This window comes from Microvirga aerophila, assembly GCF_003332305.1.
Classification (GTDB): domain Bacteria; phylum Pseudomonadota; class Alphaproteobacteria; order Rhizobiales; family Beijerinckiaceae; genus Microvirga; species Microvirga aerophila.
Window position 1 is genome coordinate 56,044 of sequence record NZ_QOIO01000022.1, and the last position, 46,008, is coordinate 102,051.

Annotated in this window: 52 protein-coding genes (1 of these 52 only partly in view); 29 read left to right on the top strand and 23 right to left on the bottom strand. The window is 63.4% G+C overall.

Translation table 11 applies throughout. The features are described 5' to 3' along the window. The 3 genes from DRB19_RS13580 to DRB19_RS13590 all read left to right on the top strand — a co-directional run. On the top strand, positions 1 to 681 hold the 3' portion of the coding sequence (locus DRB19_RS13580) for a mitochondrial fission ELM1 family protein (RefSeq protein WP_114186563.1). Its footprint begins 330 nt before the window's first position; 681 of the gene's 1,011 nt are visible here — the last part of the coding sequence; its start codon lies beyond the left edge, outside the window; the stop codon is at positions 679 to 681. Continuing rightward, a complete protein-coding gene (gene trxB, locus DRB19_RS13585) occupies positions 681 to 1,643 on the top strand; it encodes a thioredoxin-disulfide reductase (protein ID WP_114186564.1) in 963 nt (320 codons plus the stop codon). The genes DRB19_RS13580 and trxB overlap by 1 nt, the downstream gene beginning before the upstream one ends. Before the next feature lie 109 nt (positions 1,644 to 1,752). Next, complete coding sequence (locus DRB19_RS13590; protein WP_114186565.1) at positions 1,753 to 2,643, top strand: LysR family transcriptional regulator; 891 nt, start codon at positions 1,753 to 1,755, stop codon at positions 2,641 to 2,643. 327 nt (positions 2,644 to 2,970) lie between these two features. Here the strand turns inward: DRB19_RS13590 and DRB19_RS13595 are convergent, their stop codons facing one another. The 5 genes from DRB19_RS13595 to DRB19_RS13615 form a co-directional block, all read right to left on the bottom strand. Then, on the bottom strand, positions 2,971 to 4,695 hold the full coding sequence (locus DRB19_RS13595; protein WP_114186566.1) for an AMP-binding protein: 1,725 nt from the start codon (positions 4,693 to 4,695) through the stop codon (positions 2,971 to 2,973). A gap of 142 nt (positions 4,696 to 4,837) precedes the next feature. Further along, positions 4,838 to 6,877, bottom strand: a complete 2,040-nt coding sequence (locus DRB19_RS13600; RefSeq protein WP_114186567.1) for an elongation factor G — start codon at positions 6,875 to 6,877, stop codon at positions 4,838 to 4,840. A gap of 161 nt (positions 6,878 to 7,038) precedes the next feature. Next, complete coding sequence (locus DRB19_RS13605) at positions 7,039 to 7,512, bottom strand: DUF992 domain-containing protein (RefSeq protein ID WP_114186568.1); 474 nt, start codon at positions 7,510 to 7,512, stop codon at positions 7,039 to 7,041. Positions 7,513 to 7,570: 58 nt separating this feature from the next. Next, entirely contained in the window at positions 7,571 to 7,870 is a 300-nt protein-coding gene (locus tag DRB19_RS13610; protein WP_114186569.1) for a hypothetical protein, read from the bottom strand. After that, entirely contained in the window at positions 7,867 to 9,069 is a 1,203-nt protein-coding gene (locus tag DRB19_RS13615; protein WP_114186570.1) for a pyridoxal phosphate-dependent aminotransferase, read from the bottom strand. The genes DRB19_RS13610 and DRB19_RS13615 overlap by 4 nt, the downstream gene beginning before the upstream one ends. 122 nt (positions 9,070 to 9,191) lie before the next feature. Between DRB19_RS13615 and DRB19_RS13620 the strand changes: the two genes are divergently transcribed. The 4 genes from DRB19_RS13620 (at position 9,192) to DRB19_RS13635 (ending at position 12,284) form a co-directional block, all read left to right on the top strand. Next, the gene (locus tag DRB19_RS13620) at positions 9,192 to 10,172 is read left to right on the top strand and encodes a Bug family tripartite tricarboxylate transporter substrate binding protein (RefSeq protein ID WP_114186571.1); all 981 of its coding nucleotides are present in this window, start codon (positions 9,192 to 9,194) and stop codon (positions 10,170 to 10,172) included. 144 nt (positions 10,173 to 10,316) lie between these two features. Then, positions 10,317 to 10,724, top strand: coding sequence for a VOC family protein (locus DRB19_RS13625; RefSeq protein ID WP_114186572.1), 408 nt, complete (start codon positions 10,317 to 10,319; stop codon positions 10,722 to 10,724). A gap of 131 nt (positions 10,725 to 10,855) precedes the next feature. Beyond that, positions 10,856 to 11,065 carry a hypothetical protein gene (locus DRB19_RS13630; RefSeq protein ID WP_147021789.1) on the top strand — a complete coding sequence of 70 codons (210 nt, stop codon included), beginning with the start codon at positions 10,856 to 10,858 and terminating at the stop codon, positions 11,063 to 11,065. Between the two features lie 79 nt (positions 11,066 to 11,144). Beyond that, a complete protein-coding gene (locus DRB19_RS13635; protein WP_147021790.1) occupies positions 11,145 to 12,284 on the top strand; it encodes a PQQ-dependent sugar dehydrogenase in 1,140 nt (379 codons plus the stop codon). A gap of 7 nt (positions 12,285 to 12,291) precedes the next feature. Here the strand turns inward: DRB19_RS13635 and DRB19_RS13640 are convergent, their stop codons facing one another. Then, complete coding sequence (locus DRB19_RS13640) at positions 12,292 to 12,636, bottom strand: DMT family protein (RefSeq protein ID WP_114186574.1); 345 nt, start codon at positions 12,634 to 12,636, stop codon at positions 12,292 to 12,294. A gap of 80 nt (positions 12,637 to 12,716) precedes the next feature. On the opposite strand from DRB19_RS13640, the gene DRB19_RS13645 reads away from it, so the two are divergent. Beyond that, positions 12,717 to 13,250: a DUF1499 domain-containing protein gene (locus DRB19_RS13645; RefSeq protein ID WP_114186575.1), complete on the top strand. Its 534-nt coding sequence runs from the start codon at positions 12,717 to 12,719 to the stop codon at positions 13,248 to 13,250. On the opposite strand, the gene DRB19_RS13650 is transcribed toward DRB19_RS13645, so the two are convergent. Both DRB19_RS13650 and DRB19_RS13655 read right to left on the bottom strand, forming a co-directional pair. Continuing rightward, positions 13,237 to 14,007 carry a C13 family peptidase gene (locus DRB19_RS13650; RefSeq protein ID WP_114186576.1) on the bottom strand — a complete coding sequence of 257 codons (771 nt, stop codon included), beginning with the start codon at positions 14,005 to 14,007 and terminating at the stop codon, positions 13,237 to 13,239. The two genes, DRB19_RS13645 and DRB19_RS13650, sit on opposite strands and share 14 nt — an antisense overlap. Positions 14,008 to 14,032: 25 nt before the next feature. Continuing rightward, positions 14,033 to 14,287 carry a SemiSWEET transporter gene (locus DRB19_RS13655; RefSeq protein ID WP_114186577.1) on the bottom strand — a complete coding sequence of 85 codons (255 nt, stop codon included), beginning with the start codon at positions 14,285 to 14,287 and terminating at the stop codon, positions 14,033 to 14,035. 170 nt (positions 14,288 to 14,457) lie between these two features. Here DRB19_RS13655 and DRB19_RS13660 point away from each other — a divergent pair, with 170 nt between their 5' ends. Both DRB19_RS13660 and DRB19_RS29950 read left to right on the top strand, forming a co-directional pair. Continuing rightward, positions 14,458 to 14,847, top strand: coding sequence for a DUF3775 domain-containing protein (locus DRB19_RS13660; protein WP_114186578.1), 390 nt, complete (start codon positions 14,458 to 14,460; stop codon positions 14,845 to 14,847). A 132-nt stretch (positions 14,848 to 14,979) separates the two neighbouring features. Next, positions 14,980 to 15,147: a hypothetical protein gene (locus DRB19_RS29950; RefSeq protein ID WP_162815685.1), complete on the top strand. Its 168-nt coding sequence runs from the start codon at positions 14,980 to 14,982 to the stop codon at positions 15,145 to 15,147. 205 nt (positions 15,148 to 15,352) lie between these two features. Here DRB19_RS29950 and DRB19_RS13665 read toward each other — a convergent pair whose 3' ends face one another. Beyond that, positions 15,353 to 17,719 carry a bifunctional diguanylate cyclase/phosphodiesterase gene (locus DRB19_RS13665; RefSeq protein WP_114186579.1) on the bottom strand — a complete coding sequence of 789 codons (2,367 nt, stop codon included), beginning with the start codon at positions 17,717 to 17,719 and terminating at the stop codon, positions 15,353 to 15,355. A gap of 265 nt (positions 17,720 to 17,984) precedes the next feature. On the opposite strand from DRB19_RS13665, the gene DRB19_RS13670 reads away from it, so the two are divergent. Together DRB19_RS13670 and uvrB are read left to right on the top strand one after the other, a co-directional pair. Beyond that, on the top strand, positions 17,985 to 18,800 hold the full coding sequence (locus tag DRB19_RS13670) for a class I SAM-dependent methyltransferase (RefSeq protein WP_114186580.1): 816 nt from the start codon (positions 17,985 to 17,987) through the stop codon (positions 18,798 to 18,800). A gap of 225 nt (positions 18,801 to 19,025) precedes the next feature. Next, positions 19,026 to 21,734, top strand: a complete 2,709-nt coding sequence (uvrB, locus tag DRB19_RS13675) for an excinuclease ABC subunit UvrB (RefSeq protein WP_114186621.1) — start codon at positions 19,026 to 19,028, stop codon at positions 21,732 to 21,734. A 441-nt stretch (positions 21,735 to 22,175) separates the two neighbouring features. Here uvrB and DRB19_RS13680 read toward each other — a convergent pair whose 3' ends face one another. Continuing rightward, positions 22,176 to 22,724, bottom strand: a complete 549-nt coding sequence (locus DRB19_RS13680) for a calcium-binding protein (RefSeq protein WP_162815686.1) — start codon at positions 22,722 to 22,724, stop codon at positions 22,176 to 22,178. Positions 22,725 to 22,938: 214 nt separating this feature from the next. After that, positions 22,939 to 23,091 (bottom strand): DUF3309 family protein, encoded by a 153-nt coding sequence (locus DRB19_RS13685; protein ID WP_114186582.1) that lies wholly within the window; start codon positions 23,089 to 23,091, stop codon positions 22,939 to 22,941. A 211-nt stretch (positions 23,092 to 23,302) separates the two neighbouring features. On the opposite strand from DRB19_RS13685, the gene DRB19_RS13690 reads away from it, so the two are divergent. Together DRB19_RS13690 and DRB19_RS13695 are read left to right on the top strand one after the other, a co-directional pair. Next, on the top strand, positions 23,303 to 23,524 hold the full coding sequence (locus tag DRB19_RS13690) for a NepR family anti-sigma factor (RefSeq protein WP_147021791.1): 222 nt from the start codon (positions 23,303 to 23,305) through the stop codon (positions 23,522 to 23,524). After that, entirely contained in the window at positions 23,521 to 24,069 is a 549-nt protein-coding gene (locus DRB19_RS13695) for a sigma-70 family RNA polymerase sigma factor (protein ID WP_174799969.1), read from the top strand. Before DRB19_RS13690 ends, DRB19_RS13695 begins: the two co-directional genes overlap by 4 nt. Before the next feature lie 115 nt (positions 24,070 to 24,184). Here DRB19_RS13695 and infA read toward each other — a convergent pair whose 3' ends face one another. From infA to DRB19_RS13710, 3 genes are all read right to left on the bottom strand, one after another. After that, positions 24,185 to 24,466 (bottom strand): translation initiation factor IF-1, encoded by a 282-nt coding sequence (gene infA, locus DRB19_RS13700; protein ID WP_114186584.1) that lies wholly within the window; start codon positions 24,464 to 24,466, stop codon positions 24,185 to 24,187. Between the two features lie 96 nt (positions 24,467 to 24,562). Continuing rightward, the gene (locus tag DRB19_RS13705) at positions 24,563 to 24,772 is read right to left on the bottom strand and encodes a cold-shock protein (protein WP_114186585.1); all 210 of its coding nucleotides are present in this window, start codon (positions 24,770 to 24,772) and stop codon (positions 24,563 to 24,565) included. Positions 24,773 to 24,961: 189 nt separating this feature from the next. Beyond that, entirely contained in the window at positions 24,962 to 25,228 is a 267-nt protein-coding gene (locus DRB19_RS13710; RefSeq protein ID WP_114186586.1) for a hypothetical protein, read from the bottom strand. Positions 25,229 to 25,432: 204 nt separating this feature from the next. Here DRB19_RS13710 and DRB19_RS13715 point away from each other — a divergent pair, with 204 nt between their 5' ends. The 5 genes from DRB19_RS13715 (at position 25,433) to DRB19_RS13735 (ending at position 30,253) form a co-directional block, all read left to right on the top strand. Beyond that, on the top strand, positions 25,433 to 26,308 hold the full coding sequence (locus DRB19_RS13715) for a BON domain-containing protein (protein WP_114186587.1): 876 nt from the start codon (positions 25,433 to 25,435) through the stop codon (positions 26,306 to 26,308). Between the two features lie 168 nt (positions 26,309 to 26,476). Then, positions 26,477 to 26,854, top strand: a complete 378-nt coding sequence (locus DRB19_RS13720) for a hypothetical protein (RefSeq protein ID WP_114186588.1) — start codon at positions 26,477 to 26,479, stop codon at positions 26,852 to 26,854. 94 nt (positions 26,855 to 26,948) lie between these two features. After that, complete coding sequence (locus DRB19_RS13725; protein WP_114186589.1) at positions 26,949 to 28,535, top strand: class I SAM-dependent methyltransferase; 1,587 nt, start codon at positions 26,949 to 26,951, stop codon at positions 28,533 to 28,535. 184 nt (positions 28,536 to 28,719) lie between these two features. After that, positions 28,720 to 29,538: a nucleotidyltransferase family protein gene (locus tag DRB19_RS13730; protein WP_114186590.1), complete on the top strand. Its 819-nt coding sequence runs from the start codon at positions 28,720 to 28,722 to the stop codon at positions 29,536 to 29,538. Beyond that, complete coding sequence (locus DRB19_RS13735; protein ID WP_114186591.1) at positions 29,531 to 30,253, top strand: metallophosphoesterase family protein; 723 nt, start codon at positions 29,531 to 29,533, stop codon at positions 30,251 to 30,253. Before DRB19_RS13730 ends, DRB19_RS13735 begins: the two co-directional genes overlap by 8 nt. Before the next feature lie 10 nt (positions 30,254 to 30,263). Here DRB19_RS13735 and DRB19_RS13740 read toward each other — a convergent pair whose 3' ends face one another. Continuing rightward, a complete protein-coding gene (locus DRB19_RS13740; RefSeq protein ID WP_114186592.1) occupies positions 30,264 to 30,485 on the bottom strand; it encodes a hypothetical protein in 222 nt (73 codons plus the stop codon). A gap of 134 nt (positions 30,486 to 30,619) precedes the next feature. On the opposite strand from DRB19_RS13740, the gene DRB19_RS13745 reads away from it, so the two are divergent. Beyond that, entirely contained in the window at positions 30,620 to 31,201 is a 582-nt protein-coding gene (locus DRB19_RS13745) for a type 1 glutamine amidotransferase domain-containing protein (protein WP_114186593.1), read from the top strand. A gap of 82 nt (positions 31,202 to 31,283) precedes the next feature. Here the strand turns inward: DRB19_RS13745 and DRB19_RS13750 are convergent, their stop codons facing one another. Further along, on the bottom strand, positions 31,284 to 32,330 hold the full coding sequence (locus tag DRB19_RS13750; RefSeq protein WP_114186594.1) for a Tim44 domain-containing protein: 1,047 nt from the start codon (positions 32,328 to 32,330) through the stop codon (positions 31,284 to 31,286). A 300-nt stretch (positions 32,331 to 32,630) separates the two neighbouring features. Between DRB19_RS13750 and DRB19_RS13755 the strand changes: the two genes are divergently transcribed. Beyond that, positions 32,631 to 33,878: a Y-family DNA polymerase gene (locus DRB19_RS13755; RefSeq protein WP_114186595.1), complete on the top strand. Its 1,248-nt coding sequence runs from the start codon at positions 32,631 to 32,633 to the stop codon at positions 33,876 to 33,878. A gap of 140 nt (positions 33,879 to 34,018) precedes the next feature. Here the strand turns inward: DRB19_RS13755 and DRB19_RS13760 are convergent, their stop codons facing one another. After that, entirely contained in the window at positions 34,019 to 34,912 is an 894-nt protein-coding gene (locus DRB19_RS13760) for a branched-chain amino acid aminotransferase (protein ID WP_114186596.1), read from the bottom strand. A 162-nt stretch (positions 34,913 to 35,074) separates the two neighbouring features. Between DRB19_RS13760 and DRB19_RS13765 the strand changes: the two genes are divergently transcribed. From DRB19_RS13765 to DRB19_RS13780, 4 genes are read left to right on the top strand one after another with little or no spacing between them, the layout of a single operon-like run. Next, positions 35,075 to 35,593 carry a MarR family winged helix-turn-helix transcriptional regulator gene (locus DRB19_RS13765; RefSeq protein WP_114186597.1) on the top strand — a complete coding sequence of 173 codons (519 nt, stop codon included), beginning with the start codon at positions 35,075 to 35,077 and terminating at the stop codon, positions 35,591 to 35,593. A 37-nt stretch (positions 35,594 to 35,630) separates the two neighbouring features. Further along, on the top strand, positions 35,631 to 36,350 hold the full coding sequence (locus tag DRB19_RS13770; RefSeq protein WP_114186598.1) for a response regulator: 720 nt from the start codon (positions 35,631 to 35,633) through the stop codon (positions 36,348 to 36,350). Then, positions 36,347 to 37,705: an ATP-binding protein gene (locus tag DRB19_RS13775; RefSeq protein ID WP_114186599.1), complete on the top strand. Its 1,359-nt coding sequence runs from the start codon at positions 36,347 to 36,349 to the stop codon at positions 37,703 to 37,705. Before DRB19_RS13770 ends, DRB19_RS13775 begins: the two co-directional genes overlap by 4 nt. Positions 37,706 to 37,764: 59 nt before the next feature. Further along, positions 37,765 to 38,562, top strand: a complete 798-nt coding sequence (locus DRB19_RS13780) for a class I SAM-dependent methyltransferase (RefSeq protein ID WP_114186600.1) — start codon at positions 37,765 to 37,767, stop codon at positions 38,560 to 38,562. A 20-nt stretch (positions 38,563 to 38,582) separates the two neighbouring features. Here the strand turns inward: DRB19_RS13780 and DRB19_RS13785 are convergent, their stop codons facing one another. The 5 genes from DRB19_RS13785 to DRB19_RS13805 form a co-directional block, all read right to left on the bottom strand. After that, positions 38,583 to 38,945, bottom strand: a complete 363-nt coding sequence (locus DRB19_RS13785; protein WP_114186601.1) for a tRNA-binding protein — start codon at positions 38,943 to 38,945, stop codon at positions 38,583 to 38,585. A 21-nt stretch (positions 38,946 to 38,966) separates the two neighbouring features. Beyond that, entirely contained in the window at positions 38,967 to 39,668 is a 702-nt protein-coding gene (locus DRB19_RS13790) for a TetR/AcrR family transcriptional regulator (protein ID WP_114186602.1), read from the bottom strand. A 64-nt stretch (positions 39,669 to 39,732) separates the two neighbouring features. Then, positions 39,733 to 40,563 (bottom strand): pyrroline-5-carboxylate reductase, encoded by an 831-nt coding sequence (gene proC / locus DRB19_RS13795; RefSeq protein WP_114186603.1) that lies wholly within the window; start codon positions 40,561 to 40,563, stop codon positions 39,733 to 39,735. 71 nt (positions 40,564 to 40,634) lie between these two features. Then, positions 40,635 to 41,135: a type III secretion system chaperone family protein gene (locus tag DRB19_RS13800; RefSeq protein ID WP_114186604.1), complete on the bottom strand. Its 501-nt coding sequence runs from the start codon at positions 41,133 to 41,135 to the stop codon at positions 40,635 to 40,637. A 243-nt stretch (positions 41,136 to 41,378) separates the two neighbouring features. Then, positions 41,379 to 41,657 (bottom strand): accessory factor UbiK family protein, encoded by a 279-nt coding sequence (locus DRB19_RS13805; RefSeq protein ID WP_114186605.1) that lies wholly within the window; start codon positions 41,655 to 41,657, stop codon positions 41,379 to 41,381. 137 nt (positions 41,658 to 41,794) lie between these two features. On the opposite strand from DRB19_RS13805, the gene lgt reads away from it, so the two are divergent. The 3 genes from lgt to pgeF are packed head-to-tail and all read left to right on the top strand — an operon-like array spanning position 41,795 to position 44,524. After that, on the top strand, positions 41,795 to 42,661 hold the full coding sequence (gene lgt, locus DRB19_RS13810) for a prolipoprotein diacylglyceryl transferase (RefSeq protein ID WP_114186606.1): 867 nt from the start codon (positions 41,795 to 41,797) through the stop codon (positions 42,659 to 42,661). Beyond that, positions 42,658 to 43,743: a class I SAM-dependent methyltransferase gene (locus DRB19_RS13815; protein WP_114186607.1), complete on the top strand. Its 1,086-nt coding sequence runs from the start codon at positions 42,658 to 42,660 to the stop codon at positions 43,741 to 43,743. The genes lgt and DRB19_RS13815 overlap by 4 nt, the downstream gene beginning before the upstream one ends. A 4-nt stretch (positions 43,744 to 43,747) precedes the next feature. Beyond that, complete coding sequence (gene pgeF, locus DRB19_RS13820) at positions 43,748 to 44,524, top strand: peptidoglycan editing factor PgeF (protein ID WP_114186608.1); 777 nt, start codon at positions 43,748 to 43,750, stop codon at positions 44,522 to 44,524. Here the strand turns inward: pgeF and DRB19_RS13825 are convergent. Next, positions 44,505 to 45,260: an SDR family oxidoreductase gene (locus tag DRB19_RS13825; RefSeq protein WP_114186609.1), complete on the bottom strand. Its 756-nt coding sequence runs from the start codon at positions 45,258 to 45,260 to the stop codon at positions 44,505 to 44,507. The two genes, pgeF and DRB19_RS13825, sit on opposite strands and share 20 nt — an antisense overlap. A gap of 290 nt (positions 45,261 to 45,550) precedes the next feature. Here DRB19_RS13825 and DRB19_RS13830 point away from each other — a divergent pair. Beyond that, positions 45,551 to 46,008, top strand: a 458-nt coding sequence (locus DRB19_RS13830; protein ID WP_114186610.1) for an outer membrane protein, incomplete at its 3' end; no start/stop codon positions are given.

Genomic DNA, 46,008 nt, shown 5'->3' on the forward strand with positions numbered 1-46,008 from the left:
ACCGCTGATTTCATTTGGTCGCCGTCCTACGACCGCCTGAGGGGACCAAACGTCCTGACGACCCTCACGCCGCCCCATCGGGTTTCCCCCGAGAGTCTGGCAGCCGCCAGAGCGCATCCGGACGTGCGCTTCGCGCCCCTGCCCCATCCCCGCGTCGCGGTGCTCGTCGGCGGCGACAGCCGCCATCACCGCTTCACGGGCCAGGATATCGCCCGGTTCATGGACCACCTGACCGCCCTGTCCCGCACCGGTGCGGGGCTCATGATCACGGCGTCGCGCCGGACTCCCTCGCGTCTTCGGGAAGGCCTCGTCGAACTCGCCGCGCGCCACGGCGGCTTCTTCTGGGACGGCGCGGGTGAGAACCCCTATGTTGCGTTGCTCGCCCAGGCGGACACGGTGGTGGCGACAGCCGATTCCTTCAACATGATCGGCGAGGCCGCCGCCACGGGCGTCCCGATCCTCGTCTTCGAGCCCACGGGTGGGCACCGGAAGCTCAAGGTCTTTCTAGAGGACCTGAAGGCTCAGGGAATTGTGCATCCTTTCGAGGGCCGTCTTGTGGGACAGCCTTATCAGCCCTTAAATGCAACGTTTGAGATTGCGCGCGCCGTAGCCGAAGGCTTGGCCCGCCACCGCCGTACGCTCGGATTGCCGGACGCGGCCTTTTCGCTGGAGAATTCTTGATGGCCCACCCCCACGCCAAGCTCATCATCATCGGCTCCGGGCCGGCCGGCTACACGGCGGCGATCTATGCCGCCCGCGCCCTGCTCGAACCGGTGATGATCTCCGGCTTCCAGCCCGGTGGTCAGCTCATGATCACGACGGACGTGGAGAACTATCCGGGCTTTGCGGACGTGATCCAGGGACCCTGGCTCATGGAGCAGATGCGGCTGCAGGCCGAGCATGTGGGCACTCACATGATCTCCGACCACATCACTAAGGTCGACCTGAAGCAGCGCCCCTTCCGCCTGGAGGGCGATTCCGGCGAGGTCTATACCTGCGATGCGCTCATCGTTGCGACCGGCGCTCAGGCCAAGTGGCTCGGCCTGCCCTCGGAGGCCCTGTTCCAGGGCTTCGGCGTTTCGGCCTGCGCCACCTGCGACGGCTTCTTCTTCCGCGGCAAGGAGGTCGTGGTGGTGGGCGGCGGCAACACGGCCGTGGAAGAGGCGCTGTACCTCGCCAACCTCGCCAAGAAGGTCACCGTGGTCCATCGGCGGGATACCTTCCGGGCCGAGCGCATCCTGCAGGACCGCCTGTTCAAGCACCCCAACGTCGAGGTGGTGTGGAATTCCGCCGTGGAGGAGATCTGCGGATCCCAAAACCCGTCCTCCGTCACCCATGTGCGGCTCAAGAACCTCGTTTCGGGACAGGCCTCTGAACTCAAGACGGACGGCGTGTTCATCGCCATCGGGCACAAGCCCTCCACCGAGCTCTTCGCAGGCCAGCTCGACATGAAGCACGGCGGCTATCTGCTCACCAAGCCGGGCACGACCGAGACCAATATCCCGGGCGTTTTCGCCGCCGGAGACGTGGCGGACGACATATACCGCCAGGCCGTGACGGCCGCCGGCATGGGCTGCATGGCGGCTTTGGAAACAGAGCGCTATCTCGCTGCCCTGGAGTCCGCCCAGCAGGCTGCCGAGTGAAATTATAAACACTTGGTTGACCCTTGGGCCGAATTCCTATTGCGTTCGACCTTCGTCTCATAAGAGATAAGCTGCCCCGCTTCAGAGGGTGAGGCAGCAGGGGGTTGCTGTGGACTGGGACAAGATCCGGATTTTCTATACGGTCGCGGAGGCAGGTAGCTTCACGCGGGCCGGCGATGATCTGGGCCTGAGCCAGTCGGCGGTCAGCCGCCAGATCAGCGCCCTCGAACGGGAGCTGAAGGCCCCTCTCTTCCACCGCCATGCCAGAGGCCTGATCCTCACCGAACAGGGCGATCTCCTGTTCCGGGCCGCGCGCGACATGCGCATGCGGCTGGAGACCACCAAGGCCCGCCTGGTGGAGACGAGCGAGCGCCCCTCGGGCGAGTTGAAGGTGACCACCACCGTGGGCCTCGGGTCGATCTGGCTCGCGCAGCGCATCGCCGAGTTTCTGGACATCTACCCCGACGTGCGGGTTCAACTCCTTCTCAGCAACGAGGAACTGGATCTCGCCATGCGCGAGGCCGACGTGGCGATCCGCCTGCGCCGTCCGGCCCAGCCGGACCTGATCCAGCGGCGTCTCTTCACGGTCCACTTTCACGTCTACGCGTCGAACGACTATCTCAAGCGCTTCGGCGAGCCGAAGACCCTGGAAGAGCTCGACGATCACCGGATCGTCTCGTTCGGCGGCGACCAGCCGTCTTATCTGATGGCGGTGCACTGGCTCTCCACGGCAGGCCGCGAGGGCCGGGAGCCGCGCCAGTACCATTATGTGGTCAACAACATCACGGCCCTGAAGATCGCGGTCGAGACCGGAGCCGGGATCGCGGTGCTGCCCGATTACGCCGTCGTAGGCAATCCGAACCTGAGCCAGATCCTGCGCGAGGTCGAGATGCCCTCCCTCGACAGTTACCTCGTCTATGCCGAGGAGATGCGCTCGGTCGCCCGCGTGCAGGCCTTCCGCGATTTTCTCATCAGCAAGGCCCAGCGCTGGACGTTCTGACGCCGGCGCTCCGCTATCGAAGCTTTGCCGCCGCGCCGATCATGTCGGCTTTTTGACACGAGGCATGCGCTAAGCGCAGCCCTTTCATGAGGCATGTTGCGTTGCAAATGAGCTCAATGCATCCGATATGAGCCTTGGCTGATTTCAACGCGGCATCGCTTTCTTCCTCCCGGCGCTGCCGTGTCGGCCGTTCCCTCTGGAAGGTTTTGACTTTTGTCGGACCTCGACTTTGCCGGGCCTCGCGCCCGGCTTTTTTCTTTTCAGCGCCCGGCAAGGAACCGGCGGCGGAACAACCAGCCGCCGGCCTGATCGGTCAATCCGCGCCTGTCACTGAGCCTGGGTGACCTCGTCCTTCAAGGCCCGGCGCAGCACCTTCCCGACATTCGTCTTTGGCAAGGTCTCGCGGAACTCCACCCGGCGCGGCACCTTGTAGGCCGTCAGGTTCTCGCGGCAGAACTCCCGCAGGGTGTCGGGCGTCAGGCTCGCGTCCTTGCGCACCACATAGGCGACCACGACTTCACCCGCCGCTTGATCCGGCAAGCCGATAACGGCCACCTCCGTGACGCCCGGATGCTGGGCGATCACTTCCTCGACCTCGTTCGGATAGACGTTGAAGCCGGACACGAGGATCATGTCCTTCATTCGGTCGACGATCTTCACCTCCCCGCTCGGCTGCATCACGGCAACGTCGCCCGTGCGGAAATAGCCGTCCGGCGTCATGGCCCTCGCGGTTTCGTCCGGGCGCTGCCAGTAGCCGGCCATGATCTGGGGACCCTTGGCACACAACTCGCCCCGCTCTCCATAGGGCAGAGCAGTACCGTCGGCCCCGCGGACCGACACGTCGGTGGACGGCAGCGGATAGCCGATCGTGCCGGTGAACTCGTCGATGTCCAGGCGATTGGCGCAGATCACGGGCGAGGTTTCGGACAGGCCATAACCTTCGACGATCGGCTGGCCCGTCACTTCCTTCCATTTCTTCGCCACGACGGCCTGGGTGGCCATGCCGCCGGACACGGAGAAGACCATCTGGGAGAAATCGACCTCCCTGATCCCGGGTGCGTTCGCCAGGGCGTTGTAGAGGGTGTTGACCCCCGACATCAGGGTGAATGGGCGGGATTTCAGGGTCTTGACGAAGCCTGCGATGTCGCGCGGATTGGCGATTAGCAACTGGCATCCGCCGATCTTCGTCATCAGCAGCGCACACACCGTGAGGCCGAAGATGTGGTAGAGCGGCAGCGCCGTCACCATCACATGGTCGTTCCGCTCGCCGAAGAACGGACGCATCCAGGCTTCGCACTGAAGAACGTTGGCCACGACGTTGCGGTGAAGCAGGACGGCGCCTTTGGCGATGCCTGTCGTTCCGCCCGTGTATTGCAGGAACGCCATGTCGTCGGGCGAGACGGTGACAGCTCGCGGGGGCTGTTTCGAGCCTTGAGCCAATACCGATTTGAACGATATGGCGGCCGGAAGATCGTATGGCTTCACGGCCTTCTTCACGTGACGCGACACGAGATTGACGATGGCGCCCTTGAGGCCGAGCAGATCGCCTGGCGTGACGAGGATCACCTGCTTGAGATCGAGGCCGGACAAGGCATCCTGTACGGTGGCGGCGAAGTTCTCGAGCACGAACAGGTGCCGGGCCCCGGCGTCTTGAAGCTGATGGGTGAGCTCGCGGGCCGTATAGAGCGGATTGACGTTCACGACCGTGCAACCGGCGCTCAGGATCCCGAACAGGATCGCCGGATAGGCCATCACGTTCGGCAGCATGATTGCGACGCGATCCCCTCGTTGAAGTCCTTGCGCCTGGAGCCATGACGCTACGGCATCGGCCTTGCGGCCTAACTCGGCATAAGTTATGCGCTTGCCGAAGCTCTCGGCGGCATTGCGCCCGCCATAGGCCGCAACGCCTTCGCGGAACATATCGACGAGCGTGCCGATCTTCGCCTCGTCGATGACCTTTGGAACCTGTGGGGGGTACGCATCAAGCCAAGGGCGGGCTACAAGCTGATCCGTCGCGCCCGAAAGGGCGGCCGCCGGGGTCGTGGCGTTCATCGTGTTCCTCCGCTTCAACGCGCGGTTACATTGGGAGATGGCGTCTCCATGTAAGAGAAATTGGCGCGGAAGGCGGCGTTTGTCGATGGGATAGTTTAGATCTGAACGGTCGGGCCCTGCCGACCGTTCAGATCTTGGGGTTCTAGTGAGTCTTGTGGAGGACCTGCTCGGCAGGCCTGCCGCTCAACTCGGCCATATGGTCGAACCGGGTCGAGAAGGTCCCAACGCCCGACGTGACCGAACGGAGCTCGATGATGAGATCGCCGATCTCCGATTCCGGAATCGTGGCGCTGAGAACGTCCCAACCGTCCCAGCCGGGCCGTCCGTCATAACCGAGGATCTGCCCCCGGCGGGCGGTGACCAGGCCCGTCGCCTTGGACAGGGCGTCGGACGGGATCGCGATCTCCACGGACAGGATGGGCTCCAGCAGAACCGGCTTCGCCTTGGGCAAAGCCTCCGCCAGCGCCAGCTTGGCGGCAGCCTGGAAGGCCGCATCCGACGAGTCGACGGTGTGGTAGGACCCGTCGGTCAGCGTCACCGCGAGATCCACCACAGGGAAGCCCAAAGGGCCCGTCTTGATTGCATCCCGGGCGCCGGTCTCGACGGACGGGATGTACTGGCGCGGAACGACCCCGCCTGTGATCTTGTCCTGAAAGGCGAATCCCTCCCCCCGCGGCAGGGGGCTGACCTCGATCATCACGTCTCCGAACTGGCCATGGCCGCCGGTCTGCTTCCGGTGCCTGCCCCGGGCCGACGCTTGAGCGCGGATCGTCTCGCGGTAGGCCACCTGGGGCTTGCCGGTCTCCACACCCACCTGGAAGCGTGACGCCAGTCGCTTCACCGCGACGCGCAGGTGCATCTCGCCCTGACCCAGGAGACGTATCTCGCCCATGTCCGGACGCGTCTCGAGCACCAGGGACGGATCCTCCTCGGTGATCTTCTGCAGGGCGCTCGAGAGGCGCACGTCGTCCTTGCGGTCCTTGACCTTGAGGGCGACCGCATAAACGGGCTCGGGCGGCGCGATGGACAGGATCGCCTCGGGGCGGACCTTCCCGGACGAGAACGCATCCCCCGTGCCGATTCCTTCGAGACGCCCGAACCCGACCGTATCGCCGGCTTTGGCCTCGGCAACGCGGGTGGTGCTGCTCCCGACCATGCTCACCAGACTGCCGATGCGGGCCTCCGCGCCGCGTGACCCGAGAACGGTCTCGCCCTCATGGAATGTCCCGCGCAGGACCCGCCCGATGGAAAGCTTGCCGCCTTGCCCGAGATGAAGCGTCTTCATGATCTGGGCCACAGGGGCGCCCTCCTCCGAGAGGCCAAGGCGCGCCCGGGTCTCATCGACGGAAGGTGCTTCGTGGCGAAGCGCCTTCAGGAGCCGCGTGACCCCGTTGCCGCGATCGGCCGAACCGATGAAGGCCGGCACCACATGGCGCTCCTTCAGCTCCCGTGCGAGATCGTCGAACACCCGGTCCCGGGGCGGCTCGATCTCGGAGATCAGGTCCTCCATCAGTCCGTCGTCGTAATCGGCTAGGCGCTCGAGCATGGAGAAGCGGGCCTCACGCTCACGCGATGCTTCGTCGGCCGGCAGATCAACCACTTCGCTCGGCGCGTGTTCGCGATAGATGAAGGCGCGCTCGAGAGCCAGATCGATGAAACCGACCGCAATGCCGTCCTGCCACAAGGGAATCTGACGCAGGAGCAACGGCGTGCGCGAAGCACGTTGGAGCAGCGCCAGGGTCTCGCGAACCCGCTGCGTCGCGGCGTCGATTTTGTTGATGAAGAGAAAGCGCGGGATATCGGCTTCCTCCAACTCCCTCAGGATGACCTGCAGGGCGGGCACCTTGCGCTCGTCCGCCTCGCAAACCACGATGGCCGCGTCGCAGACCGGCGTGATGTTGCGCATCTCATGCAGAAATTCCGTAGAGCCGGGGCAGTCGACAAAGGTCATCCGCTCGCCGAGAAACTCCACCGTCGCCACGTTCGGCTCGATGCTCATGCCGTGGGAGCGAGCCTCCTGGCTCGCATCACCCACGGTATCGCCATTTGCGATTCGTCCCGCGCGGGCAATCGCGCCGGTTCGCTCCAGGATCGATTCGAGGAGTGTGGTCTTGCCGCTCTGAAAGGGTCCGACGATGGCGATGCATCGCGGGCCCGCCGGTCCTCTGCCGTTGGGTGCCATGAGAGTCTCCTTCCCCTCTGCCCCCGTTTGGCGCGCTCTTGCCGGTCGCGTTGATGACGATGCTCTGCCTCTCAGGCTGCTTTGGCAAGAGACGAATCTGGGAAAGAAAAAGGCCAAGCTTTCGCTTGACCTTCGAAACAACGCCTCTGTTTCTGGTTCGCTCAGCGCACGGCGCGCAACTCGAAATCTCCGACCCCGAGTGCGAAGTTCAAGCCTGTCTGGCCGCTGACCGACAGGGGCTGAAGGGCGATGGAGCGGTTCGATCCGCCCACCAGAACGTTGGCCCCGAGCCCTGCGCCGACCGTGGCCTCGGCGCTCGCACCCACATAGCTGCCCGCAAGAGAGCCGGGCCGGACGCTGCCTTCCGAGAGAACCGCCCAGGACAGCACACCCCGCCGGGTCGCCCCGATATCAAGGCCGAACCGGCGGATCACGCCGACATAGTATTCGTTGGGACCACGACGCGGGTTGAAGGTGCAGGAAGTAGTTTTCTGCGACGTCACGATAAGGCCGATGCCACCCGACACATTGCAGGTCAGGACGCCGGTGCGCACCCGGCTCTGTGCCTGTGCGTCGCCTGCCCCAATAGACCCGAGAAGAACCAGAACGGCGATTGAGGCAGTGGCGCGAAGCATCGTGATCTCCCAAGCGTGGCCTTGCTGGGTGACCAACGGCGCTGGAGGACAGCAGTTCCTACCGGGGGATTGCCGCCGCCTCGGCATCCTGATGCTCGCCGCGACGGACCACATTCATGGCGAAGATCGTAACCGGTCCAGCCCTGAGGAGGTTGAGTGCCGAGACGATCATCTCGGCAAGACGTTCAGGCGTGACTTCGGAGCCCTCGATGTCGAAGAGGAAGTCCTTCGCCTCGATGTGCCCGCCATTGGTGAAGTCGACACGGAAGTCCGACTTCACGCGATACTCGGATCGTTGATCGATGCGATAAGGCGCTGCCTCGGGATCCGGATGGAATGTCCGAGGCAGACCGGTCAACGAAGTGATCCGCAGAAGCGCTGAATGCGGTTGCAGGCATCCTCCAGGGCCGCGTTGGACGTGGCGTAGGAGATGCGGAAGTTCGGGCCCAGGCCGAAGGCCGAGCCGTGGACCGCCGCGACGCCTTCCGCCTCGAGGAGTTCCGATACGAAATCCTCGTCAGTCTTCAGAACCTTGCCGGACGGCGCGGTCTTGCCCATAGCCTCGGCGCAAGACGGATAGACGTAGAACGCGCCTTCCGGCATTGGGCACTTGATGTACTTCGACTGGTTCAGCATCGAGACCACCAGGTCGCGACGCTCCTCGAAAGCCTTCTTGAAGCGCGGGAGATGCTCCTGCGTGCCGTCGAGGGCCTCCACGGCCGCCCACTGGGCGATGGAGCAGGCGCCGGAAGTCTGCTGGCCCTGCACGAAGTCCATGGCCTTGATGAGGTGCTCGGGACCGGCCGCGTAGCCGATGCGCCAGCCGGTCATGGCATAGGCCTTCGACACGCCGTTCATGGTGAGCGTGCGGTCATACAGGCCGGGCTCCACCTGGGCGGGCGTCACGAACTCGAAATCACCGTAGGTCAGGTGCTCGTACATGTCGTCGGTAAGCACCCACACGTGCGGATGACGCATCAACACGTCGGTGATCGCCTTCATCTCCTCGCGGGTATAGGCCGCGCCCGTCGGATTCGACGGCGAGTTGAGGAGGAGCCACTTGGTCTTGGGCGTGATGGCGCGTTCCAGCGCGTCTGGCTGGAGCTTGAAGTTGTGCTCCATGGTGCAATCCACGAAAACCGGCGTGCCGCCGCACAGGCCAACCATTTCCGGATACGACACCCAGTAGGGAGCCGGCACGATGACCTCGTCGCCCGGGTTCAGGGTGGCGAGGAGCGCGTTATAGATGACCTGCTTGCCGCCGGTGCCGACGATGGTCTGGGACGGCTTGTAGTCCAGGCCGTTCTCGCGCTTGAACTTGCGGGCGATGGCCTCGCGCAGAGGCACGATGCCGGACACAGGCGTATACTTGGTTTCACCCCGGCGGATGGCCGCCATGGCGGCTTCCTTGATGTTGTCCGGCGTGTCGAAATCCGGCTCGCCCACGGAGAGGCTGATCACGTCCCGGCCCTGGGCTTTGAGATCCCGCGCTTTCTGCGTGATGACGATCGTGGCAGACGGCTTGATGCGGGAAAGGGCGTCAGACAAAAAGCCCATGGGAATCCTCCGGTCGGGGCGTTAGAAGGGATCGGTGACGGCGGCGGACCCTAGTCCGCCCAAGCCGTCCAATCAAGCTAAACAGCCCACCTCCGATGGGTTTTTGAGGAGACTCCCTGCCGATGACTTCTTCCGTCACCCGCCGCCTCGCGCTTGGCCTTTTCGCCGGCGCGACGCTCCTGGCCTCCGCCGCCACTGCCCAGACCTACCCCGAGCGCGTCATCAAGATGGTCGTGCCCTATCCGGCCGGCGGCCCGACGGACGTGATTGCCCGCATCGTGGCGGAGGAAATGGGCAAGGATCTCGGCCAGAACGTGGTCGTCGAGAACCTGGCCGGCGCCTCCGGGGCGGTGGGAACCCGCACGGTCGCGAAAGCCGATCCTGACGGCTACACGATCGTTTTCGGCAACAACCAGACCCACGGGAACAACATGTTCCTGCTCAAGGAGCCTGGCTACGACGCCGTGAAGGACTTCGCACCGCTGGCCGGCGCAGGCGCATTTGAGCACGTCTTCGTGGTGAGCAACCAGTTGCCCGCAAAGTCGATGCAGGAGCTCGTGGAACTGGCCAAAAAGGATCCGGGCAAGCTCAATTACGGCTCGACCGGCGTGGGCTCCGGCTCGCACCTGGCCACCGAGCTCTTCATGGTGCGTACGGGCACGAAGATGACCCACGTGCCCTTCCGCGGCGCCGCTCCCCTGGTGACCGAGCTGATGGCCGGACGCATCGACGTGTCGAATTCGACCCTGCCCAGCGTGCTCAGCCAGTTCCAGGCCGGCAACATGCGCGCCATCGGCCTCGCAAGCCCGCAGCGAAACCCGCAAGCCCCCGACGTGCCGACCCTTCGCGAGCAGGGCATCACGAACGCGGACGCGGAATCCTGGGCGGCCTTCTTCGCGCCGGTAAATACGCCCAAGCCCGTTCTCGACAAGCTTTCCGGCAAGATCATCGCGATCCTGAACAAGCCGGACATCAAGGAGCGCATCACCAAGCTCGGGTTCACCCTGAACGTCCGTGATCCGGAAGCCTTCAAGCCTTATCTCGCCAAGGAAATCCAAACCTGGGCCGAGATCATCAAGACGGCGAACATCAAGGCGGAATAAGCCTCCTCAACAACCGCCATCCCGGACACCGCAAGGCGATCCGGGATCGTGCGCTGAATGAAGCGCCAATCTCGCCAAACGATCCCAGGTTCCCCTGCGCGGCCCCGGGATGACAGTAAAGAGCCCGTGACAGGAGGAAACTTCATGCAGTTTCATCAAGGGCGTTTGATCGATCATGTCCACCTCCGGGTCTCGGACCTTGAGGCAAGCCGGCGCTTCTACCGCGCCGTCCTCCAAGCTGTTGGTAAAGCCTTCACGTCGGAAAGCCCAAGGCACTTCTACTGCGACGAACTTTGGGTCGATCAGGCGGACGGGGCCGTATCGCGGGTGCATCTGGCCTTTCAGGCCACGGATCGGGAGATGGTTCACGCCTTCTACAAGGCGGCGCTTGCCCATGGGGGCCGGGACAATGGCGGGCCGGGCGAGCGGTCCTACCATCCTGGTTACTACGGCGCTTTCGTATTCGACCCCGACGGGAACAATATCGAGGCCGTCTTTCACGGCCCGGCCGACAGAACGGCAGACTCCGTGATTGTTTCGCCGAAGCTGTAGCGCACGGGTCGCCTGAAAGGTTAATAATTAGTTAACGCCGATACTTAAATGGGTGTCTGAAAGCGAATACTTCGCCGTCAAGCGGAACTTTCTCGATTCAAACAAGTTTTTTCCCCAACAGCACGTTGTGTATGCTGAGGGAAGCTCCGATGAACGGCGACCGCAGGAGACACGCCTACCGCACCGAACCCCGCGCTCATCGCCTCGACCCGCGCCGGGAGAGCCGCTTGTCGCTGGCGCTGATCCTGCTGATGGGATTTGCGACCGTATCCGTGATGGCGACCACCCAGGTGCAGTCAGCATGGAGCACCGGGCCTGTCCCCACCGATTCCCATCGATAACGCGTGAGTGATCGGCCGCGAGGTTGACGCCCTGCGCCATACAGCTAGCTCTCCGTTCAATCGGATGACGGAGATTTTCATGATGATGCTTCGCATGGCCCTCGCCGGCGCGATCATAGCCGGCGCGGCCTCTACCGCTTTGGCCCAGGACACGCAACGGGTTCGCACCGACAAGGTGGAAGTTGTCGTCGAAACCGTTGCGCGGGGGCTGCAACGACCCTGGGGCCTCACATTCCTGCCCGACAACCGCATGCTGGTCACTGAGAGGCCGGGTAACCTGCGCATGGTGTCGGCCGATGGAGCGCTCTCCGAACCGATCAAAGGAATGCCAGCCATCGCGGCGCGTGGACAGGGTGGTCTTCTGGACGTCGCTCTCGACCCTAATTTCGCGCAAAACCGCCTCGTCTATCTCAGTTATGCGGAAGAACGGGGCAAGGGTCAGGCCGGCACGAGCGTTGCGCGGGGCCGCCTCAACGAAGGTGGGACGGCTCTCGAGCAATTGCAGGTCATCTTCCGCCAGGAACCGGCCTATACGGGCGGCAACCATTTCGGCTCCCGCCTGGTGTTCGACCGGGATGGCAATCTGTTCGTCACGATGGGCGACCGGTTCGATCTGCGCGAGCAGGCTCAGAACCCTGCGAACCATATCGGCAAGATCGTCCACATCAAGCCGGAGGGCGGAGCTGCACCCGGCAATCTGTTCCTGAACCGCGAGGGCGCACGGCCCGAGATCTGGTCCGTAGGGCACCGGAACCTGCAATCCGCCGCGCTTCACCCGACGACCGGCGAGCTCTGGACCGTTGAGCACGGCGCGCGGGGTGGCGACGAGGTGAACATCCCGCAGAAGGGCAAGAACTACGGCTGGCCGGTCATTTCCTACGGGGTCGATTATTCGGGCGCGAAGATCGGCGAAGGCACGGCGAAGGCGGGCCTGGAGCAGCCAGTCTATTACTGGGATCCTTCGATCGCCCCGTCAGGCATGGCGTTCTACACCGGCGACAAGTTCCCGGCGTGGCGCGGCAGCATTCTGGTCGGAGCGCTTGCGGGCAAGCTCGTGTCGCGCCTGGAGACCAACGGCAACAAGGTGACCGGCGAGGAGCGCATGCTGCAGAACATCGGTGAGCGCATCCGCGACGTGCGCCAGGGGCCGGACGGCTTCGTGTATCTGCTGACGGATTCAAGCCAGGGGCGGATCCTGAGGATGAGGCCAGCGGACTGAGAGGACCTTACCAGGGGCTCTTGAAGATGAAGGCGGCTCCAGCGGCGATCAGCGCAAAGCCGACGAGGTGGTTCAAGCCCAGCGGCTCCTTGAGATAGAGAACCGAGAAGCCCGCGAAAACCACGAGAGTGATGACCTCCTGCATGGTCTTCAGCTCCGCCGCCGAATAGACCGCGGAGCCGATGCGATTCGCCGGCACGGCGAACCAGTACTCGACGAAGGCGATGCCCCAGCTCGCGAGAACCGCGATCCACAGGGGCGAAGTCTTGAACTTGAGATGGCCGTACCAGGCAAATGTCATGAAGACGTTCGAGGCAATCAGCAGGGTGATGGGCGCGACGTGAGGGTTCATGGATTTTGGGAAGGTGACAATGATGCGCCCTGCCCTATCCTTCTGGCCTCCACTGTCAAGCGAATGGATGCAGGAAACACATGACCAAGAAGGCCGTCACGACGGGACTTGTCGGCTTCGGCCTTGGATATGCCCTCTGGCGCGCCTATGCGGCCGGCATGGATCGGGCGTGGCGCGGCTTCTTCGGTTCGCCGGATCTCGGGCCTGTGGACTTTGCCGCGCTGGCCCGCCGCCCGACCCCGAACGATGCCCTTGCGTGTCCGCCAGGCCTGTGCCCGGGGGCTAAGTCTGATATCGATGCGCCGGTCTATCCCGTTCCGGCTGCCAGCCTTCGCGCCGTCATCGCGCAAGCCGCCGCAAGCGAGCCCAATACGGTGCTGATCGGCTCAACAAAAACCCAGGACCGCTTTCTCGTCCGCACCCGCCTCATGCGGTTCCCGGACACGGTGGTGACGCAAGTCTTCGAGCAGGGCAAAGGCGCATCGACCTTGGCGCTCTACTCGCGCAGCCAGATCGGTCGGTCGGATTTTGGCGTGAACTTACGACGTCTCGAGCGCTGGCTCGAGCGCATCGACGCGCTTGTCGAAGGCGGGCAAGCCTCTAGCGAGCGCTGAGGCGCTCAAGCACCCGGGCGCCGCCCACCATCTGCGGATTGGATGGATCGAATCCCTCCCGCTTTTCCCGCTGGGTCACGAGATCGCGGGCCTTCCCGAAAGCGGCGTCGAGGCGCGCTTCGCTTCGCACGGCCTTGTTGAAGAAGGCGTCGCCGAAATAGGTCCAGGTGGCGCCATCCCGGCAGCCGAAGGAGGGCTTGTCGGCGGCAGCGGCCGTGATGACGAGGGTCCGCTCGTCGGCAAGCGCTTTGGCGAAGATGCCGGAATAGCAGGCCGAGACGATAACCACGCGATGCTGCGCCCTCGCCTCGTTCAGGAGAACGCGAACGTCCTCCGGCGTCATGAGCTGCTGCGCGCGTCTCGTCACCACGCCGACGCCTTCCGGCGCGCCATGGGACGTGAGGACGATCATCACGATATCCTCTGCGGGATCGAGCGCCTGCCCGGCTGCCCGGGCGGCGGCCAGCATGGAGGATGGCGTCGCATCCGAGCGGCGCTTCGAGTTGTACCGGACGATGGTGCGCCCCTTCGAGCCGACCTTCGCCTCCAGCACCCGGGCGGCTCCTTTGGCCTCGCTCTCGAAAACGCTTTGCGGCCCCCACAGGCCGAACGACAGAATGTACACGTCGGGCTGGCCGGGCCGCTGCGGCTCCAGCCGGAACGGGTCCGAACTGCGAGGGCTCTGCCCGACGGCCTCGCCCGAGAGGCCGAGACACAGCGACAGGCCCATCATGCAAATGGCAAAGAAACGGCGCATTCCGAACCTCCCAGCGCCTAACAGCTTAGCCGTAACGCAGTTTCATGGCGAGAATCAAAGACACGAGAATGAACGTTACGCCGTTCGCAAGGATGATCGGCGCGTTCCCGGCCAGGATCCCATAGATCAGCCAAAGGGCAACACCCAGGGCGAAGGCGCTCTGCGTCACGAGGGAGAGGGACTTGGTGTCCTTGGTCCGGAGCGTTCTGAAGGCCTGCGGAAGCCAGCACACGGTCGTCAATATGGCGGCCGCAAAGCCGAGAATTTCATGTCCGGACATGGTCGAATCGCCAGTGGGGTCGGCGCAGCCTTATCACGTTACCTGAGATGGCTACACCAAATCCTAGCGTCCCCGCCTCAGGCCGAACCGTAGCCGAGGCTGAACCGAAAGCCGTCTTCCGGGTTTCCCTCTCACAATCACCCGAAGAGACTTCCCCAAAGAGGATTTTCATGGATATCGCGCTCGACAAGGTTTGCGAACTCATTCTCAGAGCGAGGGCCATTGACGTGAAGGAAGGCGTGACCGACCCGGCCTCCGGCTCCAATCCCACGGACGACGGCAGCATCGACATGCTGGCATCCTCTCCGGACGACACCACGGAGGATGAATTCCGGGACGTGATCGCGGGGCTCAATGAGGATGAGCGGTTCGACCTGATCGCGCTGGTGTATATCGGCCGTGGCGACATGGAGCCGGAAGAATGGGGCGGCGCGGTTCGCCTGGCCCAGGAGCGGGAGGAAGCGAACTCGATCTCGACCGCAGACTGGCTCCTTGGCATTCCCAACCTCGCCGATCTCTGGGACGAGGGTCTCAACGCCATGGGGCGCAGCTGCGTCTAGGACTTTGCTCTCGCCCGCTGTCGATTCCGTGATGACGGAAACACAGGCTTCTCTCGGACCTGCGCGCCAAGGTGCCATCATTGCGACACGGATCAGGCCAACACTCCCTACCTCGATGTGAGGAGAAAGCGCATGATTCCGCGTCAGCACAAACCGTCTCCCGAGGAGGCGCTCAACAAGGCGGACGATGAGCAGAAGTCCATGGAGGAGCGCCGGGCCGACCAGGCCGAAGCAGAAGATGAGACCGACGAGGAGCGTGAAGAGCGCTACCTGAGGGGTCCCACTGCCTTTTCCGCCTGAGCCTGTTCCTCCCTAAAACCCGCCGGCACGCGTGCAGGGCAGCCTTCCCGCACAGGGTAATTTTTTTTCAGCCAGCCCCGCGGACGGCCATGTTCACCATGTGATGAAATCAGGATCGGAGCGACCGGCGCTTACGCTTGCCGGGCCGCTCCGGCCACAGAGGCGCGGCTCTCACGTTCCTGGGATCGCGCTTTTGCGTTTGCGTTTATGCGACCGCTTCCACATGGGTCACCGCGCGAAAAACCTCGATCGGCGCGGGACGTCCGAACAGATAGCCTTGCGCCTCTTTGCAGCCCTCGGCGTTGAGAAAAGCAAGTTCGCCTGACGTTTCGACGCCCTCGGCAATCACCGGCAGACCAAGCCCGCGCCCCAGCCCCAGAACGGCCCGCACGATCGCCGCAGCCGGCATGTTGACGTCGATGGAGCGAACGAAGGATCGGTCGATCTTGATCTTGTCGAACGGGAAGTTGCGCAGGTTCGACAGGGATGAATATCCCGTTCCGAAGTCGTCCATCGCGATGGATACGCCGATGGCCTTCAGCAACGTAAGCGTCTGAAGCGCCCTGTCCGGATCGCGGATCAGCACCGACTCGGTGATCTCCAGCTCCAACCGGCTCGGATCGAGCTTGGCCTGATCCAGAATTTCCCGCACGAGGCTTACGAAATCCGGGCTGTTGAGTTGAAGGGCCGACACGTTGATGGCGATCTTGAGCGGGCGTCCCCAGCTTGCCGCCTCGTGGCAAGCCGTGCGCATCACCCATTCTCCAATGGCCAGGATGGCGCCGCTCTCCTCCGCGATAGGGATGAAGATTGCCGGCGACATATCTCCCCTGGCAGGATGCTTCCAGCGTAGCAGCGCCTCGAAACCGGTGACCTCGTTCGAACCCAGATGGGTCTGCGGTTGATAGGCGATCGACATTTCGCCGTTTGCTATCGCATGGCGAAGGTCGTGCTCAAGAATGCGCCGGTCGCGAACCTCCTCGCCCATTGCGGCTTCGAAGAACCTGTACGTGCTCCGTCCTTCGGTCTTCGACCGGTAGAGGGCCGTGTCGGCATTCGACAGGAGGGCTGCCCGTTCCGTCGCATCATCCGGAAAGAACGCGATGCCGATGCTGGCGGACACGGTGCCGAACAGGTCCTCATCCTGCGTAGTCTTCAGAGCCTGCAACATGGCTTCCGTCAGGCGGCCCGCCTGAACCGGATTGCTGATGTCCGGCGCTATGACGGCGAACTCGTCGCCGCCGAGACGGGCCAGCATCTCCCTCTCGCCGAGAACCAACGAAAACTGCTTTGCAACTTTCTGCAGAAGGTCGTCTCCCGCCGAATGGCCGAAGAGATCGTTCACGTCCTTGAAGCGGTCGAGATCGACGCAGAGGACCGCAAGACGCTGCTGACTGTTTCGATGCGCCTCCAGTTCCAGATCGAGCCGTTCATCGAAGGTGCCCCGGTTGGGAAGGCCTGTCAGCGGATCATGGTGAGCCAGGAAGTGAATGCGCGCTTCGGCCACCTTGCGGTCCTGCAGATCGCGCACCGCGATCACGTTGTGAGGTTTGCCCGCGTAGGTGACCGTGCGCATGATCAACTCGACGGGCCCCACCGTGCCGTCCCGGCGGCGCAGTTCGGTCTCGATGCTCCGGTCGGGAGCGCCAAGCACTTTCGCCAGCGCGGCCGGCGCCGAGAGATAATCGTCCAGGCTTTTGCCGAGGATCTCGCCCGGCGCAAAACCCGACAGGGACGCAAAGCTTTCGTTGACCGACACGATGGTTGCACCATCACAGACGACCAGGCCTTCCACGGCGGCATTGGCGAGACTTCTCATGCGCTCCACCTCGAGCTCCGCCTGCCGGCGGTCTCGCAAATCGAGGGCAAGCGCCGCAAAACTCAGGAGCACGATGGTGGCGCTCGCCAGGGCCACAGCGGCGGCAAGCCAGCTTGTCGGCAGAGCGGACGCAGAAACCTGTACGGTCGGATCGGGAGTGATCGACACCGCGCCCATGGCCGTGAAGTGGTGACCGCAGATGGCGAGGGTCAAAAGTACGGCGCCGATAAGCTTCGATCGCGCGTTGCGGCCGTTCATGCTCACGGAAAGCGCCAACGCACCCAGCACGAGACCCATCCCAATGGAGACGGCGACGAGCCATCCATTCCATGCGACGGTTCCCGGCACCTGGAAAGCCGCCATGCCGGTGAAATGCATGACCGCGATGCCGCCGCCGATAATTGCGCCTCCCAGCAAGGGCATCCGGCGCGGATCGCCGATCAGTGCAATCGTCATGCCGAGCCCGGTCACGGCGATCGCCGCTAGGAGCGACAAGACCGTCAGCGTCATGTCGTATCCGCTCTGCATTTCCGGCGAAAAGGCGAGCATGCCGATGAAATGCGTCGCCCAGATTCCAAATCCGCTCGATACGGCGGCCACGTAGAGCCAAATCCGCCGGCTTTGCCCTTTCGAGCGGCGGACGTGGTTGAGCAGGTTGAATGCCGTGAAGGAGGCAAGCGCGCAGATGAACTCCGCGAGGGCGACGAGTCGCAAATCGTGCTGTGTGACGAGGCAGTCATAGACCGTGAGCATTGCAGCGTCCGTGCGATGGTATCTTTGCGCCCGGAGCCGTCGGCCGCTGGGCTGCCGCCGCTGGAAATCCCCGTGTGTTGCTCATCCTTATGGCGAACTTTTCTTGCGCGGCAAAGATCCGGCGGGGCGAATACGCCAAGTTAAGCAGCCGCAAGGTTAAGAAACCTCCTTCGAGCCCTGTAATGCCTGGCTAGGCTTTTGCTGCGGGGGCGAATGCTTTATCGATCCCCTGAATATCTCCCTACGACCCTTTGCGGAGCCCTTCATGAACGCCTCTTGGCAGCAAGCCAATCTCGCCGCCTGGAACACCCGCGCAGCCCTGCACCTTCGGGACGCTACGGGCTTTTATGGCGTCGAGGAGTTCCTGTCCGGGACGGATACCCTTTACCCGATCGAAGCCTCCGAGATCGGCAATGTGGCCGGCAAGCGCCTGCTGCACCTGCAATGCCATTTCGGCATGGACACCCTATCACTGGCGCGGCGGGGCGCAATCGTGACGGGGCTCGATTTCTCCCCCGTGGCCATCGAGGGTGCCCGGGACCTCGCCACGCGGTCAAGGCTCCAGGGCACCTTCGTGCAGGCGGACGTCTATGACGCCCGCAGGGCCGTCCCGGGCGAGTTCGACATGGTTTACACCACCTGGGGGACGATCTGCTGGCTGCCGGATATCCGCGCCTGGGCCAGGGTCGTGGCCAGCATGCTGGCTCCCGGCGGCGTCTTCTACTTTGCGGATTCCCATCCTTCGGCCGTGGTCCTGGACGAGCGCGACGGAACCCTCCAACCGAGCTTCGGCTGGCGCACCCCGAAGGAAAAGCCGGACGTCTTCGACGAAGCGCAGTCCTATTCCGGCGACGTGCTCAAGGACCTGATCGCCGACTACAACTGGATCCACCCGCTGTCGGAAATCCTCACGGGCCTGATCGAGGCCGGCCTGACCCTGGAATACCTCCACGAGCACGAACTCCTGCCCTACCGCCTCTTCCCCTCCATGGTCCCAGCCGAAGACAAGCTTTTCAGGCTGCCCGACGAGGCGGTGCCGATTCCGCTGTCGTTCTCGCTGAGGGCGGTGAAGCGGGGATGAGCCAAAAGGCTGTTGGGACGCGTTATACGCGTCAAAGGCCAGGATTTTGAGAACGGCAAACCCGTCTGCAACACTCTGCAGAGAAGCAGCATCGGGAAGACCGCCAACGGGAAAACTTGCACCCTCAAATGCTTGCCAAGCTTGGCGGATAATGGCCCATCCTTTGAAGAACGAGAGGCCCTCCGCACCCTTCCCAATCCGGCCTCTTTGTACCATATTCGTTCCATGGCCAAAGCACCCAAAAAACCCAAGCTTTCCACCGGGAAGGCGTCGAAACCTGATCTGAAGCCGCTGGATACCTATCTGGCCGATCTGCTGAATCCGGCGGTCAACCGGGAGCGGGAGGCGGCGGAAGGGTTTGCGGAGCGAGCGCAGGAAACCTTCATCCACGGCGACGTCACGGATGTGGACCCGGCGCTGGCCAAGAAGCTTGGCCTGAAGGGGCCCGATGACGGGCCGGATGTGCGCGAAGAGCTTGGCGACATGGCCCCGGACGTGAACGGCGTCTCGGCCACGGTGGATGCCCTCACGAGGCTTTTGACCGAGGGCGACCCCCGGTTCAAGGACGGCAAGGCCTGGGTGCCGCACCGCCCCCCCCGGCCGGAGAAATCGGAAGGCGGCATTCCGTTCAAGATCGTGTCCGAGTTCAAGCCCTCGGGCGACCAGCCCACGGCCATCGCGGAGCTGGTGGACGGGGTGCGCAGGACCGAGCGCGACCAAGTGCTGCTTGGCGTCACTGGTTCGGGCAAGACCTTCACCATGGCCAAGGTAATCGAGGAAACGCAGCGCCCGGCGCTCATCCTCGCGCCCAACAAGACGCTCGCGGCCCAGCTCTACGGCGAGTTCAAGTCGTTCTTCCCTGATAACGCGGTGGAATACTTCGTCTCGTATTACGACTACTACCAGCCCGAAGCCTATGTGCCGCGCTCCGACACCTTCATCGAGAAGGAGTCGTCGATCAACGAGCAGATCGACCGCATGCGCCACTCGGCCACGCGCGCGCTGCTGGAACGCGACGACGTGATCATCGTGGCGTCCGTGTCGTGCATCTACGGCATCGGCTCGGTCGAGACCTATACGGCCATGACCTTCGCGATCAAGGTGGGCGAGCGCATCGAGCAGCGCCAGCTCATCGCCGACCTCGTGGCCCTGCAATACAAGCGCATCCAGAACGATTTCGCCCGTGGCACATTCCGCGTGCGCGGCGACGTGATCGAACTCTTTCCGGCCCACTTGGAGGACCGCGCCTGGCGCATCGGGCTGTTCGGGGACGAAATCGAGAGCATCGTCGAGTTCGACCCGCTCACCGGCAAGAAAACCAACGACCTGTCCTTCGTAAAGGTCTACGCCAATTCGCACTATGTGACGCCGCGCCCGACCCTGCAGCAGGCCGTCAAGGGCATCCAGGACGAGTTGCAGCACCGGCTGCAGGAGCTCACCCGCATGGGCCGCCTGCTGGAAGCGCAGCGCCTGGAGCAGCGCACCCAGTTCGACCTGGAGATGATCGAAGCCACCGGCGTGTGCAACGGCATCGAGAACTATTCGCGCTATCTCACGGGCCGCAAGCCCGGCGAGCCGCCGCCGACCCTGTTCGAGTACCTGCCCGACAACGCGCTCATCTTCACGGACGAGAGCCACGTAACCGTGCCGCAGATCGGCGGCATGTATCGCGGCGACTTCCGCCGCAAGGCGACGCTCGCCGAATACGGCTTCCGCCTGCCGTCCTGCCTCGACAACCGCCCCTTGCGCTTCGAGGAATGGGACGCCATGCGTCCGCAGTCGATCCATGTGTCGGCGACGCCCGCCAAGTGGGAAATGGAGCAGACCGGCGGCGTGTTCGTGGAGCAGGTCATCCGCCCCACCGGCCTCGTCGACCCGGTGGTGGAGATACGCCCGGCCCGCAGCCAAGTGGACGACCTCGTGCACGAGGTGAAGGAGCTGTCCGCGCAAGGGTTCCGCACCCTCGTCACCACGCTCACCAAGCGCATGGCGGAAGACCTCACCGAATACATGCACGAGAACGGCATTCGCGTGCGTTACATGCACTCCGACATCGATACGCTGGAGCGCATCGAGATCATTCGCGACCTGCGGCTCGGCGCCTTCGACGTGCTCATCGGCATCAACCTCCTGCGCGAGGGCCTGGACATTCCCGAATGCGCCCTCGTGGCCATTCTCGACGCCGACAAGGAGGGCTTCCTGCGCTCGGAGACATCTCTGGTGCAGACCATCGGCCGCGCCGCGCGTAACGTGGAAGGCAGGGCGATCCTCTATGCCGATAAGATCACCGGCTCCATGGAGCGAGCGATCGCCGAAACCAACCGCCGCCGCGAGAAGCAGCTCGCCTACAACGCCGAGCACGGCATCACGCCGCAGAGCGTGAAGAAGAACATCGCCGACATCCTGGAGAGCGTCTACGAGCGCGACCACGTCTCCGTCGATACGGGGCTCGCCGAGAAGACCGTGGGGCACAACCTCAAGGCCGTCATCGCCGACATGGAAAAGCGCATGCGTGAGGCCGCCGCGAACCTGGAGTTCGAGGAAGCTGCCCGTCTGCGCGACGAGCTCAAGCGCCTCCAGGCGACGGAGCTCGCCATCAGCGACGATCCGCTGGCGCGCCAGTCGGACGTGGAACGGGAGGCCGGGCGCTATGGCGGCTCGCGCAAATACGGCCGCAGCGCCAATCTGCCGCCGAAGGGCCTGCCACCCTCGGGCGAAGGAGCCAGTGCCGGTGACGAGGACTCGGCTTCCTATGGCCCCCTCGGCCAGGGTCGCTCGGACGAGGGCACACGGGTTCGCAAGCCTGGCCTCGACGAGATGGGTCCCGGCACGGACCGGGAAGTGCCCCTGAACTTCCGCGAGCGCCCTATGCCGCGCTCGACACAGGGACACGGCGGGCAGAAGCCGAAATACAAGGGCCGAAAAGGGCGATAGCTTTGAGAGGTTGAGGCCGAGGCGCACCCGCCGCTCGGCGCGCTATCTCCAAACGAAAAGGGCCGCGCCCGGTCTTTCGATTGACCGTGTTCGCGACCCTGGCTCGAATTCTGCCCCTTCGGCCGAATCTTCCCTAACCCACATCCTACCCTAAGGGCAAGTGATAAAGTTACGTAAAAATAATTCGAAAATGTTTGTTGGGGATGGAACCTGAGGCTCATGACGGCGTTGACAGGCAACTTCGGCCTCTTCTGCCCCCACGGCCGAACACCTCCAAAGCGCCCCTCGGGGCGCTTTCTTTTTGTCTGGAAGCCGCCCGCGCGAGGATGGTGGGTAGCGGAACCCGCGGCAAGAACACGAGGATCAGGGCTTTCTCACGACCGCCTTGCAGCAAAAAGGGCGGCCCGCGAGCCGCCCCTGAAACCAGCTTGGCAAGATGCCTCAGATCAGGAAATCACCTTTTTCGAGGGGCTGGCCCTTGTAGTTGTGCAGGACGATGGTGCCCTCATCGGTGGTGATGACGGCGCCCTTCTTCTTGCCATAGGTGATGGTGATCTGCTCGAACGCGGTCACTCCCGCATTGCGCAGGTCGATCACATCCTGCCCCTTTGAGAAATCCTTGATCCGGTCCCGGCCGAAGCTGCGGTTGAACACGAAGGTGTCCGTTCCTTTGCCTCCGCCCAGGTCGTCGTTCCCCTGCCCGCCGTTGATCAGGTCCGCGCCGTGTCCGCCGCGGAGTTCGTCGCGGCCTGCCCCGCCGAAGAGCCAGTCATTGCCCCTCTCGCCTTCGAGGTGATCGTTCCCAGCGCCCCCGACCATGCGATCGTTGCCGGAGCCGCCCCAGGCCCAGTCACTGCCGACGCCGCAATCGAAGCTGTCGTCGCCGAGGCCGCCCCAGAACCGGTCGTTGCCTCCATGCCCCTTGAAATCGTCCCTCCCGCTGCCACCACGAACTGAATCGTCGCCACGGGTTCCTTTGAATCGCGCCATCATTACCCCTTGTGAAAGGCTCCAAGAGCCATGGGGATACGTTCAGACCGCCTTGGAATCGGCGGCTTGTCCTGCTCCCATAGGTCACATTACCTAAGGATATCAGCGGAGCCTTTTATCCTAAATGGGGTTTTTATGGCTCTAAATGGGTAATGGCCGAGGATTCCTCCCCGGCCATCGACCCAAAGTCCAGGTAAGAGGCTGCGACGGCGGGTTAGATCCGTCCCATCAGCAACAGAACGATCAGGATGAGCAGGATCACCCCGAGCACGCCGCTCGGTCCATAGCCCCAGCCACGGCTGTGGGGCCAAGCCGGCACCGCGCCGAGAAGCAGCAGGATGACGATGATCAGAAGAATGGTGCTCATGGAATTCGCTCCGTTACACAGTTAACCTTCCGGGAAAACTTGGCAGTAAGGATTCGGTTCCCGTGGAGTCTCGCGAAACGCGGCAGAAGGCGCTCGCTTCGTGGACGGAACATCATCCTGGCTTGAGCGTTGGCCCAACGGCGATTGGGCGCCGCCATGAGTGCGACCCCGTTCAGGGACGTCGCAACCTCGCATGGACCAGGATGACCCAGTGGAAAGCAAGAGTTCCAAGGCAATGTCGCACTCTGATCCAGAGCCCGTCCCAGGCCTCGGGAAGTCTCCTGCGCTAACCCGTTCCGTTCAAACCCAGCTTGGGCAGCGCCTGCGCCAATTTTATGAATCGCTGGCTCTTGGCGAACAGCCGGTTCCCGACCGTTTCATCGAGATCATCAACCGATTGGATCAGGGCCAGCCGGAGAAAAAGCAGTCATGAGCATCGACCTGGATCTGCGCGATTCCATGCTCAAGTCGACGCCAAACCTGCGCGCCTTCGCCATCTCATTGACCAACAACGTCGACCGTGCGGACGATCTCGTTCAGGAAACGCTCATGCGGGCGATTTCTAACATCCACCGCTTCCAGCCCGGCACGAACATGCAAGCCTGGCTCTTCACCATCCTGCGCAACCTGTTTCATTCCGAATACCGCAAGCGTCGCCGCGAAGTGGAAGACGCAGACGGCAAATACGCCGCCACTCTGTCGGTTCTGCCCGATCAGATGCCGCATCTCGATTTCGAGGATCTGCAGAGAGCGCTTGCCCGCTTGCCCCACGACCAGCGCGAGGCGCTGCTTCTGGTGGGAGCATCAGGCTTCTCCTACGAGCAGGCCGCGGAAATCTGCGGCTGTGCCGTAGGGACCATCAAGAGCCGGGTCAACCGCGCTCGGAACCGGCTCGCCGAGTTGTTGCACATCACCGACATGGACGAGGCCATCGGCCCGGACCGCCTCACCCTATCGGTGATGCAGGCGGTCGCTTGAGAGAGCGGGCGGCTTTAGCGCATCGTGCGGAAAAAGTGCACCGGTTTCCCACTAGAACGACGCGCCGCTTCCAAAGACGAGCACCCGAAGCAGGAAGCGCTTTGGCTCTGATGCTCTAGCGCCGCCGGAACTGCTGCGCGCCACGCTGGGGCGGACGGGGACCGGTCGGAGCGCCGGAATCCTTATGGCGGAAAATGAGGCGTCCCTTTTCGAGATCGTATGGGGACATCTCGACAGTCACACGATCGCCGGCCAGGGTCTTGATGCGGTTCTTCTTCATCTTGCCTGCCGTATAGGCAATGACCTCATGCCCGTTGTCGAGCTGCACGCGGTAGCGCGCGTCGGGCAGGATTTCGGTCACAAGTCCCTCGAACGTGATGAGTTCTTCCTTTGCCATGCAAAGCCTTTCGTCTCTTAATAAAAAAAGCCGCCCCTGAACCGGAACGGCCGATACGCGGGAGGGCGCGATAAGCACGCCCTCGAGCGTCAAACCTTACGCGTTCTGCAGGTTTACTGCAGAAGTGCGGCCGGTGCGCTGGTCGGTCTGCAGCTCGAAGGAGAGCTTCTGACCCTCTTGGAGGCCGCGCATACCGGCCCGCTCCAGGGCAGTCGCATGAACGAACACGTCCTTGCCGCCGTTGTCGGGCTGAATGAAACCGTAGCCTTTGGTTTCATTATACCACTTCACGGTTCCCGTTTCCATGGGAATTCCTTTCACTGTCGTTTGCACGTGGGCGGAGGTAGAATGGGCCGCCCGTTAGTCGATATTGGTAGAGAGTAGCAACGTGCGCTCGGCAGTGCCAAAGCGAAGTAGCCCAGTCGTCCGGCCAAATGTCGATGGGTTTTAACTAGGCGACGGATCCGCAAAAGGCAAGAGATTACAGTGTAAGTCTCATTGAGTATCTCTACTCCTTTTGATGCTTTCCACGATAGCCTGCAATGCCTGTTCTCCAGCAGGAGTGAAGCGGATTTCATCTTCCTCAACCTTGATCAGGTCGCGGTCCTGAAGCTCTCCGACTGCCTTGTCGCTCGCCTTGTGCCCGGCCCCGTCGCGCCGCACGACGCTGCGGACCGCCTGCCCGCTGGCCAGTTGATGGTATGCCGCGAAAGCAAAGACGGCCAAAGCCTCTTCGCTCAAGCCTGAAAGCGCTTCTGTCATAGGGGTCCAACTTCGTGTGTGAGGTGGAGGATCGTCGCTGCCCGAGGTTCAATGCAAAACGGCACCTCATGTTCAAGCGCGACCGTTGGAAATCCTGGTTTGCCCTGCTAGGTCCCCCAGGAACCCCTGATACATCCTCACGTTGGTCGAGATGGCGCCCCACATGGCGGGAGCCACCTTCTTTCGAAAGCAAAGGAGCGTCTCATGGCCAATGATCGTTACAGGAATGATCAGGATCGCCATCGCGACTGGGGTCGGTCGGAACGCGATTGGCGCGACAGAAATGAGGATCCTAGCCGTTACGGCTCCGACGACAGGTCTGGAAGCGATGACGGCTATATTGCGAGACGGGGTTTCGGCAATGCGTCATCCGGGTATGACCGCAACCGAAGCCCCGAGGGCCGTCAGGACATGCGGCGCGGGCGCGACTTCAGCGATTCCGCCGGTTACGGAACAGGCGGTTCGGCCCTTGATTGGCGTGAGGTGGTTGACGAGGATCGCCGCCGCGGGTCGGTCTTCGGTTCCGATGACGGGCGGAACCGGGCGTCCGGTTCATCCCATGAGCGGGACAGCGGCTATTTCGGCCGTGGCTCGCGGGATTACAACGAGGACAGGGGCTTCTTCGAACGCGCCGGCGACGAGGTCCGCTCATGGTTTGGCGATGAGGAGGCTGATCGCCGCCGCCAGGACGACGTGCGCTCCGGCGAACATCATCGCGGGCGCGGCCCCAAGGGCTATCAACGCTCCGATGAACGGATCCGCGAGGATGTGAACGATCGCCTGACCGACGATCCTCATATCGACGCAAGCGAGATCGAGGTGACGGTGTCCAACCGGGAAGTCACCCTGAGCGGCACCGTCAACAGCCGCTTCGAAAAGCGCCACGCGGAAGACCTCGCCGAAACCATCTCCGGCGTCACGCACGTGCAGAACAACCTGCGCGTCCAGCAGCAGGCCGGAATGGGAATGGGCGGGAGCATGCTTTCCGGCTCCGGCAGCGAACCCGAGACGCAGTCCCCATTCGGCATGGGCGATGTGGGAAGCGCCCGCGGGCGGACAACCGGCTCGTCAAATACCTGATTGAGGCAGGCCCCGAGCATCCCGGAGGCTCCGGGATGCTCCGGGATGCTCCCCGCCTGGAAAGGCGTGACAAAGACGCGGTTATCAAGCGCATCTGGCGGACAAATGCGCTTGCCTTTCCCTTGCTCGTTTGCAACCCCATATCTGGCGAGGAGGAAGAGGACACACATGGCAGGTATCTCCGTCACGCTTGAAGGCGACAACATCCAGCTTGCTTTTCAGAAGGGTGAGCAATCCACAGCTGTCGTCATGGATCCCCATGCAGCGCGCTCCCTCGTCAAAGCGCTGAGCCAGCTGCTTCAGGCCATTGGCGAGACGACCGAGGAGGGCGGCGATGACTTCCCTGAGGAGATGGTGGACGTGACATCATCCACGATCGATGTGGGCATGGACGAGCACGGAACCGCCGTGGTGGCGCTTCAGGCCGGCATGTTCCCGCCCTTCATGCTCCGCCTCAAGGATGACGAGGCCCGCCACATTGCAAACAGCCTCATCGAAATTCTGAATAGCCCGCGGGACGTCAGAGCCTCGTCCGGAGGCCACTAACCCAGCGCTGCCCCAGCGTAACTTTGTTATGGCGTAGGCCCATAAGATATAATAGAACGCCCGTGAACAAACATGAAGACCTTGGGGCACGGCTATGGCGGAATGGACATCGGGCTATGTGGTGGACGTGGAGTACACCCACGGCTTTTATCGGGAGCAGAGCCCTACCCACCTCGCCTATCTGTGTCTCATGCAGGGTCTGCAGCCGCCGGGTCTTGGCGGCGAACTGCTGACCTACTGCGAGCTCGGATGCGGTCAGGGACTGACGACAAATCTCCTGGCGGCCGCCAACCCGCAGATCCAGTTCTACGCCACCGACTTCAATCCGAGCCACATCGCCGGCGCGAGAAGCCTGGCTCAATCGGCGAAACTCCGAAACGTCCACTTTGCCGATAACAGCTTCGTCGAGTTCCTGGACAGGAAAGACCTTCCGGAATTCGACTTCATCACCCTTCACGGAATCTACAGCTGGATCTCGCCGGAGAACCGGCAGGCTATCGTCGAATTCATCTGCAGGAAGCTGAAGCCGGGCGGCATCGTCTACATCTCCTACAACACCATGCCAGGCTGGAGCTCCCTGATGCCGCTCCGGCGCCTCCTGCTGGAACACGCCGCCAGCCTGGGGGCCCGGTCGCGGGCAGCCGCCATCTCCTCGTCCCTTGATTTCGCGAAACGTCTCGGCGGCCTGGGGGCTAAGTATTTTGCCCAGCATCCGAACGTGATGGCCCGTGTGGAGGACCTGACGACGAAGGACAAGAAGTACATCGCGCACGAGTACTTCAACGACAACTCCGATCCATTCTACTTCATGGACGTGGCGCAGGAACTCGCGGAGGCGAAGCTGACCTGGGTCGGTCCGGCAAACGCCCTCGAGACGGCCGATGAGCTGCATCTCACCCCCGAGCAGACGCAGCTTCTGGCGGAGATCGAGAACGTCGAATTCCGCCAGACCGTTCGCGACCATATCGTCAACCAGCATTTCCGCCGCGATATCTTCGTCAAGGGCCCGGTCCGGCTCTCGAAAGCCGCCGCTCTGGAACAGAGCCTGGACCTGCGCTTCGCCCTTACGGTCACCAGCGCCAATGTTCCCACGAAGGTCGAAGGCGTCCGAAGCGCGGTCAGCATCAACCCGGAGCTTCATGCGGCCCTGGTGTCGAGCTTCGAGCACGGACCGCGCTCGCTCCGGGAGGCGTTGGGCGACCCTGGTCTCTCAAAGCTCACCCCGGGCGAGTTGCTGCGCGGCATCCACTATCTCGTTGGACATGGGTCCTGCCATCCATGCCTGCCCAAGGAAGGAGCTGCCGAGCGTCAGATCCAAGTCGAACGCTTCAACATGGCCATCGCCGAGCAGGCCCGCCATGAGGGCAAACTCAACTATTTCGCATCAAGCGCCACCGGAAGCGGTATTCACGCGGAGCGGATCGCGCAGCTCATCTGGCTCGCTGAGCGCAACGGCGAGAAGAACGTCTGTCGTTCCGTCTGGAACACCCTGTCCAAAGCCGGTCACAGGATGGTGAAGGACGGGCAAACCCTGGTGACGGAAGACGAGAACCTCGCCGAGATCGGCCACAGCGTCTCGCGCTTCGAGGAGCAGACCAAGCCCATATGGCGTAATCTCGGGATCCCGGTGGGCGCCGCTGCCATGGTGGCCTCAAAGGAACAGCGGCTGAGAAGCGCCTAGCGCACCGCGCACAAAACCGGCCGGCCTCCCGCCAGAACGATGCGCCGCATCCGAACCCGATCCCCAGATCGATCCGAGGATCAGGTTATTTCTTTCAGCCGGCCTTCGAGTCGGAAAGGAACTTCATTACCGCCCATTCTGTTGTCGAACGCGGGCATAGGTGGCCACGCTTCGGACAAGGCTGATGACGGTTCCCAATCCAGAGTTCTCCTCCAGCGGCATCGATCCGGCCATTCCGGTCCTCGAGGCGAAGGCTGAACCGACCCTCAAATACCCTGAATCCGAGGCTTTTTATGCGGAAGCCCTTCGCGAGCTGAACCAGCTTGGCCTCCCGTACCTGCTCGCGGGCACATACGCTCTATCGGCCTATACGGGCATTACGCGTCCGACGAAGGATCTCGACATCTTCTGCAAGGCCGGGGATTACACCCGCGTCCTGTCGCACTTCAAGAACCTGGGCTATGCGGTCGAGATCGAAGATGACCGCTGGCTCGGCAAGGTCTTCAAGGGGCAGTACTTCTTCGACGTGATTTTCGCGTCGTCCAACGGGACGATGCCCATCGGCGACAGATGGTTCAGGAATGCGCGGCAGATCGAGGTCTTCGGGTCGCCCGTGCGCATCGTGGGACCGACCGAGCTGGTCTGGTCCAAGTGCTTCATTCAGCTCCGCCACCGCTACGACGGCGCGGACGTGGCTCACACCATTCTCAAAGCCCACAACGAAATCGACTGGCACCAGCTTCTGGCCTACATGGAAGTTCACTGGGAAGTGCTGCTGATGCACCTTCTCAACTTCCGCTGGATCTACCCCACCGAGCGGGACAACGTTCCGCGTTGGGTGATGGATGAACTTCTCGACCGTCTAGCGAAGCAGCTCGATCTGCCGCCTCCGCAGATGAAGGTTTGCCGGGGGCGCATGTTCTCCCGTGTGGATTACGAAATCGACGTCAAGCAATGGGGCTTCGCCGATGTGGGCGGCGAAGGTGAATGGCGGAATGACTGAACCGAGTAAACCGATGCGGGTCGCGGCGATGGGCGACCTCCATGTCCGCGAGGACAACGAGTCGTCCTATCGCGACCTGTTCGGCGAGATCTCCCGGGAAGCGGATGTCCTCGTGCTGGCGGGCGATTTGACCGATCTTGGCAAGCCGAAGGAAGCAGAGCTCCTCGCGCAGGATCTCAAAGCCTGCTCGATTCCGGTCATCGGCGTGCTCGGGAATCACGATTACGAATGCGGCGCGCACGAAGAGGTGGCACATATCCTTCGCGATGCCGGGATGCGCGTTCTCGACGGTCAGTCCTGCGAGATCGACGGCGTTGGTTTCGTGGGCGTCAAAGGCTTCGCGGGCGGGTTCGGACGGCGCATGCTCGGCTCCTTCGGCGAACCCGCCATCAAGCAGTTCGTCGGTGAAGCCATGAACGAAACCCTGCGGCTCGAAAACGCAATGCGACAGGTCAAGGCGAAGCGATCGGTCGTCATCCTGCACTATGCGCCCGTGACGGACACGATCGAGAGCGAGCCGCTTGAGATCTATCCGTTTCTAGGCTCGTCGCGTCTTGCGGAAACCATCGATCGCTTCCAGGTCAGCGCCATCGTGCACGGCCATGCTCATCGAGGCCGGTACGAAGGGCGCACGCCCGGCGGCCAGCCGGTTTACAACGTGGCCCGGCACATCGAGAAGCCCGGCGGAAAGCCCTACGGCATCCTGGAGATCTGACGGCCGGACGTCAGAAGCGCGTACCTGGATCCGTCGGATTGCCCGGCAGATAATCGGGCTCCGATCCAGGCCCCGTCGGATCGGTGATGCCGGGATCGTTGACCGGATAGGGCGATCTCGGGCCGGTTGGGCCGATATCGGGCGTCTCGTCCGGCGGTGGGGCCGGAGGAACGTCACTCGGAATGTTGCCGCCCGGAAGCGGCTCGTTCGTTGGTAGGCCTGGATTGACCATCCTCATGTCCTGCTCGCTTCGACTGTTAGAAGGTCAACCGAGGTGCCCTTGGGTGGTTCCGGCTTCCGTCCGGTGAGGAACCTCGCGCCCGCATCTCCGTTCCTCAACCAACCCCTGACAAAATGGAGAACGCCATGCCTGACATCACACAGGCCAAAATCCTTATCATGGCCACGGACGGCTTCGAGCAGTCGGAGCTGATGGTTCCGCAGGAGAAGCTGTCGGAAGCCGGAGCCAGCGTTGAAGTCGCCGCTCCGAAATCGCGCATGAAATCCGGCAAGATCTACGGCTGGGATAAAACCGACTGGGGCAAGACGGTCTCGGTCGACAAGGATCTCGAAGACGTGAACCCGGACGAGTACGACGCGCTCGTGCTCCCGGGTGGTCAGATCAACCCGGATAAGCTGCGGGTCGAGCCCAGGGCGATCGAAATCGTTCGTGCGTTCTATTCGTCCGGCAAGACCGTCGCGGCGATCTGTCATGCGCCCTGGCTTCTTATCGAGGCGGGAATCATCGAGGGCCGGAAGTGCACCTCGTACCATTCGATCAAGACCGATGTGATCAACGCAGGCGGCGAGTGGCGCGACGAGACGGTGGTCACCGACAAGGGCCTCATCACCAGCCGCAATCCGGGAGACCTGGAGGCGTTCGTGGCCAAGATCATCGAGGAGGTGCGCGAGGGCATCCATTCGGGCCGACGCATGGCGGCCGAGTAGGCTTGCGCGCATCCAACGTGACCCAATAAAAAAGCGGCCGGTTTATCACCGGCCGCTTTCATGTTTGTCGAGATTTTCGACGTTAGCTCTGCTGGACCGCCGAAAGCTTCCAGTCCCCGCCCTGGTCCCTCCGGAACGTCCAGAGTTCAGTGGCTTCGACCGGGTTCGTCGGATCGCCCTCCACGACCCGGCCCGTGGCCTTATCGACCGTGGTATCGGTCAGGGAGTAGCGCATGGCGACGGTGGCGTAATCGGTGCCGCCTTCCCGCCATGCCTCGGCCAGGTCGCCCTGGAGGAGGCGGACATTCGAGACCTTGTTGACGACGCCACGCTCGGAATTCTCATTGAGCTCTTCCTGCATGTAGCCGGCCATCTCCGGCGTCGCCAGCGTCCAGAGCGTGGCGACATCGCCGCGCGAATAGGCATCCTGAACCTCGCCCAGGGACCGCTCGAAGGCAGCAAAGTCCTGCTCTCCGATTCCGATCTCATCGCGAACCCCTGGGCGACGCCGCAACCCCTGTCCGAGGCCGCCTAGACCACCCAATGCGCCTCCGAGACCGCCCGCGCGGGCACCGCCTGCGCCGAGGCCGCCAAGACCGCCGCCCAGTCCGCCGGACGGCTGGGGATCAGCGCCCGGCATGGAACGGGCATAGCCTTGACCGGCACCCGCGTAGGACGGCTGCTGCTGGCGCCTGCGGAACCACTTGAGGGCGAAGCTGACCAGCAGAACGACCAAGCCGATCTGGAGAAGAAGCCCCAGCACCGATCCCAGCCCCGCGAGGCCGCCGAAGAAGCCATTGCCCATCAGCAAGCCGAGCAGGCCCGCGCCGAAAAGACCTGCCATGAGGCCGGTGCCGAAGCCGAAACGCCGCGGCTGGGCGACGTTGGGAGCCGGCATGCCTGGACGGTTCATGGTCGGGCCTTGGTTCGGAACCTGGGAGCGCTGAATTGGCGCTGCCGTTCCGGGTGCCGTGTTCGTGCTCGGCGGGGCGCTCCAGGTGCGCGCGCCGCGCGATCCGAAGCTACCCCCTCCCCGGCCGACCCGGGCCTCGGCCGCGCTTCCGGCAAAGACCAAAGCGGCCGCCAGGGCGATCATGACGCGGCTTCGGCGAGAAGCAATTTTCATCATCGTTTCACTCATCCCACGGAGCAAAGCGCTCCCTAACCCTTATGTGGGAAGGAATTGGCTATTGCAAAAGGGGTTCCGCTTCGGTCAACGAGCAACCGCCCTGAATGGCTCCCACGAATGGGCTGAACACCTATCGTTCCCAGCCTGTTCTCCTATGAGAACAAACAGGCTGACCATCTGTCCAATAAGAGAAATTTGTCTCTGAATCCCTGCGCTCATCCCCGTTATCCACAGATCCGCGCCTCGACAGGCTAACCTGGCCATGTTCCTGTTTTGTTCAAGAATGAGAGGGACAGAAATGTGCGGAAGCCAAGCGGTCTTGAGCGCCTCTATGTGGATTTCGACTCGTTTTTCGCCAGCGCCGAGCAGCATCTTCAACCGCGGCTTCGCGGCAGGCCCGTTGGTGTCATTCCTATTGCTTCCGAGCACACGGGCCTGATCGCGGCCAGCCGCGAAGCGAAAGCTCTCGGCATCAAGCGGGGCACATTCGTCCGGGACGCGCGTCGCCTCTGCCCCGCCCTCATTCTCGTGACCGCCCGGCATGAGCTCTATGTGAACCTCCACCGCGCCATCATCGCGGCCATCGAGACGGTCCTGCCCGTCAAAGCCGTCTGCTCGATCGATGAAATGGTCTGCGCGCTGCTGCCATCCGAACAAACCGAGGCCGTGACGGTGGCCCAACGGGTGAAAGCCGCTATCACAAGTGAGATCGGCCCTACCCTCACCTGCTCCATGGGCCTGGGGCCCAACGAGCTCCTGGCCAAGATCGCGGCCGAGATGGAAAAGCCTGACGGACTCGTGGCTCTCCATCCGGATTCCTTACCGGGACCGCTCCTTTCCCTGTCCCTCTCGGACGTTCCGGGCATCGCCAAGGGAAATGCGGCGCGCCTTGCCCGCGCGGGGATCGCCGATATGGCGGCGCTTTGGCGAATCCAGCCCAAGGAGCTGCGCCGCCTATGGGGAAGCGTCGAGGGGGAGAGGCTCTGGATGGGGCTGCATGGTTATGCCGTGGAGAGGCCCGAGACCCAGCGGCGGATGTTCGGGCATGGGCGGGTGCTGCCGGCCGACTGGCGGCATCTGGGCGGAGCCTATGCGTGCGCCCGGATGCTTCTGGCGAAAGCGGCGAGCCGCATGCGGCGGGCTGGGTTTTCGGCCCGCGCCCTGGCCCTGTGGCTGACCGACCGGCAGAGCGCGGGCTGGTACGCCGAGGAACGCTTCCAGCCCACCTGGGACGACCCGTCCCTGCTGGCGAGCTTGGCGGGCCTCTTTCGCCATGCGGAGCGAGAACTGCCGCGCGGCCCGAGCCGCAGCGTCCATGTCACCCTGCACGATCTGGTGCCGCTCAAGGATATCGAAGAGGACCTGTTCGGTGACACCCCGGAAGCGCAGGTCAGGCGCAGGCTGGAATCTCTCTCCGTGCTAGTCGACAGGCTCAACACCCATCACGGGCGCAGGCTGCTGCATTGGGGGCCGTGGACCCATATTCCCGGCGGCTACGCGGGGGCGAAGATCGCCTTCAACCGCATCCCTGACGCGGAGGACTTCTAGACCATCATGCGAATGCGGAAGCCCTCTCTCGCCGGAGACGACGCCTCGCAAAATCAAGAAGGCAGGCACTCCGATCTCGTCGGAATGCCTGCCATGAAAGGCCTCTACGTCGGCCGGTATGAGAAATAGGCCGGTGAGATTTAGGCGGCAGCCTGGGCGTTCTTGGGCTGCACCTCGGCCATGTAATCCTCCATCAGCACCTTGGTCATGTTGCCGGGCTGGAAGGTGTGGGGGCCGATTTCGGCCACGGGCGTTACTTCGGCGGCCGTTCCGGTGATGAAGCATTCGTTGAAGGACGCGAGTTCCTCCGGCATGATCCGGCGCTCGGCAACTTCGAACCCGCGACGCTTGGCGAGGTCGATCACCGTCCGGCGGGTGATGCCGTCCAGGAAGCAGTCGGCGACCGGCGTATGCACGATGCCATCCCGGATAAAGAATACGTTCGCGCCTGTGCACTCGGCCACGCGGCCCTGCCAGTCGAGCATGAGCGCGTCCGCATAGCCCTTCCGCTCCGCCTTATGCTTGGAGATCGTGCAGATCATGTAGAGGCCCGCCGCCTTGGCGGCGGAGGGCGCCGTTGCCGGGTCGGGCCGGCGATACTCGGCCATGTCGACACGGATGCCCTTCATCTTCTGGGCCGGATCGAAGTAGCTCGGCCACTCCCAGGAAGCGATCGCCAGATGGATCTTGTTGGCCTGAGCCGCAACGCCCATCATCTCGGAACCGCGCCAGGCCACCGGACGAAGATAAGCGTCCTTCAGGCCGTTTTTTTCCAGAACCAAACGCTTGGCCGCATCGATCTCGGCCACCGAATACGGGATCTCGAAATCGAGGATCTCGGCCGACTTCTTCAGGCGCTCCGAATGTTCGGTCGACTTGAAGATCTCGCCCCCATAGGCGCGCTCTCCCTCGAACACGCTTGAACCGTAGTGCAGGCCGTGGGAGAGCACATGGAGCTGCGCATCTTTCCAGGGTACGATCTGTCCGTCGTACCAGATCCATCCATCACGTTGATCGAAGGGGGTCGCGGACATCGTATTCTCCTTGTGATTCGACCTTGTGGCTCACCGGGATCGTGAAATTTCCAGTGCGCAACCATGCGATTTGAGTTTCATTCATTTCACGGAAGCGCCTTGACGAGTAACGATCGGCCTGAGATATGTCAACAAGGCTGACATAAAATTGGATGAGGAACGGTGCCAGACGCGATTCCGGCTTTCAGACCTGACAGGCTTGGCAAGGATGTTCTGGCCGAGCTGCCGGCCTATGACCTGATCGAGCTTTTCTTCTTCGCTTATCGGGACTTCGTCAGCGATCCCGACCGCATCCTCGACGAGTATGGGTTCGGGCGGGCGCACCACCGGGTCCTGCATTTCGTCGACCGGCAGCCGGGCCTGACTATCGCTGAACTCCTCGACATCCTGAAGATCACCAAGCAGAGCCTCAACCGGGTGCTCAAGGAGCTGATCGAGAAGGATTTCATCGAAAGCCGCACCGGCACCTCCGACCGGCGCCAGCGGCTGCTCTTCGCCACGGCCCAAGGCCATGACCTAGCACTCAAGCTCGCCAAGCTCCAGACCCGGCGCATCATGCGGGCCCTGTCCGAACTTGATCCAGACGGCAAGAAACACGTGAGCGGCTATCTCCTGCGCCTCATCGACCCGGATGACCGGGCCCATGTGGAGCGCCTCGTGTTCGGAGACGGAAAAACCTGATAAGGCAGGAACCCCATAGTCAAAAGCGCCGAGCCTGATGGAAGCCCCACGCATCGATATCCCGGACCACGCCCCTCACGTGCTTGTGGTGGACGACGACCGCCGCCTGCGGGATCTCCTGGCGCGCTTCCTCACGGAAGCCGGGTATCGGGTGACCACCGCGGCCAGCGCCGCGGAGGCGCGGGCGAAGGCGGAAAGCTTCCTGTTCGACGCCCTGGTCCTCGACGTGATGATGCCGGGCGAGACCGGCTTCGACTATGCCCGAAGCCTGCGCCAGACCTCCCAGGTGCCGATCCTCATGCTCACTGCCCGCTCCGACGCGGCGGACAGGGTGACCGGCCTCGAAATAGGCGCAGACGACTATCTGTCGAAACCCTTCGAGCCGCGGGAACTCCTTCTCCGTCTTGGCAACATCCTGAAGCGGACGGTTCCAGCGACCGGGCCCGCCAACGGGGACGTTCCCGACGTCATACATTTCGGCCCCTTCTCCTACCGCTTCGACCGGGGCGAGCTGCGGCGCGAGGACGATATCGTGCGCATTACCGAAAGGGAGCGGGAGATCCTGACGCTTCTCGGCTCGCGGGCCGGAGACAACGTTCCGCGCGAAGAGCTTTCCGGCAACGGCGTGGCCGCCAACGAGCGCACGGTGGACGTTCAGATCAACCGCCTGCGCCGCAAGATCGAGGTCGATCCGGCCAATCCGGTTTTCCTGCAGACGGTGCGCGGTATCGGCTACCGCCTCGTTGTCGACAGATGAAGCTCAACAGGGCCCTGAAACGTTCTCCTGTCGACTGGGTCTTGCGCCGGCTCGGCAAGGGCTTGCCCAAGGGCCTCTACGCCCGTTCCCTGATCATCATCATCGCGCCTGTCGTGCTGCTGCAATCGATCGTCGCCTATGTGTTCATGGAACGGCACTGGCAGCTCGTGACCCGTCGCCTGTCATCCGCCGTGACGGCGGATGTCGCGGCCCTCATCGACATCTACGAGAATTATCCCCAGGACCGGGACGCGACGAAGCTGTCGCGCATCGCGTCCGAGCGCCTGCAGCTCGATGTGGACATTCTCCACGACACGGATCTGCCACCGCCAGGGCCGAAGCCCTTCTTCTCGATCCTCGACGAGGCGCTCTCCGACGAACTGCGCCGTCAGGTGGACCGCCCCTATTGGATGGATACGGTGGGGCGATCCAACTATGTGGAAATCCGCATCAAGCTCGATCAAAACCAGGTCATGCGCGTTCTGGCTCGCCGTAGCCAGACCTATGCGTCGAACTCCCATATCTTCCTGGTCTGGATGGGCGGCTCGTCGTTCGTGCTCCTCGGCATCGCGATCCTGTTCCTGCGCAACCAGATCAGGCCGATCCTGCACCTGTCGGAGGCCGCGGAAGCGCTCGGCAAGGGACGCGAAATCGAGTTTCGCCCCCGTGGCGCGCGTGAAGTGCGCCAGGCGGGCCACGCGTTCCTCGAAATGAAGCGCCGCATCGAGCGCAACATGGAGCAGCGCACCACGATGCTGAACGGGGTCAGCCACGATCTGCGCACCATCCTCACGCGGTTCAAGCTCTCGCTCGTGTTCCTCGACCAGACCGCCGAGGTCGAGGATCTCAAGCGCGACGTGGATGAGATGAGCCGGATGCTCGAGGGCTATCTGGCCTTCGCGCGCGGTGATATGGGCGAGCACGCGGTGGAAACGGATCTGCGGCTGCTGCTCGAAGAGGTGCAGTCGGACGCGGAACGGCAGGGACATGCCATGTCCCTCGACGTGGTCGGCGATCCAATCATCACTGTCCGTCCCGATGCGTTCCGCCGCCTGCTCTTCAACTTGGTGGCGAATGCCGCGCGGCACGGTGATCGCATCGAGATATCTGCCAATCACGAGACCCGCTGGCTGGTGCTCAACGTGGATGACGACGGGCCGGGGATTCCCGCCGAGATGCGCGAGGAGGTCTTCAAGCCCTTCGTGCGCCTCGACGAAGCGCGCAACCAGGACGAGGGCGGCTCGGGGCTTGGCCTCGCCATCGCCCGCGACATCGCCCGCTCCCATGGGGGCGACATCACCCTGGGGGACAGTCCCCTGGGCGGTCTGCGCGCGACCGTGCGTCTGCCGGCCTGATTTAGCCCAGAAGGCTTAATAGCTTCGAACCCGAGCAGCCGACTCGGGAGGCGACAGCCATGGCGGGGAGCGCGACAAAACTTTGGGCGAGCGGGGACGTCTATGAGCCCTATGTGGGCCGCTGGAGCCGAGTGGTGGCGAGAGAATTCCTCGGCTGGCTCGATCCGCCGGACGGGCTCGATTGGCTTGACGTGGGATGCGGCACGGGAGCCATGACGGAGGCGATTGCCGAGAGCAACGCGCCGAAGCGCCTTGCGGGCATCGACCCGTCGGAAGGCTTTCTCGCCTTCGCCCGCCAGCGCCTGCAGGATCGCGCCGAGCTGCGGCAGGCAGACGCTCAGGACCTGCCCTTCGGCCCCTCCGAGTTCGACCGCGTGGTGTCCGGCCTCGTGCTCAATTTCGTGCCCAACAAGGAGCGTGCGGCCGCCGAGTTATGGCGCGTTGCGCGTCCCGGTAGCGAGGTCGCGCTCTATGTATGGGATTATGCCGGCCGAATGGAGATCATGCGCCATTTCTGGGATGCGGCCATCGCGTTGGATTCGAGCGCCCGCGAACTCGATGAGGGACGCAAATCCCCAATCTGCAAGCCGGAACCGCTGCAACGGCTTTTCGAAGGCGCAGATTTCAAGGGTGTAGAAACCCGCGCCATCGACATCCCTACGGTCTTTCGCGACTTCGACGATTACTGGACCCCGTTCCTCGGTGGGCAGGCGCCGGCTCCACGCTATTGCATGTCTCTGGACGAAGAAGGCCGCGCCACGCTGCGCGAGCGCCTTCGCTCGTCCCTGCCCACACGGCCGGATGGAAGCATTCATCTCGTCGCGCGGGCATGGGCCGTGCGCGGCCGCAAGGACTGAAGAAGGATTTGGATCGGGCTCTAGTAAAGCCGCCCGCCGATCGGGACGTCCCGATCGGGGCGGATGAGCATGACCTCACCGTTCTCATCCGGCACCCCGAGCGTCAGAACCTCCGACATGAAGGGTCCGATCTGGCGCGGCGGAAAATTCACGACGGCAAGCACCTGCGTTCCGACGAGGTCTTCCAAGGTGTGGTTCACCGTGATCTGCGCCGATGAGCGCTTGATGCCGAGCTCCGGCCCGAAGTCGATCGTCAGCTTGAAAGCCGGCTTGCGCGCCTGCGGAAAGGCCTCGGCGGAGACGATGCGTCCGACGCGGATATCCACCTTCAGAAAATCGTCGAACACGATCTGAGGCGTTGAGGAATTGGTCTTCTGATCCATGGTGCCCCCTTGACCCGCAGCTCAGATCGTGGCTGCAGGGTTCTCGATGTCCCCGTCCTCGGAGCGCCGCCTGTCCCGTCTCGCCGGTCGGCGGCTTCCCATGAAGGCGCGGCCGACAGCCCTGAGCGGCGCGGTCAGGCGGCGAACATCCTCGGCCTGCTCGAGGATGCGCTCGCCCCGGCGCAACTCACGATCAAGCCGCGCCATGGTCCGGGCAAGCGCCGGGTCGTCGTCTTCAAGCCATGTGCGCATGGTGTTCGCATAGACGAGCACCGCTCCTTGGAGCTTGAGATTGCCGAGCGGCCCCTCCGTGGAGATTCCCGCTGCGGCTAGCATGAAGCGCTGGGAGTTGAGAGCGACCTGGTTGAGGGCCGCAAGCGAACCCAGGTCGTATTGCAGGTCCTGGCTGATCCGGCGCAGCGCTTCCTTATAGGGCGCCAGGGCATCGAACCGGCGCATCATGACGTCGAAGACGCGCTCCCGCGCCGGCTCCCCGGCCAGATCCTCGGTCGTTCCCTCCAGCACTTGTTGGTCGATCTGGCGCGAGAGCGCGCCAAGCACGGCTCCCTTTGACGGGAAGAGATCACGGAACTCCGCCAGGGACACGTTCGCCGCCTGCGCGATGTCTCCGATTTCGATCTCGTTCCAGGGTCTCTTCGAGGCGAGATCCATGAGCGCGTCGACGATCGCCTTGCGTTTGTCGGGTGTTTTCGCGGCCGGCATGGCAGTCTCCTGAGCAAATCCTTGGGAGCTTATCTAGAAGCCCGCTGGTCCAGGAACATGCCTGTCAGCCGGACAGTTCCTCCGCACGATGCTTTGCCGCAGCCACTGCCTCCCGCATGAGCGCCTTGAGGCTGTTGGGCTCGGCCATGAGAACCTGGAGGGCCGCAGCCGTCGTGCCGCCCGGCGAGGTGACGTTCTGCCGGAGCGTTTCCGGCGGCAGGTCGCTCTGGTGCAGCAACTCCCCGGCACCCGCGACCGTGGCGCGCGCCAGGCGCTGGGCGAGATCCGCCGGCAGCCCGGCCGCCGCGCCCGCTTCCGCAAGGCATTCCACGAGGTGGAACACATAGGCCGGGCCGGAGCCCGACAGGCCCGTCACGGCGTCGATCAGATCCTCGGACGCGACCCACTCGACCACGCCGTTGCTGCGCAGCAGGGCATCCGTTATCAGCCGCTGCGCCTCGGTGACCTCGGGGCTGGACGCCGCGCCGGTCGCGCCGCGCCCGATGCTGGCCGGCAGGTTCGGTATGGTGCGCACGATGGCGGTCGCGGCCGGCATCCGGCTGCGCAGATTGTCGATGGTCTTGCCTGCGAGAATCGACACGACGACGGTCTGCGGCCCCAGAAGGGCGTTCACCTGGGGCGCTGCCTCTTCGAGGCCTTGCGGCTTGATGCCGAGCACGAGCACCTCGGGAGCAGCCGGAGGATTGGTTGGATTAAGGGCGATCCCGCGCTCGTTGCACAGGCGCGTCATCGCCTCGGAGGGGCGCGGATCGATGACGGTCACCCCCTGAGGCGACATGCCGACGGCGAGCCAGCCCTCCAGCATGGAACCTCCCATTTTCCCTGCACCAACGAGGATGAGCGACGACGGGAGATGCTGAGCGTGTGTGGGCATGGGAACCTGGCCGGGATGGAATGGGAGGGCCGCACTCTATCCATCTTCGCCACGTCGTGTCGAGGCGTGGTTCAGGCCTCGCCTTCAGTTTCGAACAGGACGCTGTCCAGCGCCTCGCGGGCTGACTTTCCGGCCCAGATCACGAACTGGAACGCCTGGAAATACCGCTCGCACGCTTCCACCGACACCCGCAGCATGGTCTCGCATTGCCCGTGGGTCGGGTCGGCGCCGCCGGCCAGCAGCAGGGCATGGCGGAACATCACCACGTTCTCCGAACTCCAGAGATCGAAATGCCCGACCCAGAGCTGCTCGTTGATGCGCGAGATCAGCTGAAGGACTTCCGTCCTCCGGCGCTCAGGGACCTTGATGTCGAAGGCGCAGGCTACATGCAGCGCCTCCACGTCCTCGATCCACGTGAAGGCCACGTGGTAATCCGCCCAGCGTCCGTCGACGGAAACGGACATCTCGTCTGTCTCCGCGCGGTCGAAAATCCAGTGCCGCGAGGACGCGAGCCGCTCGACCACATCGAGCGGGTGTTCCATGCGGTCAATGTCGATGTGAAGCTGTGGCATATCGATCCAAGGAGCCCCGGCGCCTGAAATATTAGAACATATTTCGGCAATTACCTTTAGGTTGATTCAGGCAAGAAGCGGGCTTGAGCGCTGAATAGATTCAGTATTCAGCAGCTTTTTCCGTCCCGACCGCGAATCAGTTCATGAATCGACAGTCTTAGATTTTGAGCTGAGCCACAATGCGTCGGTATGCCCTGTCCACAACAGGCGTCCAAGCCTGAGGAGGTAGTGCGACCCGTCCCATCAGGCCGACGCGGGAGGAGCCTCGGGGGAAGTACCCAGTTTCGCCTCGAGAGCCTTGAGCCTGGCCTCGAGGCGCTCGTTCTCCTCACGGGCCGCGACCACCATGTCGCGCAGCACGTCCACCTCTTCGCGGGTGGCGACGTCCATGTCCTTGATGAGCCGTTCGATCTGGGTCCGCATGACGGTCTCAACCTCCCGGCGAACTCCCTGCGCCGCGCCAGCCGCATCGGTCGCCAAGCGAGCGATTTCGTCGAAAATCCGGTTGGAAGACTGAGTCATGGGTGCATCCGCAATCGAAAAGGAGAAGGCAACAGCCTCGGCTGGTCACATGTGGAGACATTCCGGGCAAACTGCAACAGGGTTGACGATCCGGGCCTCGGCAGTCCAATGGCAGCGTCGTTACATAAGGCCCGCCGATGCCTCTTGCCGCCCTTTCCTTTCCCATGATCGATCCGGTTGCCGTCAGCATCGGCCCCTTCGCCATCCGCTGGTATGCCTTGGCCTATGTGGTCGGGCTCCTGGGCGGCTGGTGCTACGCCAAGCGCCTGGCCGCCCGGGCCGACGATTGGGCCGGCCTGCGCCAGCCGAAGCCGCTCGACATCGACGACCTGATCGTCTGGGTGGCTTTTGGCGTCGTCCTGGGAGGGCGGCTGGGATACGTGCTGTTCTACAATTTCGGGGCCTACCTGTCCCAGCCCCTGGAGATCCTTGCCGTGTGGCGCGGCGGGATGTCGTTTCACGGGGGCTTTGCCGGGGCGGTTCTGGCGATCGTGCTCTTTGCACGGGCGCGCAATCTCAATCCCTTGGCGATGCTCGACATGGCGGCGGTGGTTACCCCCATCGGCCTGTTCTTCGGGCGCATCGCCAATTTCATCAACGGCGAATTATGGGGCCGACCTGCGCCCGATTTTCCCTACGCGGTCGTGTTTCCCCATGCGGGACCCGTACCCCGTCACCCGAGCCAGCTCTATGAAGCCTTTGGGGAAGGACTGATCCTTTTCATCGTCATGGCCATTGCGGTCCGCCGCTTCGGCTTCCGCCGCCCGGGACTTCTCGGGGGCATTTTCGTGCTGGGCTACGCGGTTGCGCGCATCGTCTGCGAGTTCTTCCGCGAACCGGATGCGCAGCTCGGGTTCCTGTTCGGCTCCTCGGTCGGGGCCTTGGGCGGCGGCATCACCATGGGCATGCTGCTGTCCGTTCCCATGGCTCTCGTCGGAGCGGCGGCCATCTGGATCGCGGCGCGCGGCTACACACGGCCCTCCGTTGCGGCCGAGGCGGCATGATCCCGTTTCCGAGCAGGGTTCGGGAGATGATCGCCCATGAGGGGCCGATCACGGTGGAGCGCTACATGAGCCTCTGCCAGACGCACTACTACGCGACCCGCGACCCGCTCGGGGCAGCGGGCGACTTCACCACCGCGCCCGAGATCAGCCAAATGTTCGGGGAGCTGATCGGTCTGTGGATGCTGGAGGTCTGGCACGCCATGGGCCGCCCCCCAGCCGTTCGCCTGATCGAACTGGGGCCGGGCCGCGGCACCCTGATGGCCGACCTCCTGCGCTCGGCCCGCCTCCTGCCCGATTTCCTCTCGGCCGTCACGGTGCATCTGGTGGAGACGAGCCCCGCCCTCCGCGAACGGCAACAGTCGGCCCTGGCCGCATCCGGCGCTCGTGTCGAATGGCACGATCGGATCGAAGACGTGCCTGCCGGCCCCGCCCTGGTCGTCGCAAACGAGTTCTTCGATGCACTTCCGGTCCGCCAGTTCGTCGCGACCGATCGCGGCTGGTGCGAACGGCTCGTCGGCGTCGAGCAGGATAGCCTGATCTTCGGCCTTCGCTCCGAGCCGGAAAGGGGTCTCAAGAGCCCGCTGCGCCTGGGCGACATCCTCGAATTGCCTCTAGGGTCTATCGACCTGGTGAGAACGCTCTCACGGCGCCTTGGGCGGGATACCGGCGCAGCGTTGATCATCGATTACGGCTATTGGGGTCCAGCCTTCGGCGACACCCTGCAGGCGTTGAAGGGCCATGCCTATGCGGATCCATTGGCGGAGCCCGGCGAGGCGGATCTGACGACGCATGTGGATTTTCAGGCGCTGGCGCAGGCCGCCTTGGAAGAGAACGTTCTCGTTCATGGCTTGGCGACCCAGGGCAACTTCCTTGAAGCCCTCGGCATCGGGGCGCGCGCCGAGCGTCTCAAGCAACGCGCCACTGCGGCGCAAGCCGCCGACATCGACAACGCCCTTGCGCGCCTGACGGAACGCGGGCCAAAAGGAATGGGCGAGCTCTTCAAGGTTTTAGCATTGACCCATGACGGCCTTGCGGGCGTGCCCGGACTGCCTCATTCCCCTTCCCCATCGGCGAGATCTTGAAGCCATGTTCATCGAAGCCCCCGAACTCGCCTCCTTTCCCAACCTGCGTCATGCGTTCTTCACACGCCAGGGCGGGGTGTCAGAGGGCATCTACGCATCGCTGAACGGCGGTCTCGGCTCGTCGGACGATCCCGGCAAGGTGGCGGAAAACCGCCGGCGAATGGCCGAGAGGCTTGAGGTCGACCCAGCGGCGCTGATCAGCGTGCACCAGGTCCATTCGGCAGATGCGGTGATCGTCGAAGGCTCCTGGAATGGGGAGCGTCCGAGAGCGGACGGCATGGCGACCTCGGTGCCGGGCATTGCCCTTGGCATCACGACCGCGGATTGCGGCCCGCTGCTCTTCGCCGACCCGCAGGCAAGTGTCATTGGGGCCGCGCATGCAGGGTGGCGGGGGGCCGCAACGGGAGTTCTCGAATCCACCATCGAGGCCATGGAGCGGCTTGGAGCGCGACGCAGCAGCATCGTCGCCGTGCTTGGACCGACGATCAGCCAGGCGGCCTATGAAGTCGGTCCGGATTTCGTCGAGCGCCTGACGGGCACGGACACCGGCAACGAGCAGTTCTTCCGTCCCGGAGAACGGGAGGGCCACGCCATGTTCGACCTTCCCGGCTACATCGGCATGCGCCTCGAGGCCGCCGGGATCGGGACGTTCGCGAATTCAGGTCTTTGCACCTATTCCGACGAGGAACGCTTCTTCAGCTATCGCCGCACGACCCATCGGAGCGAGCTCGATTACGGACGTCTGATCTCCGCGATCGTCCTTACTCCGCAATCCCGCTGACATCCGGCGTTTCCCAGGCCAGATGCTGACCTCCGTCGACGGCGATCATCTGGCCGGTGACGCTGCTCGCGCGGGCAAGATAAAGAACCGCCTCGGCGATCTCGTCAGGCGTCCCGCCCCGGCCGAGAAGAACGGATCTGCTCTGCTTGGCGAAATCTTCCTCGGCCTGGCGCTCGTTGGCAAGCGTCGGGCCCGGCCCGATGGCGTTCACGCGGATGCGCGGGGCAAGCGCCTGGGCCATGGTCTGGGTGGCCGTGAATAGGGCGGCCTTCGTCAGCGTGTAGGAAAAGAATTGCGGCGTCGGCTTCCAAACGCGCTGATCCACGATATTGACGATGCAACCGACCCGATCCTCCGGCAGCTGGCCTGCAAAATGCTGCGCCAGGAACGCAGGCGCGCGGAGATTGATGGCGAAGTGCCGGTCCCATCGGTCCTCCGAGAGGCTTCCGATCTCGTCCGGCTCAAAGGCCGACGCATTGTTCACGAGCAGGCTGAGGGGTCCAAGCTCCCGCGTAGCGGCCGCGATCAGCGACGCCACGGCATGACGGTCGGCAAGATCAGCCTGGACCACGACGGCCCGTCCCCCTTGCTGGCGGATCGATGCCGCTAGCGCATCCGCCTGCGTCGTCGAGCGGTTGCAGTGGATCGCCACCGCATAGCGCTCATCGGCAAGGCGCTCTACGATGCGGCGACCGATCCGCTGAGCACTCCCGGTTACCAGGGCAGTTTGATCCATTATATCGCTCCCTTGAACGGTATGACGTTCCAGCATGGCAGCTTCTGCCGCAAAATGAACATTTTTTGACACCGGAACCGAACAAAAAATCGATGTCTGCGTTGGGAGTTTCGCGATGCCAAAGGGGAACAGCACGCAAGTCGCCGTCACATTGCCGCCACAGTGCCCGGAGGGGTCTGTTGTGGTTAAGTCACAGCTCTCATGCGGCCGTCGCACTATAAAGACTTCGTCGACTGACTCGGCCCAGTTCTTGGGTTTGAGGAGGCCATGACATCGATAGGAAAGAAACCATGAAGAAGATTCTTCTCGCCAGCGTCGCTCTCTTCGGCTTCGCCGGAGCTGCTGCGGCTGCGGACCTTCCCGTTCGCGCGGCGCCCCCCGCTCCCATGATCGCCGCTGTTCCGGTTTTCACCTGGACGGGGTTCTATGTTGGCGTGAACGCTGGCTACGGCTGGCAGAACAACGACAACAACAGCTCGATCTTCGTGCCGGCCGGCACCTTCGTGACCGCTCCGGCGGCCTCGGGCACCATCACGTTTGCCGATGACGAGGGCGAAGGCTTCGTCGGCGGCGGCCAGATCGGCTACAACTACCAGATGGGCTCGTTCGTGTTCGGCGTCGAGGCCGACCTGCAGTGGGCCGATCTCGGCGGCAGCGGCGGCACCGCCTTTGTGCCGGCCGGCTTCCCGGCCAGCTTCGTGCCGGCGGGCACCGCGGGCGGCATCGACTGGTTCGGCACCGTGCGCGC

Excerpts from the sequence above, each read along its gene's own strand:
- DRB19_RS13740 (WP_114186592.1), bottom strand. The coding sequence starts at position 30,485 with ATGGTCAATCCAGGCCTACCAACGAACGAGCCGCTTCCGGGCGGCAAC.
- DRB19_RS13770 (WP_114186598.1), top strand. The coding sequence starts at position 35,631 with ATGGAAGCCCCACGCATCGATATCCCGGACCACGCCCCTCACGTGCTT.
- DRB19_RS13780 (WP_114186600.1), top strand. The coding sequence starts at position 37,765 with ATGGCGGGGAGCGCGACAAAACTTTGGGCGAGCGGGGACGTCTATGAG.
- DRB19_RS13605 (WP_114186568.1), bottom strand. The coding sequence starts at position 7,512 with ATGCTTCGCGCCACTGCCTCAATCGCCGTTCTGGTTCTTCTCGGGTCT.
- DRB19_RS13680 (WP_162815686.1), bottom strand. The coding sequence starts at position 22,724 with ATGGCGCGATTCAAAGGAACCCGTGGCGACGATTCAGTTCGTGGTGGC.
- DRB19_RS13715 (WP_114186587.1), top strand. The coding sequence starts at position 25,433 with ATGGCCAATGATCGTTACAGGAATGATCAGGATCGCCATCGCGACTGG.
- DRB19_RS13685 (WP_114186582.1), bottom strand. The coding sequence starts at position 23,091 with ATGAGCACCATTCTTCTGATCATCGTCATCCTGCTGCTTCTCGGCGCG.
- DRB19_RS13640 (WP_114186574.1), bottom strand. The coding sequence starts at position 12,636 with ATGAACCCTCACGTCGCGCCCATCACCCTGCTGATTGCCTCGAACGTC.
- DRB19_RS13710 (WP_114186586.1), bottom strand. The coding sequence starts at position 25,228 with ATGACAGAAGCGCTTTCAGGCTTGAGCGAAGAGGCTTTGGCCGTCTTT.
- DRB19_RS13655 (WP_114186577.1), bottom strand. The coding sequence starts at position 14,287 with ATGTCCGGACATGAAATTCTCGGCTTTGCGGCCGCCATATTGACGACC.
- DRB19_RS13595 (WP_114186566.1), bottom strand. The coding sequence starts at position 4,695 with ATGAACGCCACGACCCCGGCGGCCGCCCTTTCGGGCGCGACGGATCAG.
- DRB19_RS13805 (WP_114186605.1), bottom strand. The coding sequence starts at position 41,657 with ATGACTCAGTCTTCCAACCGGATTTTCGACGAAATCGCTCGCTTGGCG.
- DRB19_RS13620 (WP_114186571.1), top strand. The coding sequence starts at position 9,192 with ATGACTTCTTCCGTCACCCGCCGCCTCGCGCTTGGCCTTTTCGCCGGC.
- DRB19_RS13745 (WP_114186593.1), top strand. The coding sequence starts at position 30,620 with ATGCCTGACATCACACAGGCCAAAATCCTTATCATGGCCACGGACGGC.
- DRB19_RS13735 (WP_114186591.1), top strand. The coding sequence starts at position 29,531 with ATGACTGAACCGAGTAAACCGATGCGGGTCGCGGCGATGGGCGACCTC.
- DRB19_RS13825 (WP_114186609.1), bottom strand. The coding sequence starts at position 45,260 with ATGGATCAAACTGCCCTGGTAACCGGGAGTGCTCAGCGGATCGGTCGC.
- DRB19_RS13660 (WP_114186578.1), top strand. The coding sequence starts at position 14,458 with ATGGATATCGCGCTCGACAAGGTTTGCGAACTCATTCTCAGAGCGAGG.
- DRB19_RS13800 (WP_114186604.1), bottom strand. The coding sequence starts at position 41,135 with ATGCCACAGCTTCACATCGACATTGACCGCATGGAACACCCGCTCGAT.
- DRB19_RS13815 (WP_114186607.1), top strand. The coding sequence starts at position 42,658 with ATGATCCCGTTTCCGAGCAGGGTTCGGGAGATGATCGCCCATGAGGGG.
- DRB19_RS13625 (WP_114186572.1), top strand. The coding sequence starts at position 10,317 with ATGCAGTTTCATCAAGGGCGTTTGATCGATCATGTCCACCTCCGGGTC.
- DRB19_RS13730 (WP_114186590.1), top strand. The coding sequence starts at position 28,720 with ATGACGGTTCCCAATCCAGAGTTCTCCTCCAGCGGCATCGATCCGGCC.
- DRB19_RS13695 (WP_174799969.1), top strand. The coding sequence starts at position 23,521 with ATGAGCATCGACCTGGATCTGCGCGATTCCATGCTCAAGTCGACGCCA.
- proC (WP_114186603.1), bottom strand. The coding sequence starts at position 40,563 with ATGCCCACACACGCTCAGCATCTCCCGTCGTCGCTCATCCTCGTTGGT.
- DRB19_RS29950 (WP_162815685.1), top strand. The coding sequence starts at position 14,980 with ATGATTCCGCGTCAGCACAAACCGTCTCCCGAGGAGGCGCTCAACAAG.
- DRB19_RS13635 (WP_147021790.1), top strand. The coding sequence starts at position 11,145 with ATGATGATGCTTCGCATGGCCCTCGCCGGCGCGATCATAGCCGGCGCG.
- DRB19_RS13725 (WP_114186589.1), top strand. The coding sequence starts at position 26,949 with ATGGCGGAATGGACATCGGGCTATGTGGTGGACGTGGAGTACACCCAC.
- lgt (WP_114186606.1), top strand. The coding sequence starts at position 41,795 with ATGCCTCTTGCCGCCCTTTCCTTTCCCATGATCGATCCGGTTGCCGTC.
- DRB19_RS13775 (WP_114186599.1), top strand. The coding sequence starts at position 36,347 with ATGAAGCTCAACAGGGCCCTGAAACGTTCTCCTGTCGACTGGGTCTTG.
- DRB19_RS13600 (WP_114186567.1), bottom strand. The coding sequence starts at position 6,877 with ATGGCACCCAACGGCAGAGGACCGGCGGGCCCGCGATGCATCGCCATC.
- DRB19_RS13615 (WP_114186570.1), bottom strand. The coding sequence starts at position 9,069 with ATGGGCTTTTTGTCTGACGCCCTTTCCCGCATCAAGCCGTCTGCCACG.
- DRB19_RS13650 (WP_114186576.1), bottom strand. The coding sequence starts at position 14,007 with ATGCGCCGTTTCTTTGCCATTTGCATGATGGGCCTGTCGCTGTGTCTC.
- trxB (WP_114186564.1), top strand. The coding sequence starts at position 681 with ATGGCCCACCCCCACGCCAAGCTCATCATCATCGGCTCCGGGCCGGCC.
- uvrB (WP_114186621.1), top strand. The coding sequence starts at position 19,026 with ATGGCCAAAGCACCCAAAAAACCCAAGCTTTCCACCGGGAAGGCGTCG.
- DRB19_RS13670 (WP_114186580.1), top strand. The coding sequence starts at position 17,985 with ATGAACGCCTCTTGGCAGCAAGCCAATCTCGCCGCCTGGAACACCCGC.
- DRB19_RS13645 (WP_114186575.1), top strand. The coding sequence starts at position 12,717 with ATGACCAAGAAGGCCGTCACGACGGGACTTGTCGGCTTCGGCCTTGGA.
- pgeF (WP_114186608.1), top strand. The coding sequence starts at position 43,748 with ATGTTCATCGAAGCCCCCGAACTCGCCTCCTTTCCCAACCTGCGTCAT.
- DRB19_RS13705 (WP_114186585.1), bottom strand. The coding sequence starts at position 24,772 with ATGGAAACGGGAACCGTGAAGTGGTATAATGAAACCAAAGGCTACGGT.
- DRB19_RS13790 (WP_114186602.1), bottom strand. The coding sequence starts at position 39,668 with ATGCCGGCCGCGAAAACACCCGACAAACGCAAGGCGATCGTCGACGCG.
- infA (WP_114186584.1), bottom strand. The coding sequence starts at position 24,466 with ATGGCAAAGGAAGAACTCATCACGTTCGAGGGACTTGTGACCGAAATC.
- DRB19_RS13720 (WP_114186588.1), top strand. The coding sequence starts at position 26,477 with ATGGCAGGTATCTCCGTCACGCTTGAAGGCGACAACATCCAGCTTGCT.
- DRB19_RS13630 (WP_147021789.1), top strand. The coding sequence starts at position 10,856 with ATGCTGAGGGAAGCTCCGATGAACGGCGACCGCAGGAGACACGCCTAC.
- DRB19_RS13760 (WP_114186596.1), bottom strand. The coding sequence starts at position 34,912 with ATGTCCGCGACCCCCTTCGATCAACGTGATGGATGGATCTGGTACGAC.
- DRB19_RS13785 (WP_114186601.1), bottom strand. The coding sequence starts at position 38,945 with ATGGATCAGAAGACCAATTCCTCAACGCCTCAGATCGTGTTCGACGAT.
- DRB19_RS13750 (WP_114186594.1), bottom strand. The coding sequence starts at position 32,330 with ATGATGAAAATTGCTTCTCGCCGAAGCCGCGTCATGATCGCCCTGGCG.
- DRB19_RS13665 (WP_114186579.1), bottom strand. The coding sequence starts at position 17,719 with ATGCTCACGGTCTATGACTGCCTCGTCACACAGCACGATTTGCGACTC.